This window comes from Nonomuraea aridisoli, from assembly GCF_003236395.1.
Classification (GTDB): domain Bacteria; phylum Actinomycetota; class Actinomycetes; order Streptosporangiales; family Streptosporangiaceae; genus Nonomuraea; species Nonomuraea aridisoli.
Window position 1 is genome coordinate 1 of record NZ_POUD01000056.1, and the last position, 40,531, is coordinate 40,531.

Below are 40,531 nucleotides of genomic sequence, written 5' to 3' on the forward strand. Positions count from 1 at the left end.
CTGGCCCAGCTCCTGCCCGCCCGGCGAGTCCGCACCAAAGACCGCATCGTCAAACGCGCGATCTCCAAATACAACGCCCGCGGACCCGCCATCGACCGGACCACCTACAAAGCCACCATCAGCATCAACATGATCCCGGCCAGCCCTTGACGCCGCTACCCCAGCCATAACTGAACGGCGTTGCCTCTAGCCGCCGCTTCCCGGGCATGGGCCCACTACTCTGTGGTACTGTGTACCGGTACTAAGTAGCACCGAGTACCGGGGAGCGGAAGTGGACCGGCGATGGACGACCTGACGGAGATGCTGAAGGGCACGCTCGAGGGCTGCGTGCTGGAGATCATCGGCAGTGAGGAGACCTACGGGTACGCCATCACGCGTCGGCTGAACGAGCTCGGCTTCGCCGACGTCGTCGAGGGGACGGTCTACACCATCCTGCTGCGGCTGGAGAGGAACGGGCTCGTCCAGGTGACGAAACGACCGTCCGGGGTGGGCCCGCCGCGCAAGTTCTACGCGCTCAACGACGCGGGCCGCAAAGAGCTCGCGACGTTCTGGGCGAAATGGGAGTACATCACTTCACGGATCGACAAGCTCAAGGAGGGCAGGAGATGAAGTTCTGGGAGACCATGACGGGCAGCGATCTCACCAGGGAATGGAAGGCGTTCGAAGCCCGGGCCCAGGCATTGCCCGCCGACCATCGGGCGGCGTGGGAAGAGATCAAAGGTCATCTTTTTGCCTACGGCGACTTCACGGGCCGAAACCTGATGCCGATTCTCGACGGCGCTCTGGGGCTGCTCGAGGAGACGGCGGCCGACGGGCAGAGCATCCACGAGGTGCTGGGTGACGACATCGAGGGCTTCTGCGCGGCGCTGGCCGGCGGAGAAGGGGCCCGCAGCTATCGCGATCGGTGGCGCGAGCAGTTGAACAGGAACGTCGCAAGGAAATTGGGCCGGCTAGGAGGCTGACGTGGGCATCCAGGACATCATCGAGGGCAAGAGGCAGTGGCGGGCGCACATGGCGCGGGTCAAGGCGCTCCCGCCGGACTACCAGATCGTCTACAAGGAGATCCAGAAGTACTTCTTCAAGGTCGGACCGATCGACCTGCTCGACGGGTCCCTGCTCTCCGGGATCCTCGATTTCTTCGAGGAGGGCGTCGCGGCCGGCAAGGGAGTCCTCGAACTCATCGGCGAGGACGTCGCCGCCTTCTGCGACGACCTGATCAAGGACTCGCCCACCTACGCGGAGATCTACCAGGAGTCCATCAGCGGGAAGCCCGGCACGGCTGAGAAGTAACACCTGTCGGCCCAAGGCACCGGCGGGCGGCTTGGCCACCAGCATGCCGTTCGCGCGCCCTAGGCTTGCCCGCGTGGAGATCCACCCCCGGACGCCCGCCGACCTCGACGCCTGTGTGGAGGCCCTCGCCGCCGTCCACGCCGCCGACCGCTACCCCGTGGACTGGCCGGCCGACCCCGCCCGCTGGCTCACCCCGGACGGCGTGATCGGAGCCTGGATCGCGGTCGAGGACGGCGCGGTGCTCGGCCATGTCGCCCTCACCCGCGACATGGAGGTCACCCGCCTGTACGTCGCCCCCGCCGCCCGAGGGCGCGGCCTGGCCGCCCGCCTCCTCGGCACCGTGCGTTCCGCCGCCCGCGGCCCGGTGCGGCTGGAGGTCTCCGCCGAGGGCAGGGCCGCCATCGCCCTCTACGAACGGTCGGGCTGGCGCCGCACCGCCACCACCCGCGCCACCTGGCGCGACACCACCGGCGAACCCGCCGTCCTGCACCATTACGTCAGCCCACCGGCCCAGGAGGACAACGAGAACTCGTTTCTGTAAACGCGCGGCGCCTCTCCCGCGCGCGGTGGTGGGCGACCGGGGCGCCCACCACCGTACGGCCTTGTCTACCTGCCGGCCGCCGCCTCCACGGGCAGCAGCCGCTTGGCGGCGAACTTCAGGCGATCCTCGACGTATTCCGGCGTCAGCCGGCCGTTCAGCCAGGCGACGACGCTGCTGCTCCACAACGACTCCAGCATGTGCAGCACGCGGTGTTCGGCCGGGGTGGTGCGGTGCTCCGGGCCCCAGGCCGCCAGCGCCATGAGGTCGGCCAGGGCGACGAAGTCGTCATCGCTGATCAGGGGCGAGCCGCCGCCGGGCTGCTCGTCCAGCGGCTTCGGGATGTGGTACGCGCTGAGCGCCGCGTGCGCGAACCCGCGGTTGTACTGCATCGCCCGGAACGCGCGGTGCAGGACCTCAGCGGCCCGTCCTTCGGGGGTGCGCCGCCGGGGCGGGCGCTGCAGGATGTCCTCGCGCATGAGGGCCCGCGGCTCAGCGGTCGGCCGGCTGCTACGACGAGGGCGGCCGGGCGTCCAGGTGTCGCCGGATGGCGGCCATGACGGCCTGGGGGGAGGCCGTGCGGGGGAAGGCCGCGACGATGACCTGCTCGCCGTGCTCCTGGGGTTGTTCGAGGTGGCGGAAGGTGGCGATGACGTAGCCGAGGGCGTGGTCGAGCGGCCCGGACGGGTCATAGGTGCCGCCGGCGCGCAACCAGCCGCGCAGCACCTGGTTGTGCGCGGCCACCACGGAGGCCGCCATGAGCTCGGCGCGCAGGCCGGCGTCGGGGGAGTCGTCCAGCCACTCGCCCACGAACTCCCGGAACAACCGCTGGTAGCGCGCCACGCTGGCGATCTCCCTGTCGCGCAGCGCCGGCACCCGCCGGACCAGGCGGTAGCGGCGCAGCGACACCTCGGCGTCGTCGACGTAGTGCGCCAGCACGATGCGCACGGCGTCGGTGATGGCGACGATCGCGGTGTCGGCGGTGGAGGCGCGCAGCCGGGCGTCGATCCTGGCCAGCAGCGCGTCGTGGTCGGGGAAGATCGCGTCTTCCTTGGAGCGGTAGTAGCGGAAGAACGTGCTGCGGCTGACGCCTGCCCGGGCCGCGATGTCGTCGACCGTGGTCTCGTCGTAGCCGTTCTCGTCGAACAGCGTCACGGCGGCTTCGGCGAGGCGCCGGCTGATGGGCGGTTTCGGCACGTGGTCATTCTCCAGGAAACGAGGACTGTTCACAGCGGACGATACTGAGTACCGTATCTCTGAAACTCAGTCCTATTCGGTGGTGACGATGGCAGCGCAGGGCACCGCGGGCAGTCTGGCCCGTCTCAAGGAACGCCTCGACGAAGCCGTTCACGTGGGAGAGGCCCGCGCGGCGGCCAAGCAACACGCCAAGGGCGGGCTTACTGCCCGCGAACGCATCGAACGGCTGCTCGACCCCGGCTCGTTCGTCGAGCTGGACGCCCTGGCCAAGGGCTCGCTCGGCTACGGCGACGGCGTGGTCACCGGCTACGGCACGGTGGACGGCCGCCAGGTGTGCGTGTTCTCGCAGGACTTCACCGTCGCCGGGGGCTCGCTGGGCGAGGTGTACGGGCAGAAGATCTGCAAGGTCATGGACCTCGCCATGCGCAACGGATGCCCGATCATCGGCATCAACGAGGGCGCCGGCGCCCGCATCCAGGAGGGCGTGGTCTCGCTCGGCCTGTACGGCGAGATCTTCCGCCGCAACATCCGCGCCTCCGGGGTGATCCCGCAGATCTCCCTCATCATGGGCGCCTGCGCCGGCGGTCACGTCTACTCGCCGGCGCTCACCGACTTCACGATCATGGTGGACGAAAGGTCCCACATGTTCGTGACGGGCCCCGACGTGATCAGGACGGTCACCGGCGAGGACGTCACGTTCGAGGACCTCGGCGGCGGCCGGGTGCACAACAGCCGCAGCGGCGTGGCCCACTACCTGGCGAGCGACGAGGACGACGCGCTCGACTACACGCGGGCGCTGCTGGCGTACCTGCCGGACAACAACCTCGACGAGCCGGCGCACCCGGAGTTCGAGGCGGACCTGTCGCTCTCGGCCGAGGACCTGGCGCTGGACGCGCTGGTGCCGGACTCGCCGAACCAGCCGTACGACATGCACGAGGTGATCGCCGCGCTGCTGGACGACGGCGACTTCCTCGAGGTGCAGGCGCTGTTCGCGCCGAACATCGTGGTCGGCTTCGGCCGGGTCGAGGGCCGCCCGGTCGGCGTGGTCGCCAACCAGCCGATGCGCCTGGCCGGGACGCTCGACATCGACGCCTCCGAGAAGGCCGCCCGGTTCGTCCGCACCTGCGATGCCTTCAGCATCCCGGTGCTCACGCTGGTGGACGTGCCCGGCTTCCTGCCCGGCACCGACCAGGAGTGGAACGGCATCATCCGGCGCGGCGCCAAACTCCTGTACGCCTACGGCGAGGCCACCGTCCCGCTCGTCACCGTCATCACCCGCAAGGCCTACGGCGGCGCGTACGACGTGATGGGCTCCAAGCACCTGGGCGCGGACGTCAACCTGGCCTGGTCCACCGCGCAGATCGCGGTCATGGGCGCCCAGGGCGCCGTCAACATCCTGCACCGCAGGCGCCTGGCCGCCGCCGACGACCCGGACGCGCTGCGGGCCGAGCTGGTCCGCGAGTACGAGGACACCCTGGCCACGCCGTACCTGGCGGCCGAGCGCGGCTACGTGGACGCGGTGATCCGGCCGAGCGAGACCCGCCGCGAGGTCACCCGGGCGCTGCGCCTGCTGCGCGGCAAGCGCGACGCCCTGCCGCCGAAGAAGCACGGGAACATCCCGCTGTGAACGTGACCAAGGGCGACCCGTCGCCGGAGGAGCTCGCCGCCCTCGTCATCGCCTTTCTCACGGTACGGGCGCAACCCGCGCCGCGGCCCGGCCGCGTCCGGCGGACGTTGCGCCGTCCGCTGGTCAGAGGCCCCCGCGGCTGGCGGGAGTCGAGATGGAATCTTGGAGGACACCTGTGAGCCTGCGCAAGGTGCTGGTCGCCAACCGCGGTGAGATCGCCGTCCGCGTCATCCGGGCCTGCCGGGACGCCGGCGTCGGCTGCGTGGCCGTCTACGCCGACCCCGACCGCGACGCCCTGCACGCACGCCTGGCGGACGAGGCGTACGCGCTGGGCGGGGCGACGCCGGGGGAGACGTACCTGGCGATCGAGAAGATCATCGAGGTGGCGGAGCGGTCCGGCGCCGACGCGGTGCACCCCGGCTACGGGTTCCTGGCCGAGAACGCCGCCTTCGCCCAGGCCGTCATCGACACCGGGCTCGTCTGGATCGGGCCGCCGCCTTCGGCGATCACCGCGCTCGGGGACAAGGTCCAGGCCCGGCACATCGCCCAGAAGGTGGGCGCCCCCCTGGTCGCCGGCACCCCGGACCCCGTGTCAGGGGTGGGGGAGGTGGTGGCGTTCGCGGAGGAGCACGGGCTGCCGATCGCGATCAAGGCGGCCTACGGCGGCGGCGGGCGCGGGCTGAAGGTGGCCCGCACCCTGGAGGAGATCCCCGACCTGTACGAGAGCGCCGTACGCGAGGCCGTGGCCGCCTTCGGGCGGGGCGAGTGCTTCGTGGAGCGTTACCTCGACCGGCCGCGCCACGTGGAGACCCAGTGCCTGGCCGACGCGTACGGCGACGTGGTCGTGGTGTCCACCCGCGACTGCTCGCTCCAGCGCCGCCACCAGAAGCTCGTCGAGGAGGCGCCGGCGCCGTTCCTCACGCCCGAGCAGGAGGCGCTGCTGCGCGACAGCTCCAAGGCCATCCTGCGGGAGGCCGGGTACGTCGGGGCGGGGACGTGCGAGTTCCTGGTCGGGCAGGACGGCACGATCTCGTTCCTGGAGGTCAACACGCGCCTGCAGGTCGAGCACCCGGTCAGCGAGGAGGTCACGGGCATCGACCTGGTGCGGGAGATGTTCCGCGTCGCGGCGGGGGAGCGGCTCGGCTACGACGACCCGCCGTCTCGCGGGCACTCCATCGAGTTCCGGATCAACGCCGAGGACCCCGGCCGGGGCTTCCTGCCCGCTCCCGGCACCATCACCGGGTGGCGCGCGCCCTCGGGGCCCGGGGTCCGCCTCGACAGCGGTTACGAACAGGGCGAGACCGTTCCGGGAGCCTTCGACTCGCTGGTCGCCAAGCTGATCGTCACCGGCGCCACCCGCGCGCAGGCGCTGCAACGTGCCCGGCGGGCGCTGGCCGAGTTCGAGATCGACGGCATGCCGACCGCGCTGCCGTTCCACCGGGCCGTCGTGACCGACCCGGCCTTCACCGCCGAGCCGTTCACCGTGCACACGCGCTGGATCGAGACCGAGTTCGACAACCGGATCACGCCGTACGCGGGGCCGGTCGCGGCCGAGGAGCAGGGCCCGCGGGAGCGGGTCACGGTGGAGGTGGCGGGCAAGCGCCTGGAGGTCGTCCTGCCCGCCGGGCTCGCCGGGGGCGCGCCCGCCGCCGGCGCGCGGAGGCCCGTTGCGCGCAGCGCGCCGCGGCGGGCCGGGGCGGCTCCCGCGGCGGGAGGCGACGCCCTGGTCAGTCCCATGCAGGGCACGATCGTCAAGGTCGTGGCCGCGGACGGCGACCACGTGAAGACCGGCGACACCGTCGTCGTGCTGGAGGCGATGAAGATGGAGCAGCCGCTCACCGCCCACAAGGACGGCACCGTGGTCGGCATGTCCGCCGAGACGGGCGCCACGGTGGCGGCCGGCGCGGTGATCTGCGAGATCAAGGATTCGGCCTGACCGCCGACACCGGAAGGGCTCCGGACGTGGTGTCACCACATCCGGAGCCTGGATGAGCGGTTACGGCTCTACGGGAGCCGTCAGGACTTGCCGGCCGCCAGGGCGGCGCGGGCCGCCTCCACCTTCAGGGCGTCCCGCTCCGGGTTCGCCAGCAGGGCGAAGAGCGCGCCGCCGATGAGCACGATGACGCCCGCCAGCATGAACACGCTGGTGTAGCCGTCGGCGGCCGGAGCGCCCGACGCCTCGGCGGTGTCCAGGACCACGCCCGCGATGACCGGCCCCGACACCCCCAGCAGGCCGCTGATCGCCAGACCGATCGACAGGACGCTCGTGCGCTGCGCCGGCGGCGCGATCTGCGCCAGCGCCGGGTTGGCGACCGCGTACGTGCTGGTGGCCAAGCCGTAGCCGAGCATCAGCAGCGCCATGGGGACGGCCACCCCGGAGGCGAGAGGCAGGGTCATCAGGCAGAGGCCGCCCGCGGCCGCCAGCCCGCCGCCGATGAGGGTGCGGACGACGCGCGCCGGCGCGCCGTTCTTGAGCGCCTTGTCACCCAACGCGCCGTAGGCGAACAGGAAGATGACCGAGGTGATGCTCGGCACCCCGAACAACGACCCGGCCGTCACGGCCGAGAAGCCGAGCCCGGCCTCGAAGTACGACGGAAGCCAGGTCATGACGATCGACACGAGCATGCCGACGGAGGCGAAGATCGCCAGGTAGCCGACGAAGGTGCCCGTCAGCAGGATCGAACGCAGGGGAGCCCGCTTGCCGGCCGTCGGGTCCTCGGGGACCTCGGGGCTCTTGGCGGCCGGGGTCACCTGGTCGGAGTACGGGCCGGTTCTGCCGATGAAGGCCCAGCCGAGGCACCAGATGAAGCCCATGATCGCCACGCTGAGGAAGCCGGACTGCCAGCCGAACGCGGCGATGACCAGGACGATGACCGGGGCGAAGATCAGCTTGCCGAACGACGCCCCCGTGGTGAGCAGTGCGGCGGGCAGTCCGCGGCGCTCGTTCGGCCACCACGAGTACGCCATCGAGTGCATCACCGAGTTGGCGGGAGCGTCCGCCGCGCCGAGCATGAGCCGGGTCACCATGAGCAGACCGGCCGAGGCGGCGAAGAAGATGGGCAGCTGCAGCAGCGACCACACCAGGACGAGCGTGAAGAGCGTGCCCTTGAGCGGCAGCCGGTCGGCCACGGCCGCGAAGAGCAGCGCCACGAGCGGGCCGAGCAGGCTGGCGGCGGTGCTGATGGTGCCGAACTGGGCGGCCGTCAGCCCGAGGTCGGCCATCACGTCCTGGGCGACCAGCCCCAGGATGGCCTTGTCCAGATAGGCGACGAGGGTGGAGGCGAGCAGCATGAGCGTGATGGCCCAGGCCATGACCTTGGACGGCGCCGGAGGTCCGGCCGCCCCCTCGGTGCTCGATGTTGCCGGTTCGCTCTGCGGTGGGACACGCTCGCTGACCATGGTGGGGGGCTCCTTGAACATCCGTGGCCGACTGCGCGCCCGGCGGTGGCCGGACGGCATGAGTGACGTCGGGGTAGGGCTGATCGGCTCCGCGGCGGCGGCCCGGAGCATGGCGAGGAGAACGGGGGCACGCCGGCCCGGCCGCGCGTGCCTTCCGTGCGGCTGATCCGGGCATGGCGGGTGGAGGGCGCGGCGAAGCGGCGCCCTGCGTGACGGTGATCAGAGGGGGGCCGGGACGCGTCCCCGGGGCCGTGGCGGGCGTGAGGGCGGAGCCGACGTGTTCGACTGGCCGTGGCCCGCCGCCCGATCAGGTCGGGCCGTGAATCAGGAGCCCTTCGCCGGAGGCTCCATGGGGTGATGCGGGTGCGCCGCGCGGGGGGTGACGGGGCATGCGCTTCCTCCAGACCTGCCGGCGTGCGGCGGCCGCCCCGGAGGGCCGCGGCCGGTGTCGGACGTCGGCTGGATGCCGGGGTTGAGCTGGGGATTTATTTGGACGCAATGAGTCTGTAAATAGAAGCTAAGTCGGTGCTCCGACCGGTGTCAAGGGTGCGGCGGGCCCGTGCTCGCCGGTTTACAGACCGTCTTTTGGCTGGTTGGAGTGGGGCAGTATTCCCGGCCTCGCGGGCGGGGAGTGCGCCTCCGTCCCGGCCCCTTCGCCTCATGGGTATTCCCCCGCGGCGAGTTCTCGGTGAACATCGGAGAGGAGGGGGAGGACCAGCCTGTTCCGGACCACCATGGCCGACACGGTCGGACACGACCGAGTCATAATGATCAGGGCTGCACGTCGCCCCGGCCGATCACCTTCCACAGAACGGAGTGCGGTGGCGTCGCCCTTATCCCCCAGACGATCGAACATCGCCATCGGCGCACTGGCCTTCTGCGGCATGGTCGTCGCCGTGATGTTCACCCTGATGGTGCCGATCATCCCCGAGCTGCCCCGGTTGTTGTCCGCTCCGGCCGAGGACGCGTCCTGGGCCATCACCGCCACGCTGCTGTCCTCAGCGGTGTTCACGCCGGTCAGCGGGCGGCTCGGCGACATGTACGGCAAGCGCCGCATGATCCTGATCAGTCTGTCGCTGATGGTCGCCGGGTCGGCGATCTGCGTCGTCTCCAGCTCGCTGCCGCTCGTGGTGCTGGGCCGGGCGCTGCAGGGCTGCGCCGTCGGCGTCATCCCGCTGGGCATCAGCATCATGCGCGACCTGCTGCCGGCCGAACGGCTCGGCTCGGCCATGGCGCTGATGAGCGCCACCATGGGCGCCGGCGGCGCGGCCGGCCTCCCGCTGGGCGCCCTGGTCGCTCAGTACGCCGACTGGCACATGCTCTTCCTGGTGTCGGCCGGCATGGGCGTGGTCGGCCTGGCCCTGACCCTCACCGTCGTGCCGGACTCGCGGGTGCGGGCCGGGGGACGGTTCGACATCCTCGGCGCGGCCGGGTTGTCGGCCGGCCTGGTGTGCTTCCTGCTGCCCATCAGCAAGGGCAGCGGCTGGGGCTGGACGAGCCCGCTCACCCTCGGCCTGTTCGCCGCCTCGGCGGTGATCCTCCTCGTCTGGGGCTTCGTCCAGCTGAGGATCGCCGATCCGCTCGTCGACCTGCGGACGACCGCCCGATCCCAGGTGCTGATCACGAACCTGACGTCCATCGCGTTCGGGTTCTCCATGTTCGGGATGAGCCTGGTGTTCCCGCTGGTGCTGCAGGCCCCGGCGGACACCGGCTACGGGCTGGGGCTGTCCCTGTTCGAGGCGGGGCTCTGCATGGCCGTGGGCGGCGCGCTGATGATCGTCCTTTCGCCCGTGTCGGCCCGCATCACCGGCGCCTACGGGCCCAAGGTGACCCTCATGATCGGCGCTCTGCTCATGCTCGCCGGCTACGGCAGCGCGCTGTTCCTGATGGACGAGATCTGGCACGTCGTCCTGGCCGCGACGATCGTCTCCTCCGGAGCCGGTCTCGGCTACGCCGCCATGCCCGCCTCCATCATGGGCGCGGTGCCCACCTCGGAGACTGCCGCGGCCAACGGCATCAACGCCCTCATGCGCGCCATCGGCACGTCCACGGCCAGCGCGGTGATCAGTGCCGTCCTCGCCGCCGCGACCGTCCAGCGGGGCGCCTCCGCGCTGCCGTCCCAGAACGGGCTCCAGCTGGCGCTGATCATCACGGCCGCCTCGGCGACGGCCGCCATGATCATCGCCGCTGTCCTGCCGGGTCGTCGTCGCCCGAAGCCCGCCCGCCTCCGTCCCGGCGACCGGACCGAGGCCGTTCGCGATCTGTCGCGGTGACGGGCGAGGAGAAGAGGAACGTCTCCCGCCCGTCCTGACGGCGTCGACGCGGCGCGCTCGTCCTTTCGGACCGTGGTCTTCGCCCGGGTGGTCACACGAGGCGGCCGCTCCACGACGCCGCCGCCATCTTGTAGATCGCCGCCGTTTCGCCGTCGAAGTACGGCGAGAGGCTGGTGTCATAGCGCTGGTCGCCATCGGTGTCGGCGACGCTGATGGTGATGCCGCTCAGGTAACCCATACCGTCCTGGTAGCGCAGAATCCACGACGATCCGAGGGCGCCTTCGCCGGTGAACGGAGAGCCGACGGCGACGAGCTCTTCGGCCGCCAGGCTCGGGACCGCCACGGGGGCCGTCTTGCCACGGGACGACTCGAGGACATCACCGGTGTACGGCCGCTTGCCGTCGGGGTGGGCGCCGGCCGGGTAACCGAAGACGTCGACCGAGCCGCCGAGCGACTGGCTCCAGGCCAAGCCCAAGGCGTTGACCTGGTCACCGAGCCTCCCGGCATCGCTCAGCCCGCCCTCGGGGGTGGCGACGACGCCGTTGTAGACGGTGGCGAAGGCGTAGTCCCGATCGAAGTCCCGGTAGACGCCGAAGTCGTAGTGGGTGAAGGCCCGGTGCCCGACGTAGAGCCCGGAGGGCATCGTGCCGTCGGAGTAGCCGGGGACGAACACCCACCTGTCCAGCGTGGTGCTTCTCGCGAGGTCGTGCACGCAGTGTCCCGCGGTGGCGACCAGGTTGCGGTACTGCGACTGGACGGCGGTGCCCGTGCACCAGTGTGGCTGCCCGTCGGCGGTGACGAAGAACACCTTGCCGGCGGCGGTCGGCGTCTTGCCGCCCGCGCCCGGCAGTGGCGCGATGGAGCCCGGCTTGGTGTCGTCCGGCGTGCCGGAGGTGGGGTGGACCTCACCGATGATCGAGGTCTGGACGTCGTACGGAGTGGCGTTCCGCAGGTTGACGCCGCCGTCCGCGAGCCAATAAGCGGCGACCTCCTGAGCGGCGGCCGTGGTGGCGGCCAGCGGGTCCGTCGCCACGGCGGCGGCCGAGGCCGGAGCGGCCAGGAAACCGGAGGCCAGCACGCCGATGGCGAGCACGCTTAACATGCGCTTCATTTCGTTCTCCCCGTGTCTTCCCGCGAGTTCGGGCAGGCGATGGCACCTTCGGGGCCAACGCCGAAACAGTGATCATGCTATTCCGCGATCTTGCTTCGGTCCACTGTTTTTAGAACGTACGATCGAATCATCCGGATCGCGGTGCTGTGGGCACCCGACCGAGTTCACCATGGACGCCGTGGCCCGCCGGGCGCGCGTGGGCAAGGCCGCCACGTACAACCGCTGGGAGAGCAAGGACCAACTGATCGCCGACGCCCTGACCGGCTGGCTGGCTGGCGAAGAGCCTGCCGCCCAGCCGTACGGGTCCTCTGCGGAAGAACCTGCTCGACATGGCCACCGACATCCTCGACAGCTACCTGGAGCCCCGGGGACTGGTCTACCTCAGGGCCCAGGTCGAGGCCAGGGTCTATCCGGAGCTGTTCGGGCAGGCGCTGGAGGAGTTCCAGCGCGAGCGCATCAGGCGGGGCCGCGCCATCGTGCTCGCCGCCATCGAGCGGGGCGAGCTCCCGGGCGGCACGTCCCCCGCACTCGTCCTGGACGCACTCGCCGGCATCCTCACCAACCACTTCCTCTCGACGCCGACCAGCCGGATCCCCACCCTCCTGGAACACAAGACCAAGTTCGTCGAGGAGACGGTGGACTTCGTTGTTCGCCGTCGGCTACCGAGCCGCCGGCCCAACTCCCTGACACCGACCTCCTCACGGGCGCGCCGGCGAACGGTCGACGCATCCGCACCTCGTCGTCCCGGCGCGACTGGCAGCGCCGGGCCGAGGTCAGCCGTGGGCGGGATGCGGCGGCGTCCCGCAGCGGAGGACACCGCCACTGCGCCGGCCTGCTAGGAGGCGGCGGGGTGGTGGTCGGTGAGGCGGTCGAGGGCGGCGGCGCTGGCCTCGTCGGCGGGGAGGTAGACGACCAGCCGCTGCTCGTCGGGGTCGGGCAGCTCCAGACTCTCGTACGCCAGCCGCAGCTTGCCGACCTCCGGATGCGCCCACCGCTCGACGCCGGTGCGCGCGGGCAGTGCGGCCGAGCCCTCGAACCGGTCGCGGAAGCGGTCGCCGGCGATGATCATCAGCTCCTCGCCGAGCCGCGCCGCGTGCGGGTCGCCGAGCGCAGCCGCGGCCCGCAGCGCGGCGGCCCGCTCGCCGGCGACCGCGTCCCAGTCCGGGTGGGCGTCGTGCGCCCGCGGGTCGGTGAACGCGTACCGGACCAGGTTGGGCGGCTCGGCCTCCAGCAGCCCGGTCGGCCCGGCGAGCCGCCCGAACCCGGCCGTCCACGCGAGCAGGTCGCCGGGCTGATTGACGACCAGCGCCGGCGCGGGCTCGAGCCGGTCCAGCAGCGCCTGCACGGTCGGGCGCACGGTCCGGGCCCGTGCCATGACGGCTCCTTCGCACACGCCGCCGCCGGTCGCCTTCGCCAGCCGGTGCAGGTGGATCCGCTCGTCACGGGACAGACCCAGCGTCTCCGCGAGCGCGGCGAGCACCTGGGGGGACGGGCTGCGGTCGCGCCCCTGCTCCAGCCGGGTGAGGTAATCCACGCTGACACCGGCGAGCGTGGCCAGCTCGGCCCGGCGCAGCCCGGGTGTGCGGCGCCGGTTCCCGGCCGGGAGCCCGACCGAAGCCGGCGGGACCGCCTCCCTGCGCGCGCGTAAGAACGCGCCGAGCTCTGTCTTCGCCATCACCCGCGATGGTACTCAGCGGAAGCCTGGCCCTGCCAGGGCTGGGGAAACCGCAGCCTGGCCCGGACGCCCCCAGTGCCGGGACGCTAACGTCAGCCTGATCATTTTGGCCAGCACCCGCCTCGGGCGCCGTGTGGAGGACGTGGCCCGGTGGGTCGCCGAGACCGCCGGCCGGCACCCTGCCGTCAAGGCCGTCAAGACGGGGAAGGCCGGCCTCGAATTCGTCGACCCTCAAGTACGACAGCACCATTCCCGCCGCGCCGGCCGGGATCGTCGGCCACGGGGTCTACGGCGGCGCCCGCGCCGCCGAACAACGAGATCAAAGTCGCCGACGTACATGGCCAAGTCGCGATCAACCCGTACGCCGACTTCGTCTGCACCTGAGGGATTCCCACGCGGGCGCCGGCCCCCGGCCCGCGCCGACTGGATCCACGGGTCCACCACACCGAGTCCATGACCAAACCAGCCGCGTCCCCGACGCACCCGCCATCCCCCATGAGAAAGGACCCAGGATGAAAGTAGAGGTATACACCGATATCGCGTGCCCGTGGTGCCGCCTCGGCACGCATCAGTTCCACCGCGCGGTGGCGGCGGCCGGTGCGGAACCGGACGTCGAACTCATCCACCGCCCGTACCAGCTCTTCCCGGCGCGCCCGAGGAGCCCCGGCCGCGGAGGGACATGGCGGCCGAGATGTTCGGCCCGGAACAAGCGGAGCCGATGCTCGCGGAGGTGACACGGGTGGGGGCCGGCGAAGGGATCGAGTTCCGATTCGACCGTGCGCCGGCGGTCAACACCTTCACCGCGCACCGGCTGCTGTGGCTCGCCCTGCGCGAGTACGGCGCCGAGGCGCAGGCCGCGCTGGCCACCGCCCTCTTCGACGCGTACTTCCGCGACGGCGTGAACATCGCCGACCACACCCGACTCACCGAACCGGCCGAGCGGGCCGGCTTGGACGGCGACCGGGCGCGGCACCTTCTCGGCTCCGAGGAGGGCAGCACCGAAGTGCGTGAGCAAGTGGCCGCAGCACGCCGGGAGGGCGTCACCACCGTGCCGCGATTCGTCTTCGACAACGGCGAGCTGGTCGTCGGCGTGACCAGCACCGACACCCTCCGCACCACGCATCAAAAAGCCGCCGGCCGGTAAGCCGCCGTTCCGCTGGGCAGCTGATGGGTCGCGAACGGGCCTCCTACAAGAGGCGATCGGAGAGCCGAACAGGATCGGCGACGGACGCCGAGCGAGTCACGCGACCAGTGAGCGGATCGCGGTGGCCGCGGCACCGCGTGCCCAGTCCTCAAAGGTGTGGGGCCTTACGATCATGCGGCACCGCCCGGCCGTGCCGAACGCGTGCTCAGCGAACGCCGCGAGCAGACGCTCCTCGAACAGGTCGAAGTTGGAGACCGCTTCTCCACCGATGATGACGACTTCCGGACCAACAAGGTTGACGAGGCTGGCGATCGCCGTGCCGATCACGGTGGCAGCCTCGTTGAACGCGGCGGTGGCCGCCGGATCCCCGGCATGGGCGAGCGCGACGACATCCTCGACCGTGAGCGGGCGGCCGTGCGCGGCGGATACGGTCGCGACGATCGCGGCGGTTGCGGCCACCGCCTCGACACAGCCACGTCGTCCGCACGCGCAGATCTTGTCGGGAGAGGTCAAGGGCAGATGGCCGATCTCACCGGCGACTCCGTAGGCGCCCTCGACGACCTCTCCGTTCAGGTGCAGGCCGGAGCCGATGCCGCGTCCGATCGTGACCATGGCGAACGACGCGGTACCGAGTCCGACACCGAACCAGTGCTCGCCGATCGTGAGTGCGCGCACGTCGTTCTCGACTACCACGAGTTGCCCGAGGCGTGAGGCGAGTTCCGTCCCGAGGTGGACGTCGGTCCAGCCCATGTGGGTGGATTCGCGTACGACACCCGTGCTCGTGTCGACATCTCCAGAGACCGAGACACCGATGGAGGCCAGCCGGTTCCCGAGACCGTCGAGCTCATCCTCCAGCGAGCGAACCAGGTCGACGATCGCATCGATGACAGCGGCCGGCTCATTCGACGACAGCGACGGCTGCTGCGAGGCGATGACCCGGGTGGTGAGGTCGCAGGCGACACCGACCAGCTCGTCCGGGTTCACCTTGATGCCGATCGCGATGAGCGCATCAGGCACGACTGCGACGGGACTGGCCGGTCGCCCGGGCAGGCCATGGCGACGCGAGTCGAGCGTGTCATCGATCAGGCCCGCCGCAACGAGCGGAGTGACCGCTTTCGTCACGGCCGCCTGCGACAGACCCGTGAATCGCGCGACATCGGCGCGGCTGATGGGGCTGCGAGTCAGAATCGTGGCGAATACGCGCGTTGCGGCATCCGAAGAGGAGCGCAGTAGCGATACGCGCGAACTCGCCTCGTTGTTCATCATTGGCCCTTCTCTTCGACGTGGAGATGCTCGCCGCACAGCAGATGCGTCATTATGCCTGCCGCCGATGCGCTCCATGTCGGCGCCGGTGTTCTGGGTGAGTGTCATCAGCGCTTCCTGCTCACGGTAGTCAGGGTCGGGGCGGAAGCGCCGATGACGGCTCCATCCCGACCCCCAGGACTACTTCGCGAGAATGGCCTCCGACTTCTGCGCCATTTCCGGGAAGACGTCGTTGTCGCGCTCACCGGAGAAGTACGCCTCGAACAGCGGCTGGATCGTGTCCGTGATCTCCTGGCCGTTGGCCGTCGGCGGGGCGGGCCACAGCTCGCCGCTGTTCAGGGCGTCCACGAAGGAGGAGATGTCGAGGCCCTCCTTCTTCTGCGCATCCACCGTCACCTGCAGCGAGGCGCCGATCGAGGGCAGGAACGTGGCGTCCGCCCCGGCGACCGACTGGCAGGCCTCCGAGCCCATGTAGGTGACCCACTTCCACGTCTCGTCGACGTGCTTGGTGCCCACGAAGATGTTGTTGGCGTTGGAGTTGCTGATCACCGACCGGCCCTTCGGACCCTCTACGGTCGGTGCGACTCTGACGGTCACGCCCGGGATCTTCGTGATGGACGTGGCATCCCACGTGCCGCCCTGGACCATCGCGACCGAACCGGACCCCATCTGTTCCGCGCCGGACACCGTGAACTGGCCGAACTTGGGCATGAGCCCACGGTCACCGAGGCCGCGGATGTAGTCGAGCGTCTTGATGAAGTCGGGGTCGTCGTACGCGAGCTTCGTCGGCCACGCCGCCGTGTTCCCCAGGCGCCACCCGAGCGTCGAGACGAACGAATTCCACGACGTCTGGCCGTTGAAGTCGCCCGAGGCGAGGCTTGCGATGCCGTATGTGGCCACGTTGTTCTTGTCGAATCCGGCCTCGTCGCCGCGCTTGCCGTTCTCGTCGACCGTCAGGTGTGCGACGATCTTGTCGAACGTGCCGCCGTCGTCCGGGTTCCAGGTCATGGTCCGGATGTCGTCGTCGGTGAAGCCGGCCTCCTTGACCTTGTCCTCGTTGAAGTAGATGGCCGCACCCGCCCAGTCCAGCGGGATGCCGTACTGCTTGCCGTCCGTGTACTTCCACGAGTCGACGCCCACGTCGAAGATCGATAGGTCATAGTCGGTCTTCTTGATGAGGTCGTCCAGCGCCATGATCTGGCCCTGCCCGGCGTACGCTCCCAGGAGCGGCACGCTGTTCTGGAAGGCGTCGGGCGCGGCTCCGGACACGAAGCCCGCGGTGAGCTTCGTGAAGTAGTCGTCCACGGCGTACTGGGAGATCTTGACGGTGATGCCGGGGTTCTCCTTCTCGAACCCCGGCAGGCACTTTTTGTACGAGGCGGCCTGCCGCTCGTCCCACGTCCACCAGCTCACGGTCGTCCTGCCGGCCGAGTCGCCCTCGGACGTGCTGTTCGAGCAGGCGGTCAGTGCCGCGGCGGCGAAGCCTGCGACCACGACCGCGGCTGCGATTCGCTGTACTCTCATTGGTTCCTCACTCTGGGTTCCAGACGGTCCGGGGGTTGGGGCGGTGGGTGTAGTGGCCGCCGTGCGCTCGGCGGTGAAGACGAGGCCGTTCTCCTCGTCGGGCTCGCCGTCGGTCCCGTGGCCGTTGAAGGGCCACGACACGAGTTGCTTCGGCCCGGTGTACGTGTTGCAGGCCGACAGCACGGTCTCGGGCGGGGTGATGCGGTCGACGAGTCCGGTGCTGGACAGGGCCGGGGAGAGCGCGCGCCGTGCGTGGTCGCCGAGGTCGACGTACGGCAGCGTGTCGAGCGTGCGCCCGTGCCTCACGCGGCCGTATCGCGAAGTGCTCGGCGAGGAGGGAGCAGCGGATGCGGTCGCTCATCTGCGCGGCCTGGTCGAGCTCCGCGGGCCCGGGCGCCTGGACGAGGCCGGCGATCGCGATGCCGATGCCATCCCCTGGCTCGCGCCGACGACGCCGACGCGTCCGGGGGCGACGGGGTCCAGCGCGCGCAGCGCCTCGATCGCGCGCATGGCGTCGGTGTACACGCGCCTGTAGCAGTAGTCCGGCCGTGGTCGTGGCCGCAGAGCTGGACGACGCCCGGCGGCTCCCGCACGCGCCGCGGCATCCGCAGCCAGGCGCGGACGACATCGCCGCCTGAAGCCGCGGGACGACACGTCGAAGACGTCACGGGTGACCAGGGCCGTCGGGACAGGATCGATGGCCGCGTCGATCGGTTGCGGCGCGTCTCGGCCGGCGTCACCGACCAGAACGCGGCCGCAGGCTCGGTCCGCGTGCCCGCGTGGTCCGACACAGGCCGTCCCGCACACGTCTGGCCGCTCATCGCGCACCTGCCGCGAGCTCGGCCCCGGAGAGTGCGATCGCGCCGCGCGCGGGTAGATCGACCTCGAGTCGCCCTGCTCCGGCGTCGATCGTGACGCGCTGCGGCCGTGCGAGGCGGTTGCGCACCGTGGCGGCGACCAACCGGCCTCCGGCCCACTCGAGGTCGACCTCGAGGCCGCCGCGCGCCCGCAGCCGCTCGACGCGCCCTTCCGGCCACTGCGCGGGCAGGGCGGGCAGCATCCGGAGGACGCCGCCGTGGCTTTGCAGCAGCATCTCGGCGATCGCCGCCGTGAACCCGTAGTTCCCGTCGATCTGGAACGGCGGATGTGTGCTGAAGAGGTTCGGAAGGAGGCCGCCCCACTCCGACCCGTCGACCGGTGCGGGGCGCGCCGGATCGCGTTCGAACGGCGTGATCGCCTGTAGCAGCAGCATCCTTGCCGACTCCGCGTCGCGCAGACGCGCGCGCAGCGCGATCTTCCACGCCCATGACCAGCCCATCGCGCCGTCGCCACGCTCGTCGAGCAGCTGCCGGGCCGCCTCGGCGAGCTCGGGGGTGGTGTCGGGGCCGATGAGGTCGAGCGGATACAGCCCGACCAGCGGCGAGAGGTGACGGTGGTGCGGGTCGACGTCGGGCGCGTCCGCGGACCACTCGCGCAGCCGGCCGTCGGGGCGGATGCCCGGCTCGGGAAGCCGACCGAGGGCGGACGAGAGCTCGCGGTCGAGCTCGTCGTCGCCGGCGTCGTCCCGCGCGGCGATGACGCGCCGCGCCCGCTCGAAGAGGGAGCGGATGAGGGCGAGGTCCATGGTCGCCGACACTCCGAGCGCCGAAGGCTTGCCGTCGCGACCCACGAAGCTGTTCTCGGGTGACGTCGAGGGGATGGTGCGGAGGAGCCCTGTCACGGGGTTCTCCGCGAGCCAGTCCAGGCAGAAGAGCGCCGCGCCGCGCAGCAGCGGCCACACGCGGCGGAGCAGCTCATGGTCGCCGGCGAACTCCACCGCGTCCCAGAGGTCGTGCACGAGCCAGACCCCGCCGAGCATCCAGATCGCCCAGCTCGCCGCCCCCTGCCCCATGCCGACGGGCAGGCTCCAGCCCCACAGGTCGCTGTTGTGGTGCGCCACCCAGCCTCGGGCGCCGTACAGTCGCGCCGCCACGGGAGCGCCCGTCCGGGCGAGCCGCTCCACCATCGTCACGAGCGGCTCGAACGAGTCGTCGAGCCCCGTCACCGGCGCGGCCCAGTAGTTCATCTGGGTGTTGATGTTGATCGTGTAGTTCGACGACCACGGTGGACGCATCCGGTCGTTCCAGACGCCCTGGAGGTTCGCCGCCGGGTTGCCTGTGCGGGAGGACGCGCCCAGGAGGTAGCGGCCGTACTCGGCGGCGACCGACGCCCGCAACCCCTCGTCGTCGCCGCGCAGCACGTCGCGCGCGACATCCCAGGTGCCGGCTCGCCGGCCGCCGATCGCGAAGCGGGCGCCCGCAAGGTGGCGTCGCACGTCCTCGACGTGCTCGGCCCACAGCTCGGACGCGTCCCGCGCGGCCGCGGCCAGGGCGTGCGCGCGAGCCCGCTCCCGGATCTTCCCGCGGGAGGAGGCCCGCCACTCGTCGCCGTCGGGGTCGGCCCACCACAGCTCGGCCCGCGTCGACGTCGAGAGTGCGATCAGCAGCCGACTCGCGCCGCGCACGCGCAGGACGTCGCCGTCGCAAGCGGTCGTTCCGTCGGTCGCCGTCGCGATCGCGGCAACGGCGAAGTGGTCGAAGCCGTCGGCTCCGGGTTCGAGGTAGCGATGCGCCGGGACGACCTCGGGCTCGTGCAGCGGCGCGCCGTCCACGGGCGCGACGGCTTCCACGACGATCCCGTCCCGCGTGGTCTCGCTGCGCACCGTGCGCAGCGGCGTCGTGAGGCGCAGCGTCACGTCGAGCACCGGGGCGTCGGCGTCGTACGCGATCACGAGAGCCCGCGCGGGCGCCGACGCGTACGTGCGGCGGGTGACGGCGACGCCGTCGACCGTGAGCGACTCGGAGACCACGGCGTCGTCGAGGTCGAGGATGCGCGCGAAACCCACGCCGCGCTCCGCACGCGCGGTCGTGAGCTCGAGGTCGACGAACGGCAGGAACTCCTGCGAGTAGCGGCCCTCGAACGCCATGAGGAGCTGCTCCGCCTCGCGGAGCTCGCCCGCGTCGATCAGCGCCCGCACGCGGGCCAGGCGATCGGGACCCGCTCCCTGTGCGACGACGTCGTCGAGGGCGTCGGCGGGTCCGTCGGGTGAGCCCGACCACACGGTGGCGTCGTTGACCTGGACCCGCGCGCTCTCGTGGCCGCCGAACACCATCGCGCCGATGCGGCCGTTGCCCACGGGAACCGCCTCGTTCCAGTCGGCGGCGGCATCCGGCCACGCCAGCCGCAGCGCATCGTCCGTCATCATTTGATCCCGGAGAAGCCGATGGAGTTGACGATGCGGCGGCCGAAGATCATGAACAGGACGAGCATCGGCAGCGCCGCGACGAGGGTCGCCGCCATGAGGCCCGCCCAGTCGGGCTGCGCCTGTGGCGAGGACTGCTTGAACACCGCGAGCGCGAGGGTGAGCGGCTGCACCGACTCGTCGCTGGTGACCAGCAGCGGCCAGAAGTAGTCGTTCCACATGCTGATGAAGCCGAGGATCGACAGGGTGATGGTCGGGCCGCTCGTCATGGGGAGGGTGATGCGGAACAGCACGCGCAGCCGGCCGGCCCCGTCGAGCATCGCGGCCTCCTCGATCTCGGTGGGCAGGCCGAGCATGAACTGACGCAGGAAGAAGATGTTGAAGGCCGAGAACAGCGCGTACGGCAGGATCATCCCGGCGAATGTGTTGAGCAGGCCGAGCTCCTTCACGAGCACGAAGTTCGGGAGCAGCGTCAGGATGCCGGGCACCATGAGCGCGGTCAGGAACAGGCCGAACATGAACTCCCGGCCGCGCCACTGCAGGCGCGAGAACGCGTACGCGGCGATGAGCGAGAAGAACACGATGAGCGCGGTCGTGAGGGTCGCGTAGACGACCGAGTTGACCAGGTAGTGCCCGAGCTGGAGCGAAGCGCCCGACCCGCCCTCGGCAAGCGACTCCTCCGCGGAGGCGAGGCCGAGCACCCGCCGGAACGGCCCCCACGTGAAGCCCACAGGCAGCAGTGAGGACGGGTTCGCCAGCAACGCGTAGTTGTTGGACAGCGCTGTACGGAGGATCCAGTAGAACGGGAACACCGTCACGAACAGCACGCCGATGAGGTAGATCCAGGCGGTCGTGCGCCCGATGCTGAAGCGACGTCGAGTGCGGGCGGCCATCAGTTCGTCTCCGATTCGCTCGCGCGCAGGAGGCGCATCTGGAGGAAGGTGATCACGATGAGGATCGCGAACAGCGCGAGCGACATCGCCGACGCGTAGCCGAAGTCGAACTGCCCGAAGGCCTTGCTGTAGATGTACATCTGCAGCACGTTCGACGCGTTGGCGGGGCCTCCCTTCGTCGCGACCTGCACGATGTCGAACACCTGGAACGCGCCGATGACGTTCAGCACCAGCACCAGCGCCAGGATGGGCCGCAGAAGGGGCAAGGTCAGCCGGAAGAACATCTGCAGCTCGCTCGCGCCGTCGATGCGTCCCGCCTCGTAGATCGACGGCGGGATCGTCTGCAGCCCGGCGAAGATGATGATCGCCGTGTACCCCATCTGCTTCCAGACGCTGATGAGCGCGATGGACGGAATGGCCCATCCACGCGAGGTGAGGAACAGGACACCGTCGCCGCCGAGCCATTGGATGACGACGTTGACGATGCCCAACTGGGTGTCGAGCATCCACGACCAGATGGTCGCCGCGACGACCCCCGAGATGAGGAACGGCAGGATGACGAGCCCGCGCACGACCGTGGACGATGTGAGCCGGTGAAGCGCCGCGGCGGTGAGGACCGAGATCACCATGCACAGCGCCACCGACAGGACCACGAAGTACACGGTCACGCCCAGCGACGCCCAGAAGACGTCGTCCTGGAGCAGCTCGATGTAGTTGGCGAGCCCCACCCACACCGGCGGCGTGAGCACCTTGAAGTCGGTGAAGCTCAGGTAGACGCCGCGCAGCGTCGGATAGACCGCGAAGACGAGGAAGCCGATGAGCGCGGGCGCGATGAGGATCCATGCCAGGCGCGCGTCGCCGCGGTGAGCGGGCGAATTCGCGTTGGGGGGCCGGCGAGTGGCCTTGCGCCGGCGTGCCACGGCTTCGGACGCGCCGGGGACGGTTGCTTCGGTGAGCGCCATTGATCTTCCTGGTTCCGCGTTGCTCGGATGCGGCGCCGGTGTGGGCTTACCCAGCCGCGCTCCGCTTGCAGCGACAGCGTAAAGATGATTAATTAACGCTGTCAAGTAATTCCCCCTTGGAGGCTGTGACCGATGCAATCCGGCGACGATGCCGTACTCGTCCTGCGCGCCGCGGGCGTCTCGCTCGTGCTCCAGGTGGTCGAGCCGATCCCGAGGATCCTTCACTGGGGGGCCGATCTCGGCGACCTCGACGCCGCGGCCCGCTCGGCGCTGGCGCTCACCTCCGTGCCCGCGACGCTCAACAACGCGCCGGACGACGCTCGCGCGTTCTCGGTGCTGCCCACCGAGTTCGAGGCGTGGTCGGGCTCGCCCGCGATCGCGGGCAACGCGGCGGGACGCGCCACGACTCCGCGTCCCAGGCTGGAGTCGTACACGCCCGACATCCCCTCCGGGGCGCGCGGCGGATCCGTGGCGTTCGACTTCGCCGACGCCGTCACGGCGCTGCGCGTGCGGGTCGTCTACCGCCTGGATGCGCACGGCGTGCTGTCGGTGGATACGAGCCTCGTGCGCGACCGGGCGCTCGATCCTGAGATCGGCGGGCTCGCCTACACACTCGATGCCGTGACGGCGTTCGTGCCGCTGCCCGAGCGGGCGACCGAGCTGCTCGACTTCACGGGCAAGTGGTGCCGCGAGCGGTCGCCGCAGCGGTCGCCGATCGGCCTCGGCACGCACCTGCGGACGACGCGGCGTGGAAAGCCGGGCCACGACTCGCCGTTCCTCTTCCTCGCCGGGACCGACGACTTCGGCTTCGGCCGCGGCGAAGTGTGGGCGATGCACGTCGCATGGAGCGGCGACCAGCGTTATCTCGTCGAGCGGCTGCCGGAGGGAGCGGGCGCGTTCACCTCGGTCCTCGGAGGCGGCGAATCCTTGCGCTCCGGCGAGGTGATCCTCCGCGACGGCGACCGCTACGACGCGCCGACGGTCTTGTTCACCTGGTCGGATGCCGGGATCGACGGCGTCGCGGACCGCCTGCACCGCCGCCTGCGCGCGCGGCCGGGGCACCCGACGTCCCCGCGCCCCCTCATGCTCAACACCTGGGAGGCCGTCTACTTCGACCACGACTTCGACCGCCTCGCGCACCTCGTCGAGCTCGCGTCGGCGGTCGGGGTCGAGCGCATCGTGCTCGACGACGGATGGTTCCACCGGCGCCGTCACGACAGCGCCGGACTCGGTGACTGGGTCGTCGACGAGAGCGTGTGGCCCGAGGGGCTGGACCCGCTCGTCGACATCGTCCGGTCGCACGGCATGCAGTTCGGGTTGTGGGTGGAGCCGGAGATGATCAACCTCGACTCGGACCTGGCCCGCGAGCATCCGGACTGGGTGCTCGGGCCGGGAGCGGGCCTCGGCGGCACCGCGCGCAACCAGTACGTGCTCGACATCGCACGGCCAGAGGCGTACGACCATCTCCTCGCCCGCATCGACGACCTCGTGCGCCGGCACCGCATCGACTACCTCAAGTGGGATCACAATCGCGACCTCCTGGAGGCCGTGGCCCGCGGCACCGACGGCGACCGGCCGAGCGTGCGCCGCCAGACGCTCGCGCTCTACCGCATGCTCGACGAGCTGCGGGAGCGCAACCCCGGCCTCGAGATCGAGACGTGCTCCGGTGGAGGAGGCCGCATCGACCTCGGCATCCTGAATCGCACCGACCGGGTCTGGGCCTCCGACTGCAACGACCCCGTGGAGCGTGCCCAGATCGAGCGCTGGACGCGCGTGCTGTTGCCGCCCGAGCTCATCGGGTCGCATCTGGGGTCCGCCCGCTCGCACACGACGGCCCGGACGACCGGCCTGTCGTACCGGCTCGCCACGGCGCTGACCGCCCACGCGGGCATCGAACAGGACCTGACCGCGGTCGACGACGCCGAGCTCGCGACGATCACGCGCTGGGCGGAGCTCTACCGTCGGCTGCGCCCGCTCCTGCACAGCGGGAGGGTCGTGAACGCCGACCTCGCCGACGACGCGACGGCGCTGTACGGTTTCGTCGCCCAGGACGGCGCGCACGCACTGTTCACGTGGACGCGCTTCGCGACTTCCGCGGCGGGGCAGTCCGGCCGCGTGCGCTTCCCCGGTCTCGACGCCTCCGCGCGCTATCGCGTGCGGATCCTCGAGGCCCTGGGCGCCGCGAGCCGCCACGAGAGCAGTGATCCTGAGTGGGTCGAGCGCGCCACCGCCGGACCGATCGAGGTTCCCGGCGCCGTGCTGGCGCAGGCGGGCGTGCCTCTGCCGACCCTCAATCCGCAGCAGGCGATGCTCATCGAGATCGAGAGGACGTCATGACCGAATCCACCATCGTGTTCGCGGGCGACAGCGTCACCGACTGCGGTCGCCGAGAGGATCCGCGGCGGCTCGGGGACGGCTACGTCAGACTCCTCGCCGACGCGCACCCCGGCGCCCGGATCCTCAACCGGGGCGTGAGCGGCGACCGTGTTCGCGATCTGCGGGCACGGTGGCCGCGAGACGTGCTCGACGAACGGCCGGCGCTCGTGAGCATCCTCATCGGCGTGAACGACACGTGGCGTCGTTACGACAGCGACGACCCCACCGCGGTCGAAGCGTTCGAGAGCGACTATCGGGCGATCGTCGAGCCCCTCGCGGCGAGCGGGACGCGCCTCGTGTTCGTCGAACCGTTCCTCTTGCCGGTGAACGAGTACCAGTCGCGCTGGCGCGAGGATCTCGATCCCAAGATCGATGCCGTGCACCGGCTTGCGGCGGAGTTCGGCGGCACGCTCGTGGCCGCCGACGCGGGATTGCGTGCTCGCGGCTCGGCGGCCGATCTCGCCCCCGACGGCGTGCACCCGAACATCGCGGGGCATCTCGAACTGGCACGTCTGTGGGACAAGTCAGCGGGGGGCATGCTCGCCGATCTCGTGTGACGAGCGCGCGGCGTCCCGAGCGTCTGGGAGTCCGTTGTGAGAGGTCTCGGAGCTTGCGCGGGCCTATGGCCCGCATTTAGTTAACGAAGTTAAGTAATTTTCGCGCCAAGGCGACGAATCGGCGCGGATGACGTTCAGAGCGTCGCTTCCACGGAAGCGCGGTCCCCGCCGCCGGGGCGCGGCGAAGTCGGGATGAGAGGAAGTAATGGCGAAGGACAGGTTGAAGCGGTCGATCGCGGTCCTCACCGCGTTAGTCGCGCTGATGCTCAGCACCGCCCCGGCACGGGCGGCGACGCCCCCGCCCACGCCGTCGGCGAGCGAATCGACGCCGGCACCGTCGGTGGGTGGCGTTCCCGGTACATCTCCGACGGCCGCATCGACGGCCGAGACGCCGGCGGCCACGACCACCGACGACTCAGGAGTGCGCTCATACGCGCTGAAGCCCTTCATGGGCTGGAGCAGCTACAGCATGCAGGTCTACACCGACAACGGGAAGTGGATAACGGCGCAGCAGATCGTGGCGCAGTCCGACGCCATGCACGCGAAGCTTCAGCCCTACGGCTACGACCGGATCAACGTCGACGCGGGTTGGAACAGCGGCGTGGACGACTACGGACGCCCCGTCCCCGACGCGCAGCTGTACCCGCAGGGCCTGAAGAACGTCATCGACCACGTGCACCGCAACGGGCAGAAGTTCGGCCTCTACTTCATCCCCGGCATCTCAGCGGAGGTGTACGAGGCGGCGAAGCCCATCTACGGCGCCTCCGGCTGCACGACGCACGACATCGTCCGTCAGCCGCTCCAGCAGGCCGACTACTGGAAAATCGGGTACCGGATCGACTTCGGCAACCCTTGCGCCCAGAAGTACATCGACTCGATCGTCGACCTGATCGCCTCATGGGGCGTCGACTTCGTCAAGTTCGACAGCGTCACCCCCGGATCGGGCGTGAGCGACCTCTCACTCGACGCGCGCGACGACGTCGCGGCCTGGTCGCAGGCGCTCGCCCGTCACAAGATCTGGTTCGAGCTGTCCTGGGCCGTCGACATCAACTACGCCGACTACTGGAAGAAGTACGCGGACGGATGGCGCGTCGACTGGGACGTCGAGTGTTACTGCGCCGGCGAGGCCCTCACCACGTGGGACAACGTCGCGCGGCTGTTCCCCCGCCTCGGTGACTGGTGGCGCAACGCCGGCCCCGGAGGCTGGAACGACCTCGACTCGCTCAACGTCGGGAACGGCACGATGGACGGTCTCACGCGGGATGAGCGCCGTACTGCGACCACCCTCTGGGCGATCTCGGCCGCGCCGATGTACATCGGAAACGACATGACGAAGCTCGACTCGTTCGGGCTGTCGCTGCTGACCAACCGCGAGGTGATCGCGGTCGACCAGGCCGGAATCCCCGCGCGGCCCGTGTCGCTCTCCGGCAAGCAGCAGGTGTGGTACGCGCTCAACGCTGACGGAACCTACACCGTGGCCCTGTTCAACCTGGGCCGGACGGAGTCCGACGTCACCGTGCGGTGGTCGGACATCGGTCTCGACGGGACCGCGAGCGTACGCGACCTGTGGGCCGGAAAGAACCTCGGACGCTTCGACACTCGGTTCGTCGCGGAGGATGTCCCGATCCACGGTGTCCGCCTCCTGAAGGTGACTCCCGAGCGCAAGGCGCAGGTGTCGGTCAACGACGACTCACTGCGGATGTCGTACGACGGCGAGTGGACGCGCAACGGCGGTACCGAGGTCGCACCGACCGACCAGGATCTCACGGTGTCGGTCACCGAGCAGCCCGGTCAGACGCCGAACCCGCCGACCACAGGTCGCACGGTGACGCTGAACGACAATGATCCCGGCATCGTCTACACCGGCTCATGGGGCTACAGCAGCGGGCGTGGGCTGGGCGACCACAACGACGACGTCCACTACGCCGAGGTCGACGGGACATCGTTCCAATACACCTTCCAGGGCACCGGGATCGACTACGTCACCGAGACGCACGAGTCGCAGGGGCTGGCGGACATTTACCTCGACGACGCGTTCGTGAAGACAGTGGACACGTCGCTCCCGGCCGGCGCCGAACGAGGCGTCCAGCAGGTCGTCTACAGCGTGACCGGTCTTCCGAGCGGAAGCCACACGCTGCGGGTCGTGAAGAAGTCCGGTGCGTTCATGCTGCTTGACAAGCTCGTGGTGACCCTCGACAGCCTGCTGAGCACTGGCTCGGCGGCCTTCAACAGGGCCGAGCCGGCCGACATTTCGCTACGGATCCTGCGCGATCCCGGCGAGCTCCTGTCGATCGGCCACGCGGGCGAAGATCTGCGGACGGGCACGGACTACACCGTCTCAGGCGACACGGTCACGATCCGCCAGGAGTTCCTTGCGACCCTGCCCGTCGGCGACGCCGCACTGACGTTCCGATTCGCGGGCGACCACCGCGGCGACATCCACGCCACCACGCAGGACGGCGCATCCGTCTCCTTCGCCTTCACCGGCAGCGGCGTGGCATGGATCAGCGCCAAGGGACCCGATCAAGGCGAGGTCGATGTGTACGTCGACGGCAAGATGGCGAAGCGCGTCGACACGCACAGCGCCAGCCGGGTCAGCGGTCAGAAGCTGTTCTCGGCCGACGGTCTCCGCGATGGCGAGCACACTCTGAAGCTCGTCAAGGTATCGGGTGACCTCATGCGGAACGACGTCGTTCAGTACACCGTCACGCCGGCGGAGCGGGGCGCGTCCGCCGCTCCGCCGGCGTGACGGCCGCATGCTGGTGAACCGCCCCGGCGAAAGAGATCGGCTCGCTGCTGGACGGTCGGCGTAAGTCGATGGTGCCGATGGCCGAGCGGCTGGGGGTGGCCCACCACCCCTGGGGCTACGGGCAGGTACGGCGTCGTTGGGCGGTGTGGGCGGTGTGGGCGGTCGGCCTTGTCGGGCCAGATGCATGGGTGCTGGCCGACACCGGGCACCTCAAGGAGGGGACGCCTCTCCAGGGGTGGCCCGGCAGTACACCGGTACGGCGGGCAAGGTCGCCGACCGTCAGCTCGCCGTCAGCGTGCACGCGGTGACCGATACCTCCTCGGCCTCGCTGAACCGGCGGATGTCCCCACCCGAAGAACTTAGAGGATCTTGAAAAATTCACTTAGCAGTAGTCGGCGATTACTTGCTCACGAAAGTCGTCCTCCGAGACCAACTCTCCTTCGGTATTGCGCACCTGGGTGGTATCTCCGGAGTATTCCGGAGCGTCGCTCAACAGGAAGCCCCGACCGGCGTAAGTGCCGCTCGACAGGGGTGCCGTAACGCTGAGGTGGGATGGAACTGGAAATTTTAAGGCGACTTGTTCCTGTGCGAATGCTTTCGCTTGACCTGAAATGATGGTTCCCTTCCGGGCCTCTGGCTGGATCGGTTGCGACACCTTCCAGACCCAGCGCGCCGTCTGGTGCTCCTGCGCTTCCACAGCGGACAAAGACTCTCCATCGCACAGGGGAATAATGAGTTTGAGTTGCCCCTCGGCCGTTTGGCTGATCCCTATGGGCCTGGGGTGTGGCTGGCCCAATGGCAAATCACATGCTGCCACCAGCATCACCAACGTCGAGAAGCAAGCTGTGCATCGCCATCGAAGCTTCCATGGGGAATCAAACCAGTGCCCCTCGACAGAAGTACGTCTCACCCTTTACCTCGGCTGCAGTCGGTGGTGAACGTCGCCACCAGGTCGCCGTGTACGTCGGACAGCACCGCGACCGCGGGGTTGGCGCTTTCCTTCAGGCCGAGCAGGCGGTAGCCGAAGGCGTTCCTGCCATGGCTACCGGAAGTGCCGGTCGCCGGTTCGGCCGCTGTCTCATCATGATCCATGAAGGATCGTTGGGAAGGTCGCATGTCCTCACAACGATGTGAGAGATGCATCTGGGCCGCGCCTGCACACGCTTCGATCATGTGGCCTTCCTGTAGATGACCGCCCGCTTTGTGCTGCCAGCCGCTCGTTGCCGAGCACGCTGGCGCACGTATCCCAGCCCAACTCTTGGTGCTACAGCAGGGCGGCGACGAGTTCGGCGAATTCTTCCGGGGTGGCGATGCGTACGCCGAGGCTTTCGGCCTTGGCTCGTTTGGAGCCGGCCTTCTCGCCTGCCACCAGCAGTGAGGTCTTGGCCGAGACGCTGGAGGAGGCCTTGCCGCCGGCGCGTTCGATGAGTTCGTTGACCTCGTTGCGGCTCAGGGCCGCGAGGGGGCCGGTCATCGTGCCGGTTACCACCACCGACATCGCCGACAGAGGCAGTTCGACCGCTGTCTCCGCCGTCTCCGCAGGCTGTTCGGCGGATGGGGGTGTGGCGCCGGGCTCGACCATGTTGACCCCGGCGCGGACGAGTTTGTCGATCAGCGGGGCGAGCTCGGCCAGCTCGGCCACCACGACCGGCGCCTTCTCCGGGCCGATGCCGTCGACCTGCTGGATCGCCTCGGCCTCGGCCGCGCGGATGGCGTCCATCGTGGCGAAGTGGCGGGCGATGCGGCGGCTCATCGAGCGGCCGGTGCCGCGGACGCCGAGCGCCGCGAACACCCTGCTCAGCGGCCGGGAGCGGGCCTGGTCGAGAGCGGCGAGCAGGTTGTCGGCGCTCGTCTCGCCCATGCGCTCCAGGTCGAGCAGCTGCTCGCGGGTCAGGAAGAAAAGGTCGGCGAAGTCGGCGATCAGCCCGGCGTCGAGCAGCTGCTTGATGCGGTTTTCCGCCAGCCCTTCGATGTCGAGCTGGTCGCGGCCGGCGGCGTAGACGATGGAGGCGATCGCGCGGCAGTCGCGGCCGCGCACGCAGCGCCAGCGCTCCTGCGAGGCGTCGATGTCGCCCCCGCAGCTCGGGCAGACCTGCGGGATCGGGATCGGCTTCTCGTCGCCCGTGCGCAGGTGGACCACGGGAGCCTCGACCCTCGGGATCACGTCGCCCGCCTTGTAGACGGTCACGCTGTCACCCAGCATCAGGCCGCGCCGGGTGATGTCGGCGACGTTGTGGAGCGTGGCGTACGTGACGACGCTGCCGTCGAGCTCGACCGGCTCCAGGACCGCGCGCGGGGCGATGACGCCGGTGCGGCCGGTGTTCCACTCCACGGCGAGCAGCTTGGTGATCTTTTCCGTGGCGGGCAGTTTGTAGGCCACCGCCCAGCGCGGCGCCCGCGAGCTGAACCCCGCCTCCGCCTGGTCGGCGGCCGAGTCACATTTGATCACGATGCCGTCGATGCCGAACGGCAGCTCCGCCCGCGCCGCCGCGATCTCGCCGACGCGCTCCTGCACGCGCTCCGGCGTCTCGGCGACGATGCCGGCCACCGGCGTCGCGGCGGTGGTCTGCACGCCCTGCCCGGCCACCCACTCCATGATCTGGCTGTGCGGCAGCTCGCGCAGCAGCACGGCGAGCTCGGAGTCGTCGCCGGGCGGCGGCAGCACGCCGTAGCCGAAGAACGTCAGCTCGCAGACGTACGGACGGTCCTGGGCGCGCAGCGTGCCGGCGGCGGCGCTGCGCGGGTTGGCGAACGTGGTGCCGTCGTGCGCCCGCCGCTTGGCGCAGGCCTCCTCGAACTGCGCCGCGGTCATCATGACCTCGCCGCGCAGCTCCACCGTGACCGGATCGGCCAGCCGGTCGGGCAGGCCGACGACGGTGCCGATGGCGTGGGAGACGTCCTCGCCCGCGGTGCCGTCGCCGCGCGTGACGAGCTGGGCCAGCCGGCCGTGGCGGTAGCGGGCCGAGATCGCCAGCCCGTCGAGCTTGGGCTCCACGCTCCACGCCGTGACCGGCCGGCCGAGGCGGCGCTCCAGCCCGGCCGCCCAGTCGGCCAGCTGCTCGGCGCCGAACACGTTGTCGAGGCTCAGCATCGGCACGGTGTGCGGCACGTCGCCGACCACGGCGCCGCCGGCCACCTTGCCCGTCGGCGAGGACGGCAGCACCGACTCGGGATGGCTCTCCTCGTACGCCTGGATGCCCCGGACCAGCCGGTCGTAGGCGTCGTCGTCGAGCGTGGAGGTGCCGTCGGCGTAGTAGGCGGCGGCGGAGTCCACCGCGAGCTGGACGGCTTCGGCGTAGGCCGTGTCGTCGGCCAGGACGGTGAAGGGCGGCGTCTCGGTCATGCCCCGATCATGCCTGCCGCCACCGACAGTTCCGGGCCCAGGGACCGGGTGCCGCACCCCCCGGCCGCTGTCCGGATCCGGACAGCGCGACGCCAACCATTGGCACGCTCCATACGTCTCACAAGTCGCCCTGAGTCTCCGTGAGCCACCCGCCCCAGCCGCAGGATCCCTGCGGCTCGCAGCCCCCCGGCCAGCCCTACGCGCCCGTGCCGTCCGGGCCCCAGTACGGTCCGGTGCAGTACCAGCAGGTCAAGGAGCGCGGCTTCAACCCGGTCACGTTCGGCGTCCATCTGTGCCTGTGGATCTCCGTGCACTCGTGGCTGACGCTGTTCACGCTCGGGCTCTGGCTGCTGGTCGCCATCACGGTGACGTTCTTCGGCTGGCGCGTCGAGCGGACGGTCCCAATGCAGCAGCACGGGCACCAGTCACCTCCCGGCTACTGACAACCTCCAAGTAAAATTTGAGGTTTCCTGTACGCCTAGGTATAAAGGTAGTAGCGACGACGTCAGGTCAACCAGACGGGTGGCTCGGAGGTGATGACGATGCTGCTGACGTCGATCGATCCCTTCCTCCAGGAGGTCGACCGGCCGGCTCCGCCGGCCATGCCGATGGACGGCGTCCGCCGCCACGACGACGTGCTGCTGCGCTTCGACGTGCCGGGCGTCGATCCCGGCTCGATCGAGGTGACCGTCGACCGGGGCGTGCTCTCGGTGAGCGCCACCCGGCAGGAGCCCGTCGGAGACGACGAGCGGATGTTCGTCCGGGAACGGCCGATGGGCGGCTTCACCCGGCGCGTCTACCTGTCCGAGCAGCTCGACCCCGAGAACATCGAGGCCGCCTACCACGACGGCGTGCTCACCGTGCGCATCCCGACGTTCGGGACGACCCGGCCGCGCAAGGTACGGGTTCACACCCGCGACCAGGCCGAGGCCGTCACCGGATGACACCGGCGGGCCGGCCCCTGCGCGGGCCGGCCCGCCGCACCCGGAACGCGTGAGCAGAGTGGAGGTCACCACGATGGACACCGCCGCCACAGAGCTGCCGCCCGCTCCACGACCGGCCGTGGACGCGCGTCCCGGCCGCCGGGTGCGGCGATCCGGGAGGTGAGGGCGATGCGCGACCCGTACGAGGTGCTGGGGGTGTCACGTGACGCCGGGCGGGACGAGATCCAGCGGGCCTACCGCAGGCTGGCGCGCGCCTACCATCCGGACGTCAACAAGAGCCCGGAGGCAGAGGAGAGGTTCAAGGACGTCGCCGAGGCGTACGCGATCCTGAGCGATCCGGAGCGGCGCCGCCGCCACGACGCCTTCAGCCGGCCGGACGACCTCTGGGCGCACGCGGGCGCCGCGGCGCGTACGGCGGGCTGGACCGCCGGGCCGTGGGACGGCGGGCGGCGCGCGGGCTTCGAGACCCGCTTCCGCGACGACGTCCTCGACGGCCTGTCCGGCGGCTTCTTCGGCGGCGGGCGGACGGGCTGGGGTCCCGTCGCCGGCGCGGACCAGGAGGCCGTGCTGGAGGTGACCGTCGAGGAGGCGTACCACGGCACGCGCCGCACGATCACCTTCGACCGGGGGCCGGGCATCCGGCTGACCGTCCCGGCGGGCGTGACGGAAGGACAGCGGATCCGCCTGGCCGGTCAAGGCGGCCGCGGCTCCGGCGGCGGCCGTCACGGCGACCTGTACCTGGTGGTGCGCATCGCGCCGCATCCCCGCTACCGGGTCGAGGGACGAGACGTCCACACCGAGCTGCGCCTGGCGCCGTGGGAGGCGGCCCTGGGCACGTCCGCGCCGGTGGACACCCCCGGCGGCGAGGCCAGGGTCAGGGTGCCGCCCGGCACCTCCAGCGGCCGGCGGCTGCGCCTGCGCGGACGTGGCCTGCCCGACCCCCACGGCGTGGCCGGCGACCTGTACGCGGAGGTGCGGATCGTGGTGCCGCGCACACTCTCGAAACGCGAGCGGAAGTTGTACGAGCAGCTGGCCGCCGCGTCCGCGCATGACCCGAGAAGCCTGTGACGCTTGAGGCCACGGTGCGGGAGCCGAGTGGCCGAGGCGACCGGCGCCACGCCCACGACGGCGGTGAGACACCTGGTCCACCCTGTCGGAGGCCGTCTCCGGACGGGAGCTCGACCAGGTCCTCACCACGCCGAACCGGCGCGGGCGGTGTCCGGGCCCTCACCCGGATCCGGCGGTCCTGGCCGCCCGCCCCCGCAGGAACGCCCTGGCCGCCATCACGACGCAGGCCGTACCGAGCAGCAGACCCCACAGGACGTCGCTGAGGAAGTGCATGCCCCGGTACACGCGCGCGAACGCGACCGCCGGCGGGACGGCGGCGGCGAGCGCCCAGATCACCACCCGGAGCGCCGGGGATCGCACGCGCGCGGTCAGGACGAGCGCCACGCCGCAGTAGAACGCGACGGCGGCGCTGACGTGTCCCGACGGGAAGCTGGAGGTGGGCGGGGCCTCGTCGAGGTGCGGGACCGGCGGCCGGCGTCGCCCGACCGCCCCCGTGGTGGCCAGGAACACCAGCGACTGGCTCCAGACCGCCGCGATCAGGAAGATCGACTCGCGCCACCGCCGATGCACGAACCGGAAGACGACCGCAGCGAGCGCGGTGAGCGCCACGATGTACGGGGTGTCCGACAGGCTGCTGGGGACGTCGGTCAGGTCGTTCCACAACGGGGTGCGGCCGGCCGCCAGGGCCCGGTTCAGCTCGGCCTCGCCGGCCAGGCGGGCGAAGATCGCCTCGCCGAGGCCGTACGTGAGCCCGGCCATCAGCAACATCGGGCATAACAACGTCAGCGCGTAGTACTTCACATGATCAGGTCCGGTCACGCACGGCCTCCACCGACTCGGGCTCCACTCCTTCGGCCAGCGGGGCGGCGGGTCTGCGCCCCTGCTCGCGCCGCCACGTCTCGAACGCCGCCGTTGTCGCGGCGACCACGGCCACCCCCAGCACGACGCCGGCGACCGCGTCACTCACCCAGTGCACCCCCAGCGCGACCCGCGTGTACGCCACCGACAGCGCCAGAAACCACGCGACGCACCAGGCCACCCGCCGCCACCAGCGGGGCAGCGCGGGCAGCAGGAGCAGGACGATCACGCCCGCGCCGATCGTCGCGTTGACCGCGTGGCCCGACGGGAAGGAGTCGCCGGGCGCGAGCGCGACGGGGTCGGGCAGGTGCGGCCTGGCCCGGGCGACGACGATCTTCAGTACGAGGGCGAGCAACCCGCCCACGGTGATCGTCGTGACCGCCCAGGCGGCCAGCCGCGCGGCGCCCTTGTTCAGCAGCCAGACGGCGTACGCGACGACCGCGATGCGCCACGGCCACGGCCCGAACAGGTCCGTCCACACGATGAGCACCCGGGTCACACCGGGGTTCTCCAGCGCGTACGCGTGCAGGTCCGCGGCGACGCGCAGGTCGAGGTCGTTGACCGGCATCCGGGCGACGACCAGCAGCAGCCCGAACGGGATCATGACGAGCGCCACCGCGACGCTCGCCATCGCCAGCCTCAGCCCGAGCCGCCCTTCCTCGCTCCGCATTCCGCCACGGCTTCCCCGGCGCGCGGAAAGGATTCCTGCCGATCGGCCCGGCGCAGCGTCCGCCGCGATGAGCAGGACGACCGGTCCTCAGGGTTACGTGTCGCTTCGGGAGCCGGTGAAGTAGGCGGCGCTCTCCGCGTCCGCCGGGTAGTACGACTCGATCGAGATCTCGTCCAGGGTGATGTCCATGGGGGTGCCGAACGTGGTGGTGGTCGAGAACAGCCGCACTTCTCGTCCGCCGAACCGGAAGATCATCGGGGTCGCCACCTCTGACGCGATCGGGTGGATCAGCTCCTCGGCGTCGGGCGCCAGCAACTCCTCGCAGATCGCGGTGAGCTCGGGGTCGGGGGCCGTGGCAAGCTGCCGCGTGATCCGAAGGCGCAGCAGCGAACGCACCTCCGTCAGATTGACGATGTGGGGAGCCAGCCCGCGTGGGTCCAGTCCGAGCCGCACCATGTTGATCGGCGGCCGCAGCAGGTCGGCGGCGATGCCGGTGAGGAACGGGCCGAGGGCGCGATTGCTCATCACGATGTTCCACCGGCGATCGATGACCAGCGCCGGGTACGGCTCGTGTGCGCGCAGCACCCTGGCGATCGCGTCCCAGGCTCCCGACAGCGCCTCCGCGTCGAGCGGGCGCTCGGCATAGCGGGGAGCGAACCCGGCGGCGAGCAGCAGCCGGTTGCGCTCACGCAACGGCACGTCGAGTTGAGCGGCGAGCCGGAGGATCATGTCGGCACTCGGGTGGGACTTGCCGGTCTCCACCAGGCTGACGTGACGGGCCGAGACGTCGGCGGCGATCGCGAGATCGAGCTGGCTGAGCCGCCGGCGATGCCGCCACTGCCGCAACAGTTCCCCGACCGAGTGCATGGCCGCCGATGCTACTCCTCCAGGAGCCGGACGCCATGAAATGCCACTTCATCGACAACCCTCACGAACGGCAGGAACACTGCTGACCTGTGACCGCTTACAACATGACCACAGACAACAAGAACATCGTCCAGGGAGCGCTGACGGCGTTGGTCGCGACCGGCGACGTCGACGCGCTCGCGTCACTGCTGAGCGACGACTTCGTCCATCACCGGCCGGACGCGACCTCGAAGACCAAGGCGGAATGGCTCGCCGCCGTAGGCGCCGCGCTCGTCCCGCTCGGCGGCATGCAGGTCGAGATCCAGCACGTGCTGGCCGACGGCGATCACGTCGTGATGCACTCGAAACGCCGGCTGCCCGGCGCCGGGCCGGAGATCGCGGTCGTCGACATCTGGCGGCTCGACGAGGGGCTGATCGCCGAGGCATGGGAGATCATCGAGCCGGTGACCCAGGCGGCCGCCAACCTGACGTGGTGGGAATCCGCTGATCACTGACCCGGCCACGAACCCGGGGCCGTCGACCGTGGACATCGAGGATGCCCCACCGCCCGGCCCGGCGGCCGGGCGAACACCGCCATCATGCCGCGACTTCGAGAAATCGGCGGTAGGACTTTGCCGGAGCCGCTGTTGGTTCCCGAGCGCCGGCTGCGATGGATCGGGTCGGTCCGTAGGCCGCTCGGGATGAGGGCGAGGTAGCGCCGCCACGGCGCACGAAATAACCGTCAAAGGCATCGCCGCCGAGCCGGCCGTCGACCGGTCAGTGGCGTCGCGGATGGTCGGTCGAATGCGCTACCTCGTCACCCGTCCTCACCCAGCGATGCCGCCGCCTCCTCGACCGGTTCACCGGGTGGTGACCTCCCGGAGGTGCTGGGTGGCGTACGAGCCCCACGGGCTCCACCGCCCCGGACGGGCGCCCAGCCGGTGCAGGGCGCGTCGTACGGCGAGGTCGGGGATGAAGACGTCGGGGTCGCCGAAGGCGCGCATGAGCACGAGGGCCGCCGCACGCGACCCCAACCCCGGCAGGCCGAGCAGACCCTCGCGGACCTCGCGGGGATCAGCCCCGGCGTCGAGCACGACCTCGCCCTTCTCGAGCGCCTCGACAAGGGCGAGGAACGTGCGAGCACGCTCCGCCGCCCCCGCTCCGCGACCCTCCGCACACCGCGGGCCGGAGCCGCGAGCCGCCTGCGGGACCGGGATCAAGGATGCCGTGGTCGCCGGGTCCTGGGTCCTCCGCGCGTCCCAGGAGGCCGCGGCCGCCGGATCGGGATCGTGAGGTGCCTGCGGGCCCCATGACGTCGGCGCTGTCGGGCCGGGGCCAGGGGCCGTCCGCGGGAGGGAAGAAGCCGGTGCCGTGTGAGGCGCCTGCGGGATCCGAGAGTCCGGGTTGGGGGCGCAGGGCGGCTGCCGGGCCCAGCAGGCCAGCGCGGGCAGGTCGGGGAACGTGTGCGTCACCTGTCCCACCGGGATGACCAGTGGGCGGCCGTGGGCCGCGACCAGGTCAGAGAGGCGGGCGCGGGCACGTTCGGCGGGGACGCGGCGGGACAACACGGTGCGGACGGCCAGTTCGGCGGGATCGGGGTGGCCGGGGACGCGCAGGCCCGGGCGGGCGGCGACGAGCGGTCCGAGCACCGGGTCCGCGCCGAGGAAGGCGTCGATGGCCCGCTGGTCGGCGTCAAGGTCGAGCAGCCTGCGGCAGCGCCGCACGGCCGCCGTCAGATCGCGCACGTCCTCCAGCCGGATCTCGCAGGCCACGTACGGCGCGGACGGGACGTGCCGCAACGCGACCACGCCCGTGCCGTGCGGCAGCCGCAACGACCTGCGGTACGTGCCCTCGGTGTACTCCTCGATCCCGGGCACCGCGTCGCGGCCGAGGCGGCGCAGCAGCGCGGGCACGTCCATCGGCGGCCGGTACGGCAGCCGCAGCGCGATCACGCCCGGCGCGTGCGGCAGATGATCGGGCCGGCCGGACTGTCGCAGCCGGGTGGGCGTGGTGGCGTAGATCTGCCGGATGGTGTCGTTGAACTGCCGGATGCTGGCGAACCCGGCGGCGAAGGCGACGTCGCTGACCGGCAAATCGGTGCACCCCAGCAGCGTGCGGGCCGTCTGCGCCCGCTGGGCCCGGGCCAGCGCCTGCGGTCCCGCCCCGACCTCGGCCGTCAGCAGGCGGTGCAGGTGCCGTTCGCTGTAGCCGAGCCGCGCGGCCAGGCCCGCCACGCCCTCCCTGTCGACGAGCCCGTCGGCGATCAGCCGCATCGCGCGGGCGACGAGGTCCCCGCGGGCGTTCCACTCGGGTGAGCCGGGAGCGGCGTCAGGACGGCACCTCTTGCACGCCCGGAAGCCGTTGACCTGGGCCGCCGCCGCAGTGGGGAACAAGCGCACGTTCCGCCGGTGGGGCATGACGGCCGGGCAGCTCGGGCGGCAGTAGATGCCCGTGGTGGTCACCGCGACGTAGAACCACCCGTCGAAGCGGGGGTCGCGGCTGCGCATCGCCGCGTAGACGGCCTCCTCGTCAACCATCCCTGCCAGCATGCCAGCCGCTCACCGCGGGAGACCGGCGGGCATCGGACATCGACGCCTCGATACCTGGGAACACCGGACCGTTCGCCTGCCAGGGCGTCGGCGGCTCGACGGGCCGTTGTCGGGTCGCTCGTTTCGCCAGGTGTCGGAGGTCGGTGGCTTGACGGCCGATGGCCGCCAGCGTTGGGCGGGGCGTCCCCGTCAGGCTGGCGCGCATGCCTGTTGTCGATGATCTTTCGCGCGGCCGGTCGGGCGTCTACCGGCGTACGCTCGCCGGCCGCGACTTCCGCCTGTTGTGGATCGGCTCGTCACTGTCGCTGGTCGGCGACGGGATGACGTTCGTGGCTTTGACCTGGATCATGCTGTCCCAGCCGGGCGGGACCCGGCAGTTGGGGCTGCTGACCGTCTGTTACACGCTGCCGGTCTTCGTCGGCGGGTTGCTCGCGGGGCCGGTCCTGGACCGGTTCGACAAGCGGCACGTGCTGGCCGCCGACAGCGTGGTGCGCGGGCTGGCCATGGCGTCCGTGCCGGTCGCCGCGTGGCTCGGGGAGGTGCCCGCGGCGCTGCCGTTCGTCGTCGCGGCGGTGTACGGGCTGTTCAAGATGGTGCCGCTGGCCGGGTTTCCCGCGGCGATCCCTGACCTGGTCGCGCCCGAGCACCGGGACGCGGCCAACGCGCTGGAGTCGTTGAGCTTCAGCGTGGCCGGGATGATCGGTCCCGCTCTGGGCGGTCTGCTGATCGGCGTGGCCGGGGGTGAGGTCGTGCTCGCGTTCGACGCGCTGACGTACGCGGTGCTCGCCGTCACGGCCCTGTGCGTCCGCCGCCCCCTGAAGCCGGACGCCTCCACCGTCGGCCGCCCCCTCAAGACAGAAGCCGCCGCGCGCCGGTTCATGGGGACGTGCGGCGGTGTGCGCGTGTTGCTACGGGATCCGGTGCTGGCGGCCACCACGGCGGCGTTCATGGCGTTCAACGTCGCCATGGGCATGCTGCTCGTCGCCGGGCCCTGGCTGGCCAAGAATCAGTTGTCCGGCGGCCCGAGCGCCCTCGGCCTGGTGCTGGCCGCGATGGCGGCCGGTGAGCTGGCCGGAGCGGCCGCCGCCGGAGCCCGGCAGCCGCGGGGCCGCCCGGTCGTCGCCATCGCCGTGGTGCAACTCGTCGCCGCGACCGGTTTCCTGGCGGTGGCGCTCGCGCCGCACGCCCCTGCCGTCGCCGCCGGTTACCTGGTGATCGGGCTGTTCAGCGCCCCGATGACCGTCTGGGCGCAGTCGTTGCGCATGGCGCGCATTCCCGCGCCGCTGCGCGGCCGGGGCTTCGCGATCCTCCGCACGCTCATGCAGGCCACCCCGCCCCTCGGCGCCGCCTGCGTCACCCCGCTGATCGATTCGGGACGGCTCCTCCCGGCCGCCCTGGCCATGGCGCTCACCGCGGCGCTGCCCGCCGTCGCGTTGCTCGCGTTCGCCCTGCGGGCGAGCCGATGCTGATCGCGAGCAAACGCCGGCGCGTACGTCCTGCGGGTGAGCGGGCGACGTTCACCCGCCGGCGCGAACCAGGGCCCGTCGGCGGGCGAACACCCGGGCCGTCACCGCTGCCACCGCCAGGGCCATGAGCCTGCCCGGCAGGGCGGAATAGTACGGCGTGCTCTGACTGGTGTGGTCGTAGTGCCGGGGGCCGACGGCCGCGTACACCGACCAGATCAGCAGCGGGCCCGACACACCCGCGGCGATCCCCGCGTCCCGGCTGCCCGTCCGCCGGGCCGCCAAGGCCGCGACCACCGCCACACGGCGACGGGCATGACCAGCGTCAGCAACGGCCACGACGGCTCGGCGTCGGCCGCGTCCAGCACCTCCTGGGCCGTACGGATCAGGACGAACCCGGCGAGCCCCATCCCTGCCTCTGCGTGCCGGAGTGCGACGACCCGGGCGCCGCGCCGATGCCGCCGCCGGCCAGCGACGCCACCAGCGCCACGGCCGCCGGTTCGCCCGTCGCCTGGAGTGCCTGCTCATACTGCACCGCGCCTGCCGTCACCGCGCACCCGAGCCAGGCGGCGAGCGGCACCGCGAGGAACCCGGCCCGCCCGCCGGGCAGCCGGCGCGACGATCACGGCCACGATGACGACTCGCTTGTTCCGCATCCGCCCACGAAATCATGAAATGTACGGCTCGGCAGGGAAGTGCGGCACCTGCGGCGTATGCGCTGGAGGAGTGTCGACCCGCGGGAAATGCGGCCTGGCAGGGAAAGCCGAGCCCCCGCCGCAGACGGCTTGGTGGAGAGCATCGGAGGCGCCGGGGTGCACCGTGATCGGATGTCCACTGGTGCGGACGTGCCCAGGGCCGCCTCCCACGGTGCCGAGAGCAGCTCGGTCCCGCGGCGTGGACGGTTGGGTGCGGAGGGGCGAACCGCGGCGTGGCGGGGAAGTGGTGAGCCGGGGCGGTCAGGGGGTGTGGAG

At 70.8% G+C, this 40,531-nt stretch carries 38 protein-coding genes and 3 pseudogenes; 20 read left to right on the plus strand and 21 right to left on the minus strand.

The features are described 5' to 3' along the window. Positions 1–282: 282 nt before the first annotated feature. From C1J01_RS15790 to C1J01_RS15805, 4 genes are all read left to right on the plus strand, one after another. Positions 283–609, plus strand: a complete 327-nt coding sequence (locus C1J01_RS15790) for a PadR family transcriptional regulator (RefSeq protein WP_111179724.1) — start codon at positions 283–285, stop codon at positions 607–609. Then, positions 606–962 (plus strand): DUF1048 domain-containing protein, encoded by a 357-nt coding sequence (locus C1J01_RS15795; protein ID WP_111179725.1) that lies wholly within the window; start codon positions 606–608, stop codon positions 960–962. The genes C1J01_RS15790 and C1J01_RS15795 overlap by 4 nt, the downstream gene beginning before the upstream one ends. A 1-nt stretch (position 963) precedes the next feature. Further along, on the plus strand, positions 964–1,290 hold the full coding sequence (locus tag C1J01_RS15800; RefSeq protein ID WP_111179726.1) for a DUF1048 domain-containing protein: 327 nt from the start codon (positions 964–966) through the stop codon (positions 1,288–1,290). 73 nt (positions 1,291–1,363) lie between these two features. Continuing rightward, entirely contained in the window at positions 1,364–1,831 is a 468-nt protein-coding gene (locus tag C1J01_RS15805) for a GNAT family N-acetyltransferase (protein WP_220039933.1), read from the plus strand. Between the two features lie 65 nt (positions 1,832–1,896). On the opposite strand, the gene C1J01_RS15810 is transcribed toward C1J01_RS15805, so the two are convergent. Further along, complete coding sequence (locus tag C1J01_RS15810) at positions 1,897–2,307, minus strand: hypothetical protein (protein WP_111179727.1); 411 nt, start codon at positions 2,305–2,307, stop codon at positions 1,897–1,899. 31 nt (positions 2,308–2,338) lie between these two features. After that, on the minus strand, positions 2,339–3,025 hold the full coding sequence (locus C1J01_RS15815; protein WP_111179728.1) for a TetR family transcriptional regulator: 687 nt from the start codon (positions 3,023–3,025) through the stop codon (positions 2,339–2,341). A gap of 88 nt (positions 3,026–3,113) precedes the next feature. Between C1J01_RS15815 and C1J01_RS15820 the strand changes: the two genes are divergently transcribed. Genes C1J01_RS15820 through C1J01_RS15830 form a run of 3 tightly spaced genes read left to right on the plus strand, consistent with a single transcriptional unit; the run spans position 3,114 to position 6,588 of the window. After that, positions 3,114–4,652: an acyl-CoA carboxylase subunit beta gene (locus C1J01_RS15820; RefSeq protein WP_111179756.1), complete on the plus strand. Its 1,539-nt coding sequence runs from the start codon at positions 3,114–3,116 to the stop codon at positions 4,650–4,652. Next, positions 4,649–4,831: an acyl-CoA carboxylase subunit epsilon gene (locus C1J01_RS15825; RefSeq protein WP_111179729.1), complete on the plus strand. Its 183-nt coding sequence runs from the start codon at positions 4,649–4,651 to the stop codon at positions 4,829–4,831. Before C1J01_RS15820 ends, C1J01_RS15825 begins: the two co-directional genes overlap by 4 nt. A gap of 2 nt (positions 4,832–4,833) precedes the next feature. Then, a complete protein-coding gene (locus C1J01_RS15830; RefSeq protein WP_111179757.1) occupies positions 4,834–6,588 on the plus strand; it encodes an acetyl/propionyl/methylcrotonyl-CoA carboxylase subunit alpha in 1,755 nt (584 codons plus the stop codon). Positions 6,589–6,668: 80 nt separating this feature from the next. Here C1J01_RS15830 and C1J01_RS15835 read toward each other — a convergent pair whose 3' ends face one another. Beyond that, positions 6,669–8,051 (minus strand): MFS transporter, encoded by a 1,383-nt coding sequence (locus C1J01_RS15835; protein WP_111179730.1) that lies wholly within the window; start codon positions 8,049–8,051, stop codon positions 6,669–6,671. A gap of 821 nt (positions 8,052–8,872) precedes the next feature. On the opposite strand from C1J01_RS15835, the gene C1J01_RS15840 reads away from it, so the two are divergent. Beyond that, positions 8,873–10,324 (plus strand): MFS transporter, encoded by a 1,452-nt coding sequence (locus C1J01_RS15840; protein ID WP_235854460.1) that lies wholly within the window; start codon positions 8,873–8,875, stop codon positions 10,322–10,324. Between the two features lie 91 nt (positions 10,325–10,415). Here the strand turns inward: C1J01_RS15840 and C1J01_RS15845 are convergent, their stop codons facing one another. Continuing rightward, positions 10,416–11,435 carry a trypsin-like serine peptidase gene (locus C1J01_RS15845; protein WP_111179732.1) on the minus strand — a complete coding sequence of 340 codons (1,020 nt, stop codon included), beginning with the start codon at positions 11,433–11,435 and terminating at the stop codon, positions 10,416–10,418. 169 nt (positions 11,436–11,604) lie between these two features. Between C1J01_RS15845 and C1J01_RS53740 the strand changes: the two are divergent. After that, a pseudogene (locus C1J01_RS53740) lies at positions 11,605–11,673 on the plus strand (TetR/AcrR family transcriptional regulator); the annotation flags it as partial. 70 nt (positions 11,674–11,743) lie between these two features. Beyond that, entirely contained in the window at positions 11,744–12,274 is a 531-nt protein-coding gene (locus tag C1J01_RS15855; RefSeq protein WP_268958689.1) for a TetR-like C-terminal domain-containing protein, read from the plus strand. Here the strand turns inward: C1J01_RS15855 and C1J01_RS15860 are convergent. Beyond that, positions 12,271–13,110, minus strand: coding sequence for a helix-turn-helix transcriptional regulator (locus C1J01_RS15860; protein ID WP_111179734.1), 840 nt, complete (start codon positions 13,108–13,110; stop codon positions 12,271–12,273). The two genes, C1J01_RS15855 and C1J01_RS15860, sit on opposite strands and share 4 nt — an antisense overlap. 512 nt (positions 13,111–13,622) lie before the next feature. On the opposite strand from C1J01_RS15860, the pseudogene C1J01_RS15870 reads away from it, so the two are divergent. After that, positions 13,623–14,254 (plus strand): annotated as a pseudogene (locus C1J01_RS15870) (DsbA family oxidoreductase). A 96-nt stretch (positions 14,255–14,350) separates the two neighbouring features. Here C1J01_RS15870 and C1J01_RS15875 read toward each other — a convergent pair. The 6 genes from C1J01_RS15875 to C1J01_RS15900 form a co-directional block, all read right to left on the minus strand. Further along, entirely contained in the window at positions 14,351–15,520 is a 1,170-nt protein-coding gene (locus tag C1J01_RS15875; RefSeq protein ID WP_220039934.1) for an ROK family transcriptional regulator, read from the minus strand. Between the two features lie 177 nt (positions 15,521–15,697). Further along, on the minus strand, positions 15,698–17,347 hold the full coding sequence (locus tag C1J01_RS15880; protein WP_111179737.1) for an ABC transporter substrate-binding protein: 1,650 nt from the start codon (positions 17,345–17,347) through the stop codon (positions 15,698–15,700). 51 nt (positions 17,348–17,398) lie between these two features. Beyond that, a complete protein-coding gene (locus C1J01_RS54110) occupies positions 17,399–17,551 on the minus strand; it encodes a hypothetical protein (RefSeq protein WP_146615604.1) in 153 nt (50 codons plus the stop codon). 307 nt (positions 17,552–17,858) lie between these two features. After that, positions 17,859–20,285 carry a glycoside hydrolase family 95 protein gene (locus C1J01_RS15890; protein ID WP_111179739.1) on the minus strand — a complete coding sequence of 809 codons (2,427 nt, stop codon included), beginning with the start codon at positions 20,283–20,285 and terminating at the stop codon, positions 17,859–17,861. Continuing rightward, positions 20,282–21,175 (minus strand): carbohydrate ABC transporter permease, encoded by an 894-nt coding sequence (locus C1J01_RS15895; RefSeq protein ID WP_111179740.1) that lies wholly within the window; start codon positions 21,173–21,175, stop codon positions 20,282–20,284. The genes C1J01_RS15890 and C1J01_RS15895 overlap by 4 nt, the downstream gene beginning before the upstream one ends. Continuing rightward, positions 21,175–22,137 carry a carbohydrate ABC transporter permease gene (locus tag C1J01_RS15900; protein ID WP_111179741.1) on the minus strand — a complete coding sequence of 321 codons (963 nt, stop codon included), beginning with the start codon at positions 22,135–22,137 and terminating at the stop codon, positions 21,175–21,177. Before C1J01_RS15900 ends, C1J01_RS15895 begins: the two co-directional genes overlap by 1 nt. Positions 22,138–22,269: 132 nt before the next feature. Between C1J01_RS15900 and C1J01_RS15905 the strand changes: the two genes are divergently transcribed. Together C1J01_RS15905 and C1J01_RS15910 are read left to right on the plus strand one after the other, a co-directional pair. Next, complete coding sequence (locus C1J01_RS15905) at positions 22,270–24,474, plus strand: alpha-galactosidase (protein ID WP_111179742.1); 2,205 nt, start codon at positions 22,270–22,272, stop codon at positions 24,472–24,474. Then, positions 24,471–25,070, plus strand: coding sequence for an SGNH/GDSL hydrolase family protein (locus C1J01_RS15910; RefSeq protein WP_111179743.1), 600 nt, complete (start codon positions 24,471–24,473; stop codon positions 25,068–25,070). Before C1J01_RS15905 ends, C1J01_RS15910 begins: the two co-directional genes overlap by 4 nt. 63 nt (positions 25,071–25,133) lie before the next feature. Here the strand turns inward: C1J01_RS15910 and C1J01_RS51235 are convergent, their stop codons facing one another. Further along, positions 25,134–25,520, minus strand: coding sequence for a hypothetical protein (locus C1J01_RS51235; RefSeq protein WP_146615605.1), 387 nt, complete (start codon positions 25,518–25,520; stop codon positions 25,134–25,136). Between C1J01_RS51235 and C1J01_RS15915 the strand changes: the two genes are divergently transcribed. Then, the gene (locus tag C1J01_RS15915; RefSeq protein WP_220039935.1) at positions 25,519–27,819 is read left to right on the plus strand and encodes a X2-like carbohydrate binding domain-containing protein; all 2,301 of its coding nucleotides are present in this window, start codon (positions 25,519–25,521) and stop codon (positions 27,817–27,819) included. The genes C1J01_RS51235 and C1J01_RS15915 overlap by 2 nt on opposite strands. Positions 27,820–27,857: 38 nt before the next feature. Next, positions 27,858–28,174: pseudogene (locus C1J01_RS54115) on the plus strand (transposase); the annotation flags it as partial. A 27-nt stretch (positions 28,175–28,201) separates the two neighbouring features. On the opposite strand, the gene C1J01_RS49125 reads toward C1J01_RS54115, so the two are convergent. The 3 genes from C1J01_RS49125 to ligA form a co-directional block, all read right to left on the minus strand. Then, the gene (locus C1J01_RS49125; RefSeq protein WP_181448767.1) at positions 28,202–28,525 is read right to left on the minus strand and encodes a hypothetical protein; all 324 of its coding nucleotides are present in this window, start codon (positions 28,523–28,525) and stop codon (positions 28,202–28,204) included. Positions 28,526–28,725: 200 nt separating this feature from the next. Further along, complete coding sequence (locus tag C1J01_RS15925; protein ID WP_111179745.1) at positions 28,726–28,911, minus strand: hypothetical protein; 186 nt, start codon at positions 28,909–28,911, stop codon at positions 28,726–28,728. A 172-nt stretch (positions 28,912–29,083) separates the two neighbouring features. After that, positions 29,084–31,162: an NAD-dependent DNA ligase LigA gene (ligA, locus tag C1J01_RS15930; RefSeq protein WP_111179746.1), complete on the minus strand. Its 2,079-nt coding sequence runs from the start codon at positions 31,160–31,162 to the stop codon at positions 29,084–29,086. A gap of 140 nt (positions 31,163–31,302) precedes the next feature. Here ligA and C1J01_RS15935 point away from each other — a divergent pair, with 140 nt between their 5' ends. The 3 genes from C1J01_RS15935 to C1J01_RS15945 all read left to right on the plus strand — a co-directional run bounded on the left by C1J01_RS15935 (position 31,303) and on the right by C1J01_RS15945 (position 33,174). Beyond that, complete coding sequence (locus C1J01_RS15935; RefSeq protein WP_111179747.1) at positions 31,303–31,605, plus strand: hypothetical protein; 303 nt, start codon at positions 31,303–31,305, stop codon at positions 31,603–31,605. Between the two features lie 99 nt (positions 31,606–31,704). Then, positions 31,705–32,106: an Hsp20/alpha crystallin family protein gene (locus C1J01_RS15940; protein WP_111179760.1), complete on the plus strand. Its 402-nt coding sequence runs from the start codon at positions 31,705–31,707 to the stop codon at positions 32,104–32,106. A 168-nt stretch (positions 32,107–32,274) separates the two neighbouring features. Beyond that, positions 32,275–33,174 carry a DnaJ C-terminal domain-containing protein gene (locus tag C1J01_RS15945; RefSeq protein WP_111179748.1) on the plus strand — a complete coding sequence of 300 codons (900 nt, stop codon included), beginning with the start codon at positions 32,275–32,277 and terminating at the stop codon, positions 33,172–33,174. Between the two features lie 159 nt (positions 33,175–33,333). Here the strand turns inward: C1J01_RS15945 and C1J01_RS15950 are convergent, their stop codons facing one another. The 3 genes from C1J01_RS15950 to C1J01_RS15960 form a co-directional block, all read right to left on the minus strand. Continuing rightward, positions 33,334–33,993 (minus strand): phosphatase PAP2 family protein, encoded by a 660-nt coding sequence (locus C1J01_RS15950; RefSeq protein ID WP_146615607.1) that lies wholly within the window; start codon positions 33,991–33,993, stop codon positions 33,334–33,336. Continuing rightward, on the minus strand, positions 33,980–34,702 hold the full coding sequence (locus C1J01_RS15955) for a phosphatase PAP2 family protein (protein ID WP_111179750.1): 723 nt from the start codon (positions 34,700–34,702) through the stop codon (positions 33,980–33,982). Before C1J01_RS15955 ends, C1J01_RS15950 begins: the two co-directional genes overlap by 14 nt. A 93-nt stretch (positions 34,703–34,795) precedes the next feature. After that, on the minus strand, positions 34,796–35,569 hold the full coding sequence (locus C1J01_RS15960) for a helix-turn-helix domain-containing protein (protein ID WP_111179751.1): 774 nt from the start codon (positions 35,567–35,569) through the stop codon (positions 34,796–34,798). 104 nt (positions 35,570–35,673) lie between these two features. On the opposite strand from C1J01_RS15960, the gene C1J01_RS15965 reads away from it, so the two are divergent. Beyond that, positions 35,674–36,063, plus strand: coding sequence for a nuclear transport factor 2 family protein (locus tag C1J01_RS15965; RefSeq protein WP_111179761.1), 390 nt, complete (start codon positions 35,674–35,676; stop codon positions 36,061–36,063). A gap of 345 nt (positions 36,064–36,408) precedes the next feature. Here C1J01_RS15965 and C1J01_RS52130 read toward each other — a convergent pair whose 3' ends face one another. Beyond that, the gene (locus C1J01_RS52130; RefSeq protein WP_235854462.1) at positions 36,409–38,085 is read right to left on the minus strand and encodes a DNA-3-methyladenine glycosylase 2 family protein; all 1,677 of its coding nucleotides are present in this window, start codon (positions 38,083–38,085) and stop codon (positions 36,409–36,411) included. Between the two features lie 215 nt (positions 38,086–38,300). Between C1J01_RS52130 and C1J01_RS15975 the strand changes: the two genes are divergently transcribed. Further along, the gene (locus C1J01_RS15975; RefSeq protein ID WP_181448768.1) at positions 38,301–39,566 is read left to right on the plus strand and encodes an MFS transporter; all 1,266 of its coding nucleotides are present in this window, start codon (positions 38,301–38,303) and stop codon (positions 39,564–39,566) included. Between the two features lie 48 nt (positions 39,567–39,614). On the opposite strand, the gene C1J01_RS15980 is transcribed toward C1J01_RS15975, so the two are convergent. Then, positions 39,615–39,863, minus strand: coding sequence for a hypothetical protein (locus C1J01_RS15980; RefSeq protein WP_111179753.1), 249 nt, complete (start codon positions 39,861–39,863; stop codon positions 39,615–39,617). 82 nt (positions 39,864–39,945) lie between these two features. Continuing rightward, on the minus strand, positions 39,946–40,095 hold the full coding sequence (locus C1J01_RS49845) for a hypothetical protein (protein ID WP_181448769.1): 150 nt from the start codon (positions 40,093–40,095) through the stop codon (positions 39,946–39,948). Positions 40,096–40,531 lie beyond the last annotated feature (436 nt).

Coding starts and splice junctions, on each gene's coding strand:
- C1J01_RS15790 (WP_111179724.1), top strand. CDS start 283: ATGGACGACCTGACGGAGATGCTGAAGGGCACGCTCGAGGGCTGCGTG.
- C1J01_RS15795 (WP_111179725.1), top strand. CDS start 606: ATGAAGTTCTGGGAGACCATGACGGGCAGCGATCTCACCAGGGAATGG.
- C1J01_RS15810 (WP_111179727.1), bottom strand. CDS start 2,307: ATGCGCGAGGACATCCTGCAGCGCCCGCCCCGGCGGCGCACCCCCGAA.
- C1J01_RS15820 (WP_111179756.1), top strand. CDS start 3,114: ATGGCAGCGCAGGGCACCGCGGGCAGTCTGGCCCGTCTCAAGGAACGC.
- C1J01_RS15835 (WP_111179730.1), bottom strand. CDS start 8,051: ATGGTCAGCGAGCGTGTCCCACCGCAGAGCGAACCGGCAACATCGAGC.
- C1J01_RS15845 (WP_111179732.1), bottom strand. CDS start 11,435: ATGAAGCGCATGTTAAGCGTGCTCGCCATCGGCGTGCTGGCCTCCGGT.
- C1J01_RS15860 (WP_111179734.1), bottom strand. CDS start 13,110: ATGGCGAAGACAGAGCTCGGCGCGTTCTTACGCGCGCGCAGGGAGGCG.
- C1J01_RS15875 (WP_220039934.1), bottom strand. CDS start 15,520: ATGATGAACAACGAGGCGAGTTCGCGCGTATCGCTACTGCGCTCCTCT.
- C1J01_RS54110 (WP_146615604.1), bottom strand. CDS start 17,551: ATGCGCGCGATCGAGGCGCTGCGCGCGCTGGACCCCGTCGCCCCCGGA.
- C1J01_RS15890 (WP_111179739.1), bottom strand. CDS start 20,285: ATGATGACGGACGATGCGCTGCGGCTGGCGTGGCCGGATGCCGCCGCC.
- C1J01_RS15895 (WP_111179740.1), bottom strand. CDS start 21,175: ATGGCCGCCCGCACTCGACGTCGCTTCAGCATCGGGCGCACGACCGCC.
- C1J01_RS15900 (WP_111179741.1), bottom strand. CDS start 22,137: ATGGCGCTCACCGAAGCAACCGTCCCCGGCGCGTCCGAAGCCGTGGCA.
- C1J01_RS15905 (WP_111179742.1), top strand. CDS start 22,270: ATGCAATCCGGCGACGATGCCGTACTCGTCCTGCGCGCCGCGGGCGTC.
- C1J01_RS15910 (WP_111179743.1), top strand. CDS start 24,471: ATGACCGAATCCACCATCGTGTTCGCGGGCGACAGCGTCACCGACTGC.
- C1J01_RS15915 (WP_220039935.1), top strand. CDS start 25,519: ATGGGCTGGAGCAGCTACAGCATGCAGGTCTACACCGACAACGGGAAG.
- C1J01_RS51235 (WP_146615605.1), bottom strand. CDS start 25,520: ATGAAGGGCTTCAGCGCGTATGAGCGCACTCCTGAGTCGTCGGTGGTC.
- C1J01_RS15925 (WP_111179745.1), bottom strand. CDS start 28,911: ATGGATCATGATGAGACAGCGGCCGAACCGGCGACCGGCACTTCCGGT.
- ligA (WP_111179746.1), bottom strand. CDS start 31,162: ATGACCGAGACGCCGCCCTTCACCGTCCTGGCCGACGACACGGCCTAC.
- C1J01_RS15940 (WP_111179760.1), top strand. CDS start 31,705: ATGCTGCTGACGTCGATCGATCCCTTCCTCCAGGAGGTCGACCGGCCG.
- C1J01_RS15945 (WP_111179748.1), top strand. CDS start 32,275: ATGCGCGACCCGTACGAGGTGCTGGGGGTGTCACGTGACGCCGGGCGG.
- C1J01_RS15955 (WP_111179750.1), bottom strand. CDS start 34,702: ATGCGGAGCGAGGAAGGGCGGCTCGGGCTGAGGCTGGCGATGGCGAGC.
- C1J01_RS15960 (WP_111179751.1), bottom strand. CDS start 35,569: ATGCACTCGGTCGGGGAACTGTTGCGGCAGTGGCGGCATCGCCGGCGG.
- C1J01_RS15965 (WP_111179761.1), top strand. CDS start 35,674: ATGACCACAGACAACAAGAACATCGTCCAGGGAGCGCTGACGGCGTTG.
- C1J01_RS52130 (WP_235854462.1), bottom strand. CDS start 38,085: ATGGTTGACGAGGAGGCCGTCTACGCGGCGATGCGCAGCCGCGACCCC.
- C1J01_RS15975 (WP_181448768.1), top strand. CDS start 38,301: ATGCCTGTTGTCGATGATCTTTCGCGCGGCCGGTCGGGCGTCTACCGG.